Source organism: Clostridium sp. AWRP, from assembly GCF_004006395.2.
Taxonomy (GTDB): Bacteria; Bacillota; Clostridia; order Clostridiales; family Clostridiaceae; genus Clostridium_B.
The window spans coordinates 346,030-403,700 of the sequence record NZ_CP029758.2 but is presented as its reverse complement, the minus strand read 5'-3'; the positions used below and the strand labels follow the sequence as shown (position 1 = coordinate 403,700).

47 protein-coding genes (2 of these 47 only partly in view) are annotated in these 57,671 nt (G+C 32.0%); 16 read left to right on the top strand and 31 right to left on the bottom strand.

Annotated features, from left to right (window positions below; all coding sequences use genetic code 11):
• From DMR38_RS01860 to DMR38_RS01850, 3 genes are all read right to left on the bottom strand, one after another.
• A protein-coding gene (locus DMR38_RS01860; protein ID WP_127719737.1) for an amidohydrolase crosses the window boundary here: on the bottom strand, nt 1–531 show its start. The gene continues 639 nt to the left of window position 1, outside the view; 531 of the gene's 1,170 nt are visible here — the first part of the coding sequence; it begins with the start codon at nt 529–531; its stop codon lies beyond the left edge, outside the window.
• A gap of 88 nt (nt 532–619) precedes the next feature.
• Nucleotides 620–3,826, bottom strand: coding sequence for a carbamoyl-phosphate synthase large subunit (carB, locus tag DMR38_RS01855; RefSeq protein WP_127719736.1), 3,207 nt, complete (start codon nt 3,824–3,826; stop codon nt 620–622).
• Between the two features lie 58 nt (nt 3,827–3,884).
• Nucleotides 3,885–4,934, bottom strand: a complete 1,050-nt coding sequence (locus DMR38_RS01850) for a carbamoyl phosphate synthase small subunit (RefSeq protein ID WP_127719735.1) — start codon at nt 4,932–4,934, stop codon at nt 3,885–3,887.
• A gap of 404 nt (nt 4,935–5,338) precedes the next feature.
• Between DMR38_RS01850 and DMR38_RS01845 the strand changes: the two genes are divergently transcribed.
• The 8 genes from DMR38_RS01845 to DMR38_RS21665 all read left to right on the top strand — a co-directional run bounded on the left by DMR38_RS01845 (nt 5,339) and on the right by DMR38_RS21665 (nt 13,737).
• Complete coding sequence (locus DMR38_RS01845; protein WP_127719734.1) at nt 5,339–6,307, top strand: efflux RND transporter periplasmic adaptor subunit; 969 nt, start codon at nt 5,339–5,341, stop codon at nt 6,305–6,307.
• A gap of 20 nt (nt 6,308–6,327) precedes the next feature.
• Nucleotides 6,328–6,981, top strand: coding sequence for an efflux RND transporter periplasmic adaptor subunit (locus DMR38_RS01840; RefSeq protein ID WP_127719733.1), 654 nt, complete (start codon nt 6,328–6,330; stop codon nt 6,979–6,981).
• 12 nt (nt 6,982–6,993) lie between these two features.
• Nucleotides 6,994–8,571 carry a DHA2 family efflux MFS transporter permease subunit gene (locus tag DMR38_RS01835; protein ID WP_127719732.1) on the top strand — a complete coding sequence of 526 codons (1,578 nt, stop codon included), beginning with the start codon at nt 6,994–6,996 and terminating at the stop codon, nt 8,569–8,571.
• Nucleotides 8,528–9,019: a MarR family transcriptional regulator gene (locus tag DMR38_RS01830; protein WP_127719731.1), complete on the top strand. Its 492-nt coding sequence runs from the start codon at nt 8,528–8,530 to the stop codon at nt 9,017–9,019. Before DMR38_RS01835 ends, DMR38_RS01830 begins: the two co-directional genes overlap by 44 nt.
• Before the next feature lie 178 nt (nt 9,020–9,197).
• A complete protein-coding gene (locus tag DMR38_RS01825; RefSeq protein ID WP_127719730.1) occupies nt 9,198–11,120 on the top strand; it encodes a PrkA family serine protein kinase in 1,923 nt (640 codons plus the stop codon).
• A gap of 4 nt (nt 11,121–11,124) precedes the next feature.
• On the top strand, nt 11,125–12,327 hold the full coding sequence (gene yhbH / locus DMR38_RS01820) for a sporulation protein YhbH (protein ID WP_127719729.1): 1,203 nt from the start codon (nt 11,125–11,127) through the stop codon (nt 12,325–12,327).
• Between the two features lie 5 nt (nt 12,328–12,332).
• Nucleotides 12,333–13,604 carry a SpoVR family protein gene (locus DMR38_RS01815; protein WP_127723852.1) on the top strand — a complete coding sequence of 424 codons (1,272 nt, stop codon included), beginning with the start codon at nt 12,333–12,335 and terminating at the stop codon, nt 13,602–13,604.
• The gene (locus DMR38_RS21665) at nt 13,597–13,737 is read left to right on the top strand and encodes a hypothetical protein (RefSeq protein ID WP_175412897.1); all 141 of its coding nucleotides are present in this window, start codon (nt 13,597–13,599) and stop codon (nt 13,735–13,737) included. The genes DMR38_RS01815 and DMR38_RS21665 overlap by 8 nt, the downstream gene beginning before the upstream one ends.
• Before the next feature lie 319 nt (nt 13,738–14,056).
• On the opposite strand, the gene DMR38_RS01810 is transcribed toward DMR38_RS21665, so the two are convergent.
• From DMR38_RS01810 to dapA, 3 genes are all read right to left on the bottom strand, one after another.
• Nucleotides 14,057–14,302: a hypothetical protein gene (locus DMR38_RS01810; protein WP_127719728.1), complete on the bottom strand. Its 246-nt coding sequence runs from the start codon at nt 14,300–14,302 to the stop codon at nt 14,057–14,059.
• A gap of 307 nt (nt 14,303–14,609) precedes the next feature.
• Nucleotides 14,610–15,878: a dicarboxylate/amino acid:cation symporter gene (locus tag DMR38_RS01805; RefSeq protein WP_127719727.1), complete on the bottom strand. Its 1,269-nt coding sequence runs from the start codon at nt 15,876–15,878 to the stop codon at nt 14,610–14,612.
• A gap of 36 nt (nt 15,879–15,914) precedes the next feature.
• The gene (gene dapA, locus DMR38_RS01800; protein WP_127719726.1) at nt 15,915–16,793 is read right to left on the bottom strand and encodes a 4-hydroxy-tetrahydrodipicolinate synthase; all 879 of its coding nucleotides are present in this window, start codon (nt 16,791–16,793) and stop codon (nt 15,915–15,917) included.
• A gap of 136 nt (nt 16,794–16,929) precedes the next feature.
• Here dapA and DMR38_RS01795 point away from each other — a divergent pair, with 136 nt between their 5' ends.
• The 4 genes from DMR38_RS01795 (at nt 16,930) to DMR38_RS01780 (ending at nt 21,957) form a co-directional block, all read left to right on the top strand.
• Entirely contained in the window at nt 16,930–17,781 is an 852-nt protein-coding gene (locus DMR38_RS01795) for an AraC family transcriptional regulator (RefSeq protein WP_127719725.1), read from the top strand.
• 235 nt (nt 17,782–18,016) lie between these two features.
• Complete coding sequence (locus DMR38_RS01790; RefSeq protein ID WP_127719724.1) at nt 18,017–19,390, top strand: hypothetical protein; 1,374 nt, start codon at nt 18,017–18,019, stop codon at nt 19,388–19,390.
• Between the two features lie 96 nt (nt 19,391–19,486).
• Nucleotides 19,487–20,866, top strand: a complete 1,380-nt coding sequence (locus tag DMR38_RS01785) for a hypothetical protein (protein ID WP_127719723.1) — start codon at nt 19,487–19,489, stop codon at nt 20,864–20,866.
• A 239-nt stretch (nt 20,867–21,105) separates the two neighbouring features.
• On the top strand, nt 21,106–21,957 hold the full coding sequence (locus DMR38_RS01780; protein WP_207670770.1) for a collagen-like protein: 852 nt from the start codon (nt 21,106–21,108) through the stop codon (nt 21,955–21,957).
• A gap of 140 nt (nt 21,958–22,097) precedes the next feature.
• Here the strand turns inward: DMR38_RS01780 and DMR38_RS01775 are convergent, their stop codons facing one another.
• The 14 genes from DMR38_RS01775 to DMR38_RS01710 all read right to left on the bottom strand — a co-directional run bounded on the left by DMR38_RS01775 (nt 22,098) and on the right by DMR38_RS01710 (nt 35,946).
• Entirely contained in the window at nt 22,098–22,745 is a 648-nt protein-coding gene (locus DMR38_RS01775) for an HAD family hydrolase (protein WP_127719722.1), read from the bottom strand.
• A 32-nt stretch (nt 22,746–22,777) separates the two neighbouring features.
• Nucleotides 22,778–24,049 (bottom strand): WS/DGAT domain-containing protein, encoded by a 1,272-nt coding sequence (locus DMR38_RS01770; RefSeq protein WP_175412896.1) that lies wholly within the window; start codon nt 24,047–24,049, stop codon nt 22,778–22,780.
• Between the two features lie 109 nt (nt 24,050–24,158).
• Nucleotides 24,159–24,464 (bottom strand): DUF5668 domain-containing protein, encoded by a 306-nt coding sequence (locus DMR38_RS01765; RefSeq protein ID WP_127723848.1) that lies wholly within the window; start codon nt 24,462–24,464, stop codon nt 24,159–24,161.
• Nucleotides 24,457–24,981: a hypothetical protein gene (locus DMR38_RS01760; protein ID WP_127719720.1), complete on the bottom strand. Its 525-nt coding sequence runs from the start codon at nt 24,979–24,981 to the stop codon at nt 24,457–24,459. Before DMR38_RS01760 ends, DMR38_RS01765 begins: the two co-directional genes overlap by 8 nt.
• Nucleotides 24,962–25,411, bottom strand: a complete 450-nt coding sequence (locus DMR38_RS01755; RefSeq protein ID WP_127719719.1) for a hypothetical protein — start codon at nt 25,409–25,411, stop codon at nt 24,962–24,964. The genes DMR38_RS01760 and DMR38_RS01755 overlap by 20 nt, the downstream gene beginning before the upstream one ends.
• Nucleotides 25,408–25,920: a sigma-70 family RNA polymerase sigma factor gene (locus tag DMR38_RS01750; RefSeq protein ID WP_175413098.1), complete on the bottom strand. Its 513-nt coding sequence runs from the start codon at nt 25,918–25,920 to the stop codon at nt 25,408–25,410. The genes DMR38_RS01755 and DMR38_RS01750 overlap by 4 nt, the downstream gene beginning before the upstream one ends.
• A 411-nt stretch (nt 25,921–26,331) precedes the next feature.
• Nucleotides 26,332–27,480, bottom strand: a complete 1,149-nt coding sequence (locus tag DMR38_RS01745; RefSeq protein ID WP_127719717.1) for a methyl-accepting chemotaxis protein — start codon at nt 27,478–27,480, stop codon at nt 26,332–26,334.
• Between the two features lie 355 nt (nt 27,481–27,835).
• Nucleotides 27,836–29,263 (bottom strand): amino acid permease, encoded by a 1,428-nt coding sequence (locus tag DMR38_RS01740; RefSeq protein WP_127719716.1) that lies wholly within the window; start codon nt 29,261–29,263, stop codon nt 27,836–27,838.
• Between the two features lie 130 nt (nt 29,264–29,393).
• A complete protein-coding gene (locus DMR38_RS01735; RefSeq protein WP_127719715.1) occupies nt 29,394–30,095 on the bottom strand; it encodes a response regulator in 702 nt (233 codons plus the stop codon).
• On the bottom strand, nt 30,092–31,696 hold the full coding sequence (gene dcuS, locus DMR38_RS01730) for a DcuS/MalK family sensor histidine kinase (protein WP_127719714.1): 1,605 nt from the start codon (nt 31,694–31,696) through the stop codon (nt 30,092–30,094). Before dcuS ends, DMR38_RS01735 begins: the two co-directional genes overlap by 4 nt.
• A 143-nt stretch (nt 31,697–31,839) precedes the next feature.
• Nucleotides 31,840–33,381: a citrate lyase subunit alpha gene (gene citF, locus DMR38_RS01725; RefSeq protein WP_127719713.1), complete on the bottom strand. Its 1,542-nt coding sequence runs from the start codon at nt 33,379–33,381 to the stop codon at nt 31,840–31,842.
• Between the two features lie 59 nt (nt 33,382–33,440).
• A complete protein-coding gene (locus tag DMR38_RS01720; protein WP_127719712.1) occupies nt 33,441–34,313 on the bottom strand; it encodes an aldolase/citrate lyase family protein in 873 nt (290 codons plus the stop codon).
• 22 nt (nt 34,314–34,335) lie between these two features.
• Entirely contained in the window at nt 34,336–34,599 is a 264-nt protein-coding gene (gene citD / locus DMR38_RS01715) for a citrate lyase acyl carrier protein (RefSeq protein WP_063555660.1), read from the bottom strand.
• 30 nt (nt 34,600–34,629) lie between these two features.
• Nucleotides 34,630–35,946, bottom strand: a complete 1,317-nt coding sequence (locus tag DMR38_RS01710) for a 2-hydroxycarboxylate transporter family protein (RefSeq protein WP_127719711.1) — start codon at nt 35,944–35,946, stop codon at nt 34,630–34,632.
• A gap of 303 nt (nt 35,947–36,249) precedes the next feature.
• Between DMR38_RS01710 and DMR38_RS01705 the strand changes: the two genes are divergently transcribed.
• Together DMR38_RS01705 and DMR38_RS01700 are read left to right on the top strand one after the other, a co-directional pair.
• On the top strand, nt 36,250–37,659 hold the full coding sequence (locus DMR38_RS01705; protein ID WP_127719710.1) for an aspartate ammonia-lyase: 1,410 nt from the start codon (nt 36,250–36,252) through the stop codon (nt 37,657–37,659).
• A 175-nt stretch (nt 37,660–37,834) separates the two neighbouring features.
• Entirely contained in the window at nt 37,835–39,064 is a 1,230-nt protein-coding gene (locus DMR38_RS01700; RefSeq protein WP_127719709.1) for a malic enzyme-like NAD(P)-binding protein, read from the top strand.
• 51 nt (nt 39,065–39,115) lie between these two features.
• Here the strand turns inward: DMR38_RS01700 and DMR38_RS01695 are convergent, their stop codons facing one another.
• From DMR38_RS01695 to DMR38_RS01685, 3 genes are all read right to left on the bottom strand, one after another.
• Nucleotides 39,116–39,544, bottom strand: a complete 429-nt coding sequence (locus DMR38_RS01695; protein ID WP_013237097.1) for an Lrp/AsnC family transcriptional regulator — start codon at nt 39,542–39,544, stop codon at nt 39,116–39,118.
• Nucleotides 39,545–39,818: 274 nt separating this feature from the next.
• On the bottom strand, nt 39,819–40,820 hold the full coding sequence (locus DMR38_RS01690; RefSeq protein ID WP_127719708.1) for a sodium:calcium antiporter: 1,002 nt from the start codon (nt 40,818–40,820) through the stop codon (nt 39,819–39,821).
• Nucleotides 40,821–41,019: 199 nt separating this feature from the next.
• Nucleotides 41,020–42,237, bottom strand: coding sequence for an HD domain-containing protein (locus tag DMR38_RS01685; protein WP_127719707.1), 1,218 nt, complete (start codon nt 42,235–42,237; stop codon nt 41,020–41,022).
• A gap of 234 nt (nt 42,238–42,471) precedes the next feature.
• On the opposite strand from DMR38_RS01685, the gene DMR38_RS01680 reads away from it, so the two are divergent.
• Nucleotides 42,472–43,917, top strand: a complete 1,446-nt coding sequence (locus tag DMR38_RS01680; protein WP_127719706.1) for a DEAD/DEAH box helicase — start codon at nt 42,472–42,474, stop codon at nt 43,915–43,917.
• A 94-nt stretch (nt 43,918–44,011) separates the two neighbouring features.
• Here the strand turns inward: DMR38_RS01680 and DMR38_RS01675 are convergent, their stop codons facing one another.
• Nucleotides 44,012–47,068 (bottom strand): efflux RND transporter permease subunit, encoded by a 3,057-nt coding sequence (locus DMR38_RS01675; protein WP_127719705.1) that lies wholly within the window; start codon nt 47,066–47,068, stop codon nt 44,012–44,014.
• A 14-nt stretch (nt 47,069–47,082) separates the two neighbouring features.
• Nucleotides 47,083–48,357, bottom strand: coding sequence for an efflux RND transporter periplasmic adaptor subunit (locus tag DMR38_RS01670; protein WP_127719704.1), 1,275 nt, complete (start codon nt 48,355–48,357; stop codon nt 47,083–47,085).
• Between the two features lie 190 nt (nt 48,358–48,547).
• On the opposite strand from DMR38_RS01670, the gene DMR38_RS01665 reads away from it, so the two are divergent.
• Nucleotides 48,548–49,186, top strand: coding sequence for a TetR/AcrR family transcriptional regulator (locus DMR38_RS01665; protein WP_127719703.1), 639 nt, complete (start codon nt 48,548–48,550; stop codon nt 49,184–49,186).
• Between the two features lie 47 nt (nt 49,187–49,233).
• Here the strand turns inward: DMR38_RS01665 and DMR38_RS01660 are convergent, their stop codons facing one another.
• The 6 genes from DMR38_RS01660 to DMR38_RS01635 all read right to left on the bottom strand — a co-directional run.
• Nucleotides 49,234–50,364 carry a class I SAM-dependent RNA methyltransferase gene (locus DMR38_RS01660; protein WP_127719702.1) on the bottom strand — a complete coding sequence of 377 codons (1,131 nt, stop codon included), beginning with the start codon at nt 50,362–50,364 and terminating at the stop codon, nt 49,234–49,236.
• A 290-nt stretch (nt 50,365–50,654) separates the two neighbouring features.
• Nucleotides 50,655–51,029, bottom strand: a complete 375-nt coding sequence (locus DMR38_RS01655; RefSeq protein WP_127719701.1) for a P-II family nitrogen regulator — start codon at nt 51,027–51,029, stop codon at nt 50,655–50,657.
• Nucleotides 51,030–51,157: 128 nt separating this feature from the next.
• On the bottom strand, nt 51,158–52,387 hold the full coding sequence (locus tag DMR38_RS01650; RefSeq protein ID WP_127719700.1) for an ammonium transporter: 1,230 nt from the start codon (nt 52,385–52,387) through the stop codon (nt 51,158–51,160).
• Between the two features lie 301 nt (nt 52,388–52,688).
• Nucleotides 52,689–54,965 (bottom strand): cellulose biosynthesis cyclic di-GMP-binding regulatory protein BcsB, encoded by a 2,277-nt coding sequence (locus DMR38_RS01645; protein WP_127719699.1) that lies wholly within the window; start codon nt 54,963–54,965, stop codon nt 52,689–52,691.
• Between the two features lie 26 nt (nt 54,966–54,991).
• Complete coding sequence (locus DMR38_RS01640) at nt 54,992–57,232, bottom strand: glycosyltransferase family 2 protein (RefSeq protein ID WP_127719698.1); 2,241 nt, start codon at nt 57,230–57,232, stop codon at nt 54,992–54,994.
• 23 nt (nt 57,233–57,255) lie between these two features.
• Nucleotides 57,256–57,671, bottom strand: the final stretch of a protein-coding gene (locus tag DMR38_RS01635) for a hypothetical protein (protein WP_127719697.1). It continues 1,138 nt past the right edge of the window; only the last 416 of its 1,554 coding nucleotides appear in the window; the start codon falls outside the window, past its right edge; the stop codon is at nt 57,256–57,258.

The following is a 57,671-nucleotide window of genomic DNA, read 5'->3' as shown; positions in this document are numbered from 1 at the left end:
AGATATTCCTACTGTTCCAAATTTGACAGGCTGCCATAGATGTGCTCCTATAATTGCATCTACATCTTTTAGTCCATCATCAGCTATAATTGCCGCTGCTCCTGACCCATCAGCTACTTCTTCTTCACTAGGTTGAAATATAAATCTTACAGTTCCCTGTATCTTATGACGAAGATTACTAAGCACTTTTATAACTCCCAAAAGCATAGCAATATGTCCATCATGACCACAGGCATGACATGCGCCTTTATTTCGAGATTGATAAGGCTTTCCACATTCATCTTCTATGGCGAGTGCATCCATATCTGCTCGAATTGCTATAATTTTACCTGGTTTTTCACCTTTTAATTCAGCAATAACTCCTGTACCAGCAGCTTTTCTAATGTCTAAGTCTAAGCCCTCCAGTACCTCAATGATTTTCTTTTGAGTAGAAAATTCTTTTTTGCTTAACTCTGGGTATTTATGAAAATATCTTCTTAGCTCAACTATTTCTGGGTAATATTTTTCTGTAAGTTCCTTTATATCACTCATAATTTCAAACCTTTCATTATTGTATTTTGGTGCCAGGCACCATAGTGGGACATTTATGCTCCACTATGGTGCCTGACACCTGATTGTTTTACTTATACTCTGAAAATACATCTAATTCATCACTATCTACATCTTCTGATTTGACATAGGTCATAGCTCTAAATGTATCTAAAGAAGTTATTACTTGAATGTTTCTCTCTACGGCTGTTCTTCTTATATGAAATCCATCTCTTCTAGAATCATTCCCTTTAGTCGGTGTATTAATGACTAAATCCACTTCTTCATTTTTTATGACATCTATTATATTAGGATTTTCTTCGTTCATTTTTCTAACTTCTTTAACTTCAATTCCATTATCTCTTAAAAGTTTTGCCGTATTTCGAGTAGCCATAAATTTTATTCCCATCTTGTAAATCTCTTTAGCTATAGGTAAAAATTCTTGTTTGTCATGATCTCCTATAGTAGCAAGCATTACTCCATTTTTCATATTAGAAAACATTCCTGCAGCTAAAAATCCTTTATAAAGTGCTCCCGTAAGAGTGTTTGAAACACCGAGCACTTCCCCAGTTGATCTCATTTCCGGTCCAAGTGATACTTCGACATTTGGAAGCTTCTGTGTAGAAAATACAGGTACCTTAACTGCCACTATATCTGGTTCTTTTGAAATTCCAACTCCATACCCAATATCCTTTAGCTTTTCACCCAGAGTTACCCTAGTTGCAATATCAACTATAGGTACACCGCTCACCTTGCTTATATATGGAACTGTCCTTGAAGCCCTTGGATTTACTTCTATTACATACAGGTTTCCCTTATACTCTATAAACTGAATGTTAATCATACCTTTTATTCCGATTCCAGTTGCAAGTTTTTCGGTATAATCCAATATTTTTTTCTTCATTTCATTACTTATATTCTGACTTGGATACATTGTTATACTATCACCAGAGTGTATACCAGCCCTTTCAAGATGCTCCATAATTCCAGGTATAAGCACATCTTCTCCATCACAAATTGCATCTACTTCTATTTCTCTTCCCATCAAATACTTATCTATTAATATAGGGTTTTTCCTATCTTTCTTAAAAGCCATGGATAAGTAGTAAGTAAGTTCTTTCTCATCGTAGGTTATTTCCATTCCTTGACCACCAAGTACATAGGACGGCCTAACAAGTACAGGGAATTCCAATCTTCTTGCTTCTTCCAATCCTTCTTCTACAGACCAAACACCTTTTCCCTTAGGCCTACTTATATTTAATCTTTCCAAAAGGTCATCAAATTTTTCTCTGTCTTCTGCCTCATCTATCTGATCTGCTGTTGTACCCAAAGTAACTATATTCTTTTCTTTTAAAAATTCTGCTAACTTTATGGCAGTTTCTCCACCAAATTGAAGTATTACACCATAAGGTTTTTCCTTATCTATTATACTTAGTACATCTTCTTCAGTTATAGGTTCAAAATACAATTTATCTGAAATATCAAAGTCTGTACTTACAGTTTCAGGATTGTTGTTTACTATAATAGTTTCTATATTTAACTTTCTAAGAGTCTTTATACAGTGAACAGAAGCATAGTCAAATTCTATTCCCTGACCTATTCTTATAGGTCCTGAGCCTATTACAATAACCTTCTTTTTATCTGAAACCTCAACTTCATCATATTGCTCATAAGTAGAATAATAATAAGGTGATAGGGCTTCAAATTCTCCACCGCAGGTATCTACCATTTTATAAGCAGGAGTTATACTCCATATATTTCTAAGTTTATATACTTCTTCTGGAGATACCCGGAGCATATCTGCTATGCCCTTATCTGAAAACCCCTTCCTTTTAAGCAAAGTTAGCCATTCTTTATCTATATTGGAAATGTCACTGGACTTTAATTTTTCTTCTTCATCTATTATCCACTGAAATTTCTTTATAAAGAATATATCTATTCCTGTAATCTCAGCTAACTTTTCAATTCTATATTTTCTCCTAATCATTTCTGCCATTGCAAATATTCTTTCGTCATCAGGATATGCTATTCTTTCTTTAAGTTCTTCCATAGTGAAGTCTTTGAATTTTTTATAATCCAAGGAATAAGCTCCTATTTCAAGAGATCTCACACCTTTTAAAAATGCAGCTTCAAAATTGCTGCCTATTGCCATTATTTCACCTGTAGCCATCATTTTTGTTCCAAGTTCCCTATCTGCATTATGGAATTTGTCAAAAGGCCATTTAGGAATTTTTACTACTACATAGTCAAGAGATGGCTCGAAACAAGCATAAGTCTTTTTAGTAACTGCATTTTTTATCTCATCCAGACCATATCCAAGAGCTATTTTAGCTGCAACCTTTGCAATAGGATATCCTGTAGCTTTTGATGCCAAAGCTGAAGAACGACTTACCCTTGGATTTATCTCTATAACTGCATATTCAAAAGATTTTGGATTAAGTGCCAGCTGAACATTGCATCCCCCTTCTATTCCAACCTCATTTATTATATTAATAGAAGCAGTTCTAAGCATTTGATATTCCTTATCAGATAATGTCTGGCTAGGTGCTACTACTATACTGTCTCCTGTATGGATTCCAACAGGATCTACATTTTCCATGTTACATACAGTTATACAGTTTCCAAAGCTGTCTCTCATAACTTCATATTCGATTTCCTTCCACCCTTTTATACTTCTTTCAAGAAGTACCTGTCCTATGGAACTAAGTTCTAGTCCTGATTCCAGTATGGTTTCCAGCTGTTCTTCATTTTCAGCTATTCCACCACCTGTTCCACCTAAGGTATATGCAGGCCTTACTATAACAGGATAACCTATTCTGTTTGCAAACTTTTTGCCACTTTCCATATCCGTTATTATTTCACTTTCCACTACAGGCTGATTTATTTTATTCATAGTATCTCTAAAAAGTTCTCTATCTTCACCTTTTTTTATAGCTTCTATAGAGGTACCTATTATATTTACATTATATTTTTCAAGTATTTTCTTTTCATACAATTCCACTGTCAAATTTAATGCAGTCTGACCACCCATGCCTGCTAAAAGACTGTCAGGACTTTCTTTTTTTATAACTTTTTCTATAAATTCAACCGTAAGAGGTTCTATATAAACTTTATCAGCAACCTCCCTATCCGTCATTATGGTCGCCGGATTACTATTTATAAGTACAACTTCTAACCCCTCTTCCCTAAGAGATTCACAAGCCTGGGTCCCAGAATAATCAAACTCTGCTGCCTGACCTATAATTATAGGACCAGATCCTATTACTAATACTTTTTTAATATTTTTATTTAAAGGCATAAAAACCTATCTCCCTTCTATTCAATGCACAATTTTCAATCTTCAATTCTCAACTATTTTAAAGTGCATATTTTACAAATTCATCAAATATATAGTTGTTGTCTTCCGGTCCCGGACATGCTTCCGGATGAAATTGTATTGAGAATATAGGAAGACTTTTATGCTTCATTCCTTCTATAGTTCCATCGTTTAAACTTACATGAGTTATTTCCATATCTTCAGGCAGTCTATTTACATAATAGCCGTGATTTTGAGAAGTTATGTGCACTTTACCGGTTATAAGATTTTTTACAGGATGGTTGCATCCTCTGTGACCAAATTTGAGTTTAGCTGTGCTCCCCCCGAGGGCTAAAGCCAAAAGCTGATGTCCAAGACATATTCCTGTAATAGGTTTTTTGCCTATAAGCTTCTTTATATTTTCAATTTCACAGGTAAGATCATCCGGATCTCCCGGACCATTTGATAAAAATATCAAATCTGGATCAATTTCAAGTACGTCTTCTGCTTTAGTATTTGAAGGAAATACAGTTACCTTACATCCTCTATTTGCAAATGCTTTTACCATGGTTTTTTTAATTCCAAAATCCAAAATGGCAATATTTTTTTTGCCTTCACCTATAGTATATTTTTTCTCTGTACTCACCTTAGATACTGCATTTTTATTGGAAAAAGACTTAATCTTATCTTCTACAGAGACAAAATCTAAATTTTCTATAGTTATAATTCCCTTCATGGTACCATTTGTCCTTAACATTTTTGTAAGTGCTCTCGTGTCGATTCCAGAAAGTCCCACAATTCTATTGGTTTTAAGGTAGTCACAAAGTTCAAGTTCAGATCTAAAATTACTGGAATAGCTGCATAACTCCCTTACAATAAACCCTTTTACCTTTGGATCGGATGATTCCATATCTTCTAAGTTAATTCCATAATTTCCTATAAGGGGATAAGTCATAGTTACTATCTGGCCATAATAAGACGGATCTGTAAGTATTTCTTCATATCCTGTCATTCCAGTATTAAATACCACTTCACCTACACTATCTTTCAAATACCCAAAAGCTTCTCCTTGAAAGATACTTCCATTTTCTAATATAAGTTTTGCTTTCATAATATACCTCCTGCATTTTTACTAGTAAAAATACACCTATCCATCTTAAAAAACAAAAAAGGCAATAAAAAAATTATTTTAAAAAAACAATTTTTCCACTGCCAAAGTTTCTATATTCAAATACAAAACCATTCATTTTTTTTAGGATATAAAAAAGCTTACCCATAACATACCTCTTTCTGGCCTCACAGGACCAATTTAAAGTGTATTTTTCACTCAAATTCTAACCTTTATTCTAATTAAAATACGGCTATATGTCAAGTATCAAAAAATATATTTTTTAAATTACCACTTGGAATAATATTCTTGAAAATAGAAATAAACAGGTATATAATAGAAACTGTTAATGTACGAACAGTTTCTATACAAATAATATTTGAATAAACTATTAAAGGAGGTTGTACATGAAAAAAGCTATTTTATTTAGCCTAGCTGCAGCAATATTTTTGACAGGCTGCGGTTCTACAAACACTACGAGTAAAAATATTAAAAACATCAATCAAAATACAAGCAATCAATTTTTAATGGGAGGAAAAATTTCAACAAATGAACAAGCAAATATAACTTCAAAAGTTTCAGCAAAGGTTTCTGAAATATCCGTTGACCTGGGTTCAAAAACAAATGAAGGCGACGTACTTATTAAACTAGATACAAAAGATCTTCAAGGACAAGTTGATCAAGCCCAGGCAGCTTTAAATACCGCAAATGCAAATTTAACTAATGCCCAAAACAGCACTCGTCCCGAACAAGTCGCTGAAGCTCAGTCCTCTGTAAGCAGTGCTTCTCAAAGCTATGAAACAGTAAAAAAGAACTATGACCGTGTAAAGGCTTTAGTAAATGCAGGAGCCGCAACTCAGCAGGAACTGGATTCGGCCAATCAGCAGCTTGCTACAGCAGATTCACAGTATAAAACTGCCCAGGAACAACTTGCCATGCTAAAAAATGGTCCCACAAAATCATCTATAGATGTTTACAAAGCACAGGTAAGCCAGGCTCAAGCAGCTTTAAAAACTGCACAGACATCCCTAAGCAATGCCACTATTACCGCACCTATTTCTGGAGTAGTAAATGCCAGAAATGTCAATGTAGGAGATACAGTATCCCCTGGTGCAACACTTCTTTCTATAATAAATTCCAGCAACCTCTATGTAAATGCCTATGCACCTTTAGATATCGTAAGTCAAATCAAAGAAGGAGAAGAAGTATCTGTAAAAGTATCTGAAATACCAGACAAACAATTTAAGGGTAGAATAGCCGTTATAAATTCTAATTTAAATTCTAAAAGCAGAGATATTTTAGTTAAGGTAAGCCTAACAGATAAAGATTCACAGCTAAAACCCGGCATGTTTGCTGAAATTGGACTTGAAAAATAGAGAAAGAAGGTATTTCAAATATGAAACAGAAACGAAAAATATTGATTATAGGAATATTAGTAGTAATTGCAACCGCACTCAGTAGTATAGGATTTTATTATTGGTATGAAAACACCTACTATGTTTCAACAGACGATGCAAAAGTAGATGCAGACCTTGTCAACGTAACTCCACAAATCAGTGGTAAATTGCTAGAACTCAATGTAGATGAAGGGGATATTGTTATTAAAAATCAAATATTAGCCCGTCAAGAAATGTCAGACCTATCTGACTCAAAGGTAGATCAATCTTTAATAAGATCACCTATAAATGGCATAATTATTAAAAAACAGGGAACCATCGGTGAAATTTGGTCTCCTGGTCAAACACTAGCTACTTTAATAGACCCAAATAAACTTTATATAACTGCTGACATAGAAGAAACAAAACTTGGAAAAATAAGAGTTGGACAGCCAGTTAGCATTACTATAGACGAGTACGGATCTCAAAAGTTTACAGGCAAAGTAAAATCTGTAGGAGAGGCAGCTAAGTCTGCACTATCTATTATACCAACTACTACCAGTGGTACATTTACAAAAGTAGTTCAGAGAATACCTATAAAAATTTCTCTAGACAAATTTAACAACAAAATACTTCCAGGTACCAATGCCGTTGTTAAAATTCGCATAAAGTAATGGGGTGATATAATGGAAGCAAACAACAATGAATCCATATACAGCTGGCTAGCATTAATTGTTGTAGTAATAGGAACTTTTATGTCCATACTTGACAGCAGTATAGTTAATATCGCTATTCCAAAAATGATGGCAGTCTTTGGGGTATCAATGGATGATTCAAAATGGATACTAACATCATATACCCTAGCTCTTGGTGCAATTATACCTCTTACGGGATATCTTCAGGAAGTTTTTGGATCTAAAAAAATATATATGTTTGCACTTGCAATGTTCACTTTGGGCTCCATGCTGTGTGGATTTGCCTGGAACAATACATCTATGATAGTATTTCGTATTATACAAGCTTTAGGCGGAGGCATGATAATGCCTGTAGGTATGTCCATAATATATGAAATATTCCCCAGAGATAAAATAGGCCTAGCTCTTGGAATTTGGGGTATAGCCTCAATGGCAGCACCTTCCATAGGACCTACTTTAGGTGGATATATTATTCAAAATATGAACTGGAGACTTATTTTCAATATCAACGTTCCCATAGGCATACTAGGTGTAATTTTAGCTGGAATTTTACTAAAAGATTCCCAAAAAATTACATTTAAATCCTTTGATGTAATAGGGTTTTTATCCTCTACAATTGGAGTAGTAAGCATTTTATATGTACTTGGAGAATGGACTTCAATTGACTGGAGTAAAGTGCAATACCCACTGCTTTTGACTTTGGGATGCCTAAGTCTTATACTATTTGTAGTAAATGAACTTACCCACCCGGAGCCACTTCTGGACCTCACTGTATTTAAATTATTTGACTTTAGTGTATGTCAAATAATAATTTGCGTCTTAACTATGGCCCTTATGGGTGGAGTATATGTGCTGCCCTTATTTCTCCAAAATATAAGAGGATATACAGCAATGGAAACAGGTCTAATCATGCTGCCTGCTGCCCTTGTAGTTGGAATACTAATGCCTGTAAGCGGTAACTTGTTTGATAAAATTGGTGCCAAGCCCTTAGTTATACCCGGGCTTATAATACTAGCCTTAAGTTCCTATCATCTTTCAGTTTTAATAAATATGAATTCCAGTAGAGAAATGATAACTTTTATTCTATGTATAAGGTCAATTGGGCTAGGATTTACCATGATGCCAATTAATACTGCAGGAATGAATGTAGTACCACAAAACTTAATTGGGAAAGCATCTGCTCTCTCCAGTACCATAAGGCAAATAGCAAGTTCCCTCAGCATAACGATAATGTCCGCCATAATACAAAGCAAAACTAACTATAATTATTTAAAACTATCTGAACAAATAAATGTATACAATAAGCCCGCTAATGATACAATAAATATACTTACGAAATCATACATGCAAGAAGGTCTTCCCCAGGGCACAGCTAAAGCCTCTGCATTATCTACGTTAAGTAAATTGCTTCAAGGACAGGCTACTATAGACGCTATGGCTTATGCAGTTGCTATTACTTCTATTATAGTAATTGTCACTATAGTCTTAACTTTAATGATGAAAAGTAAAAAAACAGAGAAAGGAGATGATCACAATACCAACACAAAAGAACTCGCCACCACAAAATGATGACTTAATATTAGAGCAATCGGATAAAATAATTAATCTTTTTAAAATTATCCATAAAATTATTGGTCATAAGTTTAGAGAAATTGCAGGACAATTTGGTTTTACGGCACCTCAACTGGCAGTTGTAGTTCATTTGTATAAAAAACCTGGTATGACATTAAATGAGTTGAGTAATCATTTAATGCTTGCGAAGAGTACGGTATCTGGTATAATAAACCGTCTGGTAAACCAAGGTGTTGTAACCCGGGAGATACCTGAAAACAACAGAAGAATTGTAAAGCTATCCATATCTGAAGATTTTAAGAAAGTCAATGATATGCTAGACATAAAGCAAACTTTAATTTCCAACTGTATATCCGATACTATAAGAAATATGGATAGCAAATCAGTAGATCAATTTATTCATGCATTAGAACATTACAAATCACTATTAGAAGATATTAAATAATAGGGAAAACACGACAGCAGAACCTGTTGTTACTGCTGTCGTGTTTTCCCTTTACCTTTCTCCTCATCCCGAATCTAAGAATCACTTGATTGAAATCACAAGTGCTATCAATTATTATACATAATAAATACTCATGCTGCGTAGTATTTAATAGATATAATAAAAAGGAGAGGAGAATATGAACTTTAAGGATATAATTGAAAAAGACAGGGAAATAAGGAAAAAACATGAGTTTAAAGGAACTTTTCTAGAGTACCTAGAAATTGTAAAGAAGAACCCTAAAATCGTAAAATTATCTCATAAAAGAATGTATGATATTATAATGAATAAAGGTTATGAAGTCTTAAAACCTGAAGAAAATCCAAGAATAAAAAAATTATACGGTAATGAACCAATTAGAAGGTATAACTTTTTCAAAAATGATTTTTTTGGAATTGACAAAGTCATAATGAAATTAGTGAACTATTTCCACTCTGCAGCAATGATGGGAGAAGAATCAAGACAGGTACTTTACTTAGTAGGTCCTGTAGGAGCTGGTAAATCATCTCTAGTAGAATCAATTAAAAAAGCTCTTGAAACCTCAGAACCTATTTATGCTCTTGAAGGATGCCCTATGAGGGAAGAACCTCTGCACCTTATACCAAAACATTTAAAAGGAAGCTTTGAAAAAGCACTCGGTGTAGAAATTGAAGGCGATTTATGCCCTGTTTGTAAATATAGGCTAAAGCATGATTACGGCGGCGAATATGAAAAATTTCCTGTAACTACTACTGACTTTTCCATACGATCAAGAAAGGGCATTGGAGTAGTACCACCAGTTGATCCCAATAACCAAGATACATCTGTACTCACAGGTTCTATCGATATATCAAAGATGGATATGTATCCTGAAGATGATCCTAGAATATTCTCGCTAAATGGTGCTTTCAACGTAGGTAATAGAGGGCTTGTAGAATTTATTGAAGTTTTTAAAAATGATGTGGAATATCTTCACACAATAATTACAGCTACCCAGGAAAAATCAGTTCCATCCCCAGGTAAGGGTTCAATGATCTATTTTGATGGAATTATTCTAGCACATTCCAATGAATCTGAATGGAACAAATTTAAATCTGATCATACTAACGAAGCAATACTAGATAGAATAGTAAAAATTGAAGTTCCTTACTGCATGGAATTAAATGAAGAAATTAAAATATACAAAAAAATACTTGGCAAGAGTCAATTTAATGCACATATAGCACCTCATACCATAGAAATAGCAGCAATGTTCGCAATTCTATCCAGACTTTCACCTTCCAACAAGGTAGATCCTATGACAAAATTAAAAATTTACAATGGAGAAGATATAGTTGAAAAAGGTACAACTAAAAAAATTGACTTTTCAGAATTAAAAGAAGAAGCAGGTTCTAGAGAAGGAATGACAGGCATTTCCACCAGGTTTATAGTAAAAGCCTTAGATAGTGCACTTTCAAACTCAGAGTACAACTGTATAAATCCTCTTAGCGTAATAGAAAGCTTAACAAAAGCAGTTAAAGATTTGGATATAGCTGAAGATGATAAACAAAGATATTTAACTTTTATAAAAGATACCATTAGAAAAGAATACAACAAAGTATTGGAAAAAGAAATAACCAGAGCTTTTATTCACAGTTTTAAAGAACAGGCAGAAAGTCTTTTTGATAATTACCTGGATCATGCAGAAGCTTATGTAAATAAAAATAAAATTAAAGATCAATCCACTGGAGAAGAATTGGAACCAGATGAGACTTTCATGAGATCCATTGAAGAACATATCGGCATCTCCGAAAATTCTGCAAAAGGATTTAGAACCGATGTAACTTCATATATGTTCTACGTTATAAGAAATGGAGGAAAAATCAGCTATACTTCCTATGAACCTCTTAAAGAAGCTATTGAGAAAAAACTTACCGCATCTGTAAAAGAACTATCCAGAGTTATAACTAAATCAAAAGTGAGGGGCAAGGAACAAAATGAAAAATATAATTCCATGGTTGAGGAAATGAAGGCAGATGGATATTGTGACCACTGCTGTGACGTTATTTTAAAATACGCTGCCAACAACCTATGGAAGGATTGATATTATGGCTATTTTTAGAGAATTTGATCCAAGGGATCACCATGATAGATCCTTAGAAGATAGAAGGCGCCACAAACAATTAGTAGAAAAATCCATAAAGGATAATCTTGCAGATATAATATCAGAAGAAAGCATTATAGGTAAGAGTAAAGATAAGAAAATTAAAATTCCCATAAAGGGCATTAAAGAATACCACTTTATATATGGAGACAATAGTCCCCAAGTTGGAAGTGGAGACGGATCTCAAAAAAGAGGAGATAAAATTGGAAGATCCCTAGAGAAAAATGGAGGAAAAGGCAAAGGCGGTGCAGGTAACGAAGAAGGGGAAGATATGTACGAAACAGAAATTACCCTAGAGGAACTTATGAATTACCTTCTTGAAGATATGGAGCTGCCTTTGATGGACAAAAAAAAATTTTCAGACCTACTGTCTAAAAAATCCTTAAAAAAAGCAGGATATCAAAGAAATGGAATAAATCCAAGGCTAGCTAAGAAAAGAACTGTTATAGAAAAGCTAAAAAGACAGCAAAATTCTAAAAGAGCCATTAGGGAAGCTAGCCAAGACCCTCTATTTCAAAATAAAATTATTTCTAAAGATATAGACTCAAGATTTCCTTTCAGACAGGAAGATTTAAGATATTTCAGGATAAAAGAGAAAAAAAAGCGAGAATTAAATGCTGCCGTCATATGCGTAATGGATACATCAGGTTCCATGGATAGCACAAGAAAATTCTTAGCTAGATCCTTTTTCTTTATTTTGTATCAATTTGTAAAAGCTAAATACAATAATGTTGAAATTAAATTTATTTCTCACTCTACTAAAGCAAAGGTTGTTACTGAAAATGAATTTTTCCACAAAGTAGAATCTGGTGGAACCTATATATCCAGCGGATTAAATAAAGCTCTTGAGGTAATTGAAGAAAATTATAATCCTGCTTACTGGAACGTATATACCTTTTATGTAAGTGACGGTGACAATTGGGATGAAGATAACGAGCGTGCTTTAAAAGCTGCCAAAGATTTATGTGAAGTCTGCAATCTTTTTAGCTATGCAGAAATCATACCCAGTTATTTTGGAAGTAATATAAAAAATATTTTCCGTCGAGGAATAGATAAAAATAACTTTTCTACTGTAACTATTAATGAGAAGCAAGACTTATGGATATCCCTTAAAAAAATATTGAAAAAAGAACTGGAAGGAAGGTGATTTTTCTGGAATATACAGGTACAGATTTAGAAAAATGGTGTGACATTATAGAAGATTCATCTAAAAAATCAGGACTTGACTTTTATCCTCAAGAATTTGAAATTGTAAGTTATACAGATATGATAGGATACGAAGCCTATCTGGGAATGCCTGCTAGATACCCTCACTGGAGTTTTGGCAAATCCTATGATAGGACAAAATCACTTTACAAATATAACCTTACAGGACTTCCTTATGAAATGGTAATAAACTCAAATCCCTGTCTTGCTTATTTGATGAAGGACAATACACTGCTGCTGCAAATTCTAACAATGGCTCATGTATACGGTCATAATGATTTCTTTAAAAATAACAGGTTGTTTAAAGAGGGTACTAAAGCATCCTATACTCTTGAAATGTTTAAAAATGACGCAGATATGATAAGAGAATATATAAATGACCCAAGCATCGGGTATGAAGGAGTAGAAAAAATTTTAAATGCCGCTCATTCCATAAGATTTCAAACAAACAGATCCATAGGTGTAAAAAAAACAGAGGAAGAATCAAAAGAAGACTTAATAGATTTTATTATAAATCACAGTCAACTAGAAGAATGGCAAAAAAATGTTTTATATGTAGTAAAAAAAGAATCTGCATATTTTATACCTCAGGTTGAAACAAAGATTATGAATGAAGGTTGGGCAAGTTACTGGCATTATAAGACCTTAAATAGACTTGACCTCTCGCCTCCACTTCACATTGAATTCATTAAAAGACATAATGATATAATTACACCTATTATGGGAGGAATTAACCCCTATTATATTGGCTTTAAAATATTTGAAGACTTAGATAAAAGATACGGAGAAAATAAGATATTTGAAGTAAGAGCGCTGGAAAGAGATGCCTCTTTTATTCGAAGATACTTAACAAAAGAGCTGTGTTATAAACTAAATTTATTTGAATATGCAAAACAACGCAGTGACTATGTAATAAAAGAAATTCCTGATGAAAAGGGATGGATTGAAATCAGAAATACCTTATGCAATAATTGTGGTATGGGTTCCATTCCCAATATTGTTGTTGATGATATTTTAAAAAAAGACAATACCATCGTATTAAAACATATTTACGATGGGAGAGAATTAAATTCAAGTTATATGGAAGCTACTTTAAAATGCATTTACGAATTATGGGGATATCCCGTTAAATTAAATACTAAAATAAGCAACGAAGATATAGAAGTATGCTGCAGTGAACCTACCACTATTACTTATAAAACTTTAAGATGTGATTAATATAGAGTTTCTAAGTAGAAAGTTTACTTATGCAGAGCATGTAATGACAAACTTCAACACCATAAAAACTTTTGACAAGTCTAAAGTTCAGTATTTTGAAAATCTAAGAACCTTAGCTAAACTCGTACCTTAGACATATCTAAGCTCCTAAGATTTTCTAAAATGCCTCACTAAGACTTATGGAAAAGTTTTTAAAGGTGCTTTCAACTTTGTCATTACATTTTACGTATAAGTTAAATTTTCAATTAGAAATTCTAAAGATATTAATGTAATTGCTTCAACCTGTATAAGGAAAAGCTAAAGCTTATTTATCTTCCTCATTATTCACCATATATGAATTTTTAGAGAGGAAAATCATCCATAACTATTAATTCTTAACTCTTAATTTTTAATTACCAAAAATGTCCAGAGTATAAGTTGATTTTTCGTTTTCAAACCCTATGATGCTTCAATTAAAGTCCTTCCATTATTTGTCTTGCTATATAATCTCCATCTATTTGATCATCCACTTCAATATTTATAATCTGGCTTTTGCCGGAAGCCTCCCCTGTCATATATAATATTTCTCCTGAATTATCATCTATTTTTTTTACCACTACAGCTTTATCGCCTTTTAATACCTTCAACTTTTTACCACCTTCTACTGGCAGCCAAAAACTCTGAGTAAATTGAATTTCATGTCCAATTTTATACTTCATAAAATGCCCCCCTTTATCTCTATAATTAACTCAACTTTGCGAAGCAATTAATTCACAATGCACGATGCACAATTCACAATTAAGGATGATTTTCTTCCGTTAAAACTTCAGAAAATCTAAAATATAGCACTATTGAAGCAAAGCTTCAATAAGCTTTAAATTTAAAATTTTTCGCAGCACAGCGGAGAAAAATCTACCGAAATTGTACATTGTGAACTGTGAATTGTGAATCCATTTAGTTCGTGATTTTTTATATTAAGTCAAAATTTCTTATATGCAAAAATTAAGTTATACAATCTTACAAGTCTTACTTATTTTCTATTATGCCATACTTTTTTTCAAATGTTAACTTTCCCTCTACAAGCCTGGATATTACCATACTAGCTACTGTATTTCCTGTAGAATTAAGCACAGTAGCCGGTGCATCTATTATTACACTTATGACAGCAATTATAGGAAGCAACTCCGTTGGAAGTCCGTACACACTTAATATAAGCATCTCACCAATCATACCTCCACTAGGTATAGCTGCCATTACAGCTCCAACTAAAAAGGATACAAAAATTATGGAAAGTATAGCTGTAGGACTAATCATACTTCTTCCAAATAGTCCAAACAAGAAAGTAATTTTCATAACACCACCAATTACAGAACCATCTTTATGAATATTTGCCCCTAATGGAATTACCGTTTCAACTATATCCTCCGATACTCCCATTTTTTTTGTGCATTCCAAATTAACAGGAATACTTGCTGCACTCGAGCAAGTTGCGAGTGCTGTTATTGTTGGAGCTACAGCATTTTTCCAGAATGTTTTAATTCCAATCTTGCCACCCGCTAAAAATGCATAGAAAGTAAAGAACCCAAAATAATAAATAACTGATATAACTATATATAGAAGAAATACTCTTAAATATCCCTGAAGTATTTGTGGTCCAAGAGATCCTATTACTGCAGCAAAATAACATCCAAGACCTATTGGAGCATAATACATTATTATTTTAACCATTCTCATCATTACATTAGATGCTGCCTCTAAAAATTTTGCAACAGATTCAGCCTTTTCCCCAAGAGCTGAAGTCGAAATACCAAAAAGTACTGAAAATACAATGAGCTGCAGCATATTACTTTTAGAAAATAGAGAAACAAAATCTGAAACAGTAAGAGTATTCACAATCTGCTGTAAAAGCCCTACTTGCTTCACTTTATCAGCAGCACCTCCTCCAGCTGTTACAATCTTTTTAAGGGCTGAATAATCTATACCTCTTGCAGGATTTACTATTAAAGCACCTATAAAACCAATTACAGACGCTGCAAGCGCAGTACATATAAATACTACAAAGGTACTTGCCATAATTTTACCTAATCTTTTCATACCTTTCATGTTTGCTATAGCAGAAGTAACACTAAAGAATACCAAAGGTATTATAACCATAAACATTAAATTTAAAAATAAATCTCCAAAAGGCTTTAATACTAGTGCTTTAGATCCTAACAATACGCCTATAATTGCACCTAAAATTATTGAACCTAATAATATAATTGAAAATTTATAGTTTTTAAAAAAGCTTTTCACTTTCTATCACTCCTTTCTATAAGCTATTAATTTCTATTATAAAAGTCCGTAATTTTTTAATTCATTTTCTAATATTTTTAAATTTTCACCCGTCATAGTAGTAAGAGGAAGTCTCAAGTTCCCAACATTTTTACCTAAAATGTTCATAGCAGTTTTTACTGGAATAGGATTCGTCTCTATAAACATTGCCTTTATTAGCGAATATAAATCCAACTGCAATTTAAGTGCAGCCTTTATATCACCTTTAAAGAATAATTCACACATTTTTCCCATATCACAGGGTACTATATTTGCCATTACAGATATTACACCGCGACCCCCCAAAGACAATATTGGAATTACCTGATCATCATTTCCAGAATATATGTCAATTCTGTCATCACAAAGTGCTTTCATTTCAGCAATTTGACTTATGTTACCACTAGCTTCTTTTATTCCGCTTATGTTTTTAAATTCGCATAATTTTTTCAAAGTTTTTGGAAGTATATTTAACCCTGTTCTTCCTGGAACATTGTAAACTATTATAGGAGTTTTTACTCTATCGTTTATTGCTTTAAAATGTTCTATAATTCCTTTTTGTGTAGTTTTATTGTAATAAGGAGTAATTACGAGGAGCCCATCTACCCCTATGCTTTCAGCCCATACGCTCATATCTACAGCCTGCGCAGTACAATTACTACCTGTACCAGCTATCACCGGTATTCTTCCATTTACTGTATCTACAGTAAACTTTATAGTATCTTTCTTTTCTTTTTCCGTCATAGTAGTGGCTTCACCTGAAGTTCCACAAACAACTATGGCTTTCGTACCTGATTTTATATGCCATTCTAAAAGTTCCTTTAATTTATCAAAGTTTACAGTGCCCTCTTTAAATGGAGTTACAATTGCAACTGCAGAACCAGTAAATAAACTCATAAAAACACCTCATTTTTTCATTTAATCTTTATATTTATTATATACTGATTTTTTACTTGTTTTATTGCTAAAAGTGCTTGAAATATTGCGAAAAATGCTTTAGCATATAAATATAATATAGTTGAGGTATGGTTGAATGATTAAAAATACAACTCAAAAAGTAAAGAGAGGTTATTTGAAAAGTGATTTTGAAATATTCCACTTAAAGGATAAAAAAGATATTAAATTCCAATTTCACTATCATAATTTTAATAAAATAGTAATATTTATATCAGGTAATGTAACTTATCTAATAGAAGGTAAATCCTACAAATTAAAACCCTGGGATATACTTCTTGTAAACAGCAATGATATACACAAAGCTATAATAGACTCAAACGAAACCTATGAACGTATAATTATGTGGCTAAATTCAGACTTCCTAGTAAGATATAATCATAACTGTAATTTATTAAGCTGCTTTGAACTGGCATCAAAACAAAGATTTAATTTATTGAGACTTGAAGGTACATGGCTTGCAGATGTAAAAAAAATACTTTTTCAAATTGAAGACACCTTTAAAAACAAAGAATTGGGTTACAACGTACTGAGGATTTCATATTTTCTACAGTTTATAGTCTATATAAATAGATTGTTTTTAAAACAAAAAAATATTTCGGAATCCAATGACATAAAATATGATAAGAGCATGGATAATATTCTAGATTATATAAATAAGAATTTAAGCAAAAATCTTTCTGTAGATGCTCTATCCTCTAAATTTTATGTAAGTAAGTACTATTTAATGCACAAATTTAAAGAGCAAACCGGATATACCCTTCACAATTATATACTTCAGAAAAGATTGATTATGGCTAATTTGTTAATATCAAATGGTGAAAATGCATCAGATGCCTGCACAAAATCTGGTTTTGGAGATTACTCCAACTTTGTGCGAGCCTTTAAAAAGATGTTTGGACTTTCCCCTAAAAAATACTACAAGAGCTAACCATTGTAGAGTTTCTAGTTTGAAAGTTAACTTATACTAGCCATATACTAACAAATTTCATCACTATAAAAACTTTTGACAAGTCTAAAATTTTAGGCTTTTTTGTTATACCCTTTTTTATATAAAAAGCTATATTTTATTATCAAATTTTGAATTTTTGTATCACTAAAATATTTTGTAAATATATTAATTATTAAGATTTAAAGATTATATATTTTAAAGGAGGAAATTTCTTATGGCAGATTCTTCTAAGCCTTACAACAAAATACCCTATAAAAACATATATTCCTGCAAATATTCAAATGGTATTTCAATAATACAGCCAGAATGTCAGATGCTTCCAGATGGCAGTACTGTAAACAATACAGCTTATGTGTCGTCACTTGCATCATCCTTTTGGACATACAAATTCATAATTGACTGTGATATGCAAATGGATGGAAGTATAAAAAGTATCGGTATTCCTATTTGTTACTTAATCAAACCAGAAAATATTAAAGTTTATGAACGACTAGACTGTAATACTGTATTCAATCCTGTTGCATTTACCATTATAAAAAATGATCCTTGTTTCTACTATGCTCCTAAAGGATTTAAATGGTTAAAAATAGAAAATTCAAAAAGATATCATAGAGGAGTTTGTGTAGAATACATTTTAGAAATTTTCGGGAATTATGTTTCTAGTCCTCAGTCCTTAAAAATAGAAACAACTTATAATATAATTAAATTTACTGAAGATAGTATACTTGTACCAACTTGTAATTCTAAAGGAAATCTTGCTGTAAAAAAGAGCTGCTTCACTTCTATTATCAATAACAAAGCTATTTTAAAATACAAGGTCAATATTTTAAATACAGGGAATGCTGCTCTCAATAATGTTATTTATAACGATAAAATATACATTCCAACTTCATTCATCCTAGGTAAAATACACATTAATGCATCTAATCTTTCCATTGATAGAAATGTACCCGGACAAGTTCTAATAAACGGACGTTTTGACATAATAAAACCCGGTCAAATGTTAACAGTTATCTATTCAATTCCAGTAGAAAATATAACTAAACCAAAAAAATATAAAATAGGTAGCAATGTTGTAGTTTCTGCTATGCATACGTCATCCCACAGCATCTGCTCTACAAATATTGATGCTGTAAAACTTAGTTCAGAAAATCACTGCATGATAATAAAACAAAACAAAGCCTCTTTTATACTTACAATATGGAATACGCGTTATTCACCTGACACAGAAGTAACCATAATAAATTACTTATTCATTCCATATGGCGTTACTTTACAATTTAATGATTTTGGGATGTATACTGCTGCATTTAGAAATAGATGTGATCTTGTGCCTATTAATACCAATATAACTGGTCCACAAAATATTATTCTCACCTGCAGAAATCTCAAAATACTACAATATGGATGTATCTACAAAGCAATTACATTTAGAATAATGTCCTGTACAATAGCAGGCAAGGTAACTATCACAAATACTTTAAAAAGTATTACTCTAGCAAATCCTAATTCACAGGTACTTATTGATATAAAAAATCTGTCATCAACATCAAGTATAGATATACTTCCTAGTACCAAATGCCATTAAATATACAAATTCTTATCTTTGTAACACTTATTTAATTTTATAATATATTAAATTAGAATTATAATTTCAATTAGAATAAAAGAGGAGTGATATTATATGGCAGATCAAGTACAGCCATGTAGCTGCACATCCTATACAAATATATGCTGCTGTGGAGCACAAAATGGTATTTCAGTTGTACAACCACAATGCCAGACTCTTTCTGATGGAAGGGTAGTCAACAATCCAGCTTATGATCCTCTGCTTACAAAGTCTTTCTGGACTTATAAATTTATTACCGACTGCAATAATGATACCCGAGCTATAAGTAATTTTGTTATTCCTATTTGTCAATCTATATCATCACAAAGTGTAGAAGTTTTTGAAAAAATAGATGGGTGTGGACAATTTCAATCTATCAATTTTACACTATCTTTAACTGATCCTAATTTTGGTAATGCACCTTTAGGCTTTCAATGGCTAAAAATAGAAGTTAGCGAAAGATACCAGAAAGGCGTAAGTGTAGAATATAGACTTGAATTAGTAGGCAATTTCCCTACTGACACACAACCAATAAAAATAAAAGCAGCTAATAATATATTAACTTTTGCTTGCGATTGCCTTCTTCTTCCTAAATGTAATGACCATGGAATACTTTCAGTTATAAAAACATGTAATCATACAATTGCCAATAATCAAGTAACCTTAAACTACACAGTTAATGTTACAAACACAGGAAATGCTGCTCTTGATAACGTACAGTACCTTGATACGGTTTTTATTTCATCAACACTGATACTAGGTACAATTATAGTCAATCCATCTACCCTTTCAATAAATACAACTGTTTCTGGAGAAGTTATTATAAGTGGAAATATTGGTACCATTAACCCGGGAGATACAATACCTGTAACTTATACAATCCCAATTACTAGTATAACTGTGCCTAGAACCTATACTATAAACAATACAGTTAGAGCATCCGCAACAGGCACAGAAAGTACAGATACTTGTTCAACGGAATTTAGTGCTGTTGAACTAGCTGTTGTAAAATGCTGCAATATTAATGAAAATAGCGGTTCATTTACAGTAACAATTTCCTCTATAGACCTATCGCCTAATACTGCTGTCAATGTAATTGACAATTTTTTCATACCATCTGGTATAACATTACAGTTTAATGATTTTGGGGGGTTCACTGCCAAATTTACTTCAAGTGAGGAATCAGTTCCTCTTAACACTAATATAGTTGGCCCTACAAATATTACACTTAGCGCTAATAATCTCCAAATACCTGCAGGAGGATCAATAAATAGAACAGTACGTTTTACAGTTATATCAAGTTCACTGTTCGGTACTGCAACTATCGAAAATACTGTAAACAGCATATTCCTGTCAGATCCAAATTCTCAGGTATTCCTTGGTGCAGGACACCTACCTGTAAAATCTGATATAGATATTACACTTAACCTAACCTGCAGACAACCATGTTCTTAAATTTAATCATGTAATATAAAAAAATTTTAATTATGCCAGTATTTTTTTAAGTACTGGCATATATACATTAATTAATGCTAATTTTAAGCCTTGATTATAGTTGCAATATTAGTAAATCAACATATTATGTATTAAGGATTAACTCCTTAAGTTAAGTAATCCTTATTTATATTGTTTTTTAATTTGACATGGCTTTAGATATGTTATCTAAATTATTATAAAAAGGAGGAAATAAATATATGGCAAAGCATAGAAGATCGGGTCACTCAAAAAGTAGCCGTGAATTTGTTGATAAAAATGAAAGCGAAAATACTGAGACTCAAGAAATGGAATTCGATGAGACAAGCAAATACAATATGAATGGTTCTAAATGCCATGATGAATCAAAAGATGATTGTTACCATAAGTGTATAACAATTTGCGGTAAGAAAGGTCCAAAAGGCGATCCTGGTTGTCCTGGTCCTAAAGGTGATAGAGGTGATCCCGGTTGCACTGGTCCTAAAGGTGATAAAGGCGATCCTGGCCGTCCTGGAGCTAAAGGTGACAAGGGCGATCCTGGCGATCCTGGAGCTAAAGGCGATAAGGGCGATCCCGGTCGTCCTGGATCTAAAGGTGATAAAGGTGATCCTGGCGATCCTGGAGCTAAAGGTGATAAGGGCGATCCTGGTTGTTCTGGTCCTAAAGGTGATAAAGGTGATCCCGGCTGCCCAGGACCTAAAGGCGACAAAGGAAATCCTGGCTGTCCTGGTCCTAAAGGTGATAAAGGTGATCCCGGCTGCCCAGGACCTAAAGGCGACAAAGGAAATCCTGGCTGTCCTGGTCCTAAAGGTGATAAAGGTGATCCCGGCTGCCCTGGAGATAGAGGTCCAAAAGGGGACCCTGGTTGCCCTGGTCCTAGAGGACATGATGGAGAACCTGGCTGTCCTGGCCCTAGAGGTCCAAAAGGAGACCGAGGCTGTCCTGGTCCTAGAGGTCCAAAAGGAGAGCCGTGCTGCCCTGGATTAGATGAAATAGAGATAAAGAAGATAAAAGAGATTCTGGATATCCTGGATCTAAAGAAGATAAAGCAGCTCCAAGATGAAATAGAGTGAAGGATCTAATGAAAAATCCAGATGTCATAAGTCAATAGTACCTAAAGAAAAGCCTGTTGTCCTAGAGGTAGAAGTCTAGTTACATGTAATTTAAAGAGAGCCCAAGTCTCAAGGACAAACAGGTGATGCTATTTTAAATATTACTGTGTAATTTTATTCAATATATCCATTACATTATCTACTATATAAGTTGGCTCTTTTTCTTTTAATTCTTCTAGAGACCCATATCCATAGGTTACTCCTATAGAATCCATATTGTTTTGTCTTGCCCCTATCATATCATATTTTCTGTCTCCTACCATTACAGCTTCATTAGGATTAATCTTATACTTTTCTACTACATGCTTTATTACCTCGCCTTTTGTACATCTTGTCCCATTCATATTGCTGCCAACAATGGCATCAAAATATGGGGTTAGATTAAAGTTATTTAATATTATATTTGAAAATTTAGTAGGCTTTGATGTCGCTATAATTAATTTTAATTTCATCTCTTTCAATTGTTTTAGTAAATCTTCAATATGGTCATACACTTTGTTTTCCATTATTCCTTTTTTCTCAAAATATTCTCTGTAATACTGCACTGCCTCAAGAGATTTATTTTCATCAAAGCCATAATATTCACTAAATGAATACTTTAATGGTGGCCCTATAAATTTTTCAAGCAAATCAAGGCTTTCCACTATAATACCAAATTTCTTCAATGCATACTGTACTGATTTAGTTATTCCTTCCTTAGACTCTGTAATTGTTCCATCCAAATCAAATAATATATATTTATATTTCATTTTATATTCCCCCAAATTCTATATACATTAGATTATATCAGTTTGGGGAGTTCATCATCAAGGGTTTGCAAAAAACTCTTGATCTTCTGTCTATCTTTTTGTGTACCACAAAAGTTTACACTAAAGGTAAATTCATCATCAAAAGTAGTAAGTGCGACTTGAAAATAAGGCTTATATTTAATAGAGCCATTCATATAAGCATCTTTAATTCCAGCTCCATAAAACGAAAGCTTCTCTTTATCTATAATTCCAATGTTAGTCATAGCTATAGGAGGATTGTGGAATGACTTTGATATAAGTGATTTTGCAAATTTATAAGGCAATAGAGAAAATATAATTTCAAGCATCATTGGACCATTAAGACATGAAAAACTTTTCTTTTCATGTTCCATGGACTTTTTTACCTTCAAAAGAGTTTCTTTATAATTTCTACCTATATCTTTTCCTATATCACATACCATATTTGATGTTAAGTTACATATTCCCTGTGCCTTCTTTTCTGGAATATATCTTCTAAGATCCACAGGGCAAGGAAGAGCTATATGGCTGCAATGTAATTCCTTGTAAAGAGCCCTTATATATGATGCGATAACAATATCATTTATAGTTGTCTTACTTTCCTTAGCATATTTTTTTATAAATTTAACTCTGTCATTAGTAATCTTATGAATAACAACAAAAGGACTATTATTGTCTCCTTCCAAAGGAAAATAGACACCACCATTGTATTTAGACACCTGTGATGAAGAAAAAAATATTTTAACCTTATCCAAATCATCAAAATTATCCAGCACCTGCTTTACACTTCTAGAACTCATCTGAAAATTAGGGGTATAGCCAGGGTTATCTTTTAGATTGGAATATATATAGCTTAGCATATAAAGATAATCCTTAAAGCCTGCAGCATCACAGAGCATATGATTAATTATTATGCAAAGACAATCATGTGTACTACTTCTTATAATATTTATTCTAAGTTGTGGTCCTTTAAATGTATCTGTTTTTAGTACAATACATTTTTCTATCTCTTCATAAATTTTTTCAGTTTCAATTATTTTTACAATATCATCTGCTGCAAATTTACAACTTTGCCAATAAGGTGAGGATTTCTTTTCTACAAACTTACAGGTTATTAACGGAAATTCCCAGGTTGACATACACACTGCTTTTTTTAAACAATTTTCATCAATATGGCTATCCAATTCAATTACGCAATGAAGTTGATGATCATTGAACTTTTCAAACATAAATTGCATTATGTCCCAAGTTTCAGCTTTATACCTTTTAACATCAGTCATTAACATTTTCAACACTCCTACTAAAATATACGCAAAAATTTCAGGTTTAATGTTAAACATCAAACCTGTTTCTGTCAATTACTATTTAGAATTAATTTAATAGGATCTTCCCCATTTAGAAAATAATTTTACATTGGGGAAAATGAAGAATTATAAATTGGGCACCTGCCATACCCATTGAAAAAAGAGATAATAATATTACTAAAATAATGGCACCTGCATCATATTTCATCTTTTCTTCATTATTTATTATATATCCTGCAATAATTTCAATACCTAAAAGTACTAGAATAATAGGCCATAATGACACTATTAGATAATAATTCATATTGGGAAGCATTCTATTTAGCAAAAACATTGTTCCAAACATAACGAGCACTATACCTGCCGTAAGAGTGCCAACTCTACGACCTTTAAACATCTTCATCCATCTCCCTCTTTTTACCTTTGATCAGTTTTATACCTGCAGCAATTATTGCAATGCCTATGATTATTCTAGGTGCAGTTCTCGTTACATCAGACAGCATCTCATATATCTCATTTGGAATATGTCCCCATAAAGTATTCATTACATTCTCCCATATTAAATACAACCCAAGGAATAAACATATTATACCTACAAATAATCTCTGTTTTGTAAATACTTTTTGATCAACTTTCAATAGTTTATCAAGTGAAAACAAATAATTATCTTCTAAATTTAAAAATTCTTCATCCGAAGAATACCGTTTGTTTATACAATCAAAAAAGGAATAAAACCAAATAAGAGGCAAAACAAACAAAAGAGGACCTATGTTAAGCCAGCCAGATATAAATATGACAAAAAAGAAAGCTGACATAAAAGATATTCCCATTTTCATAAATCCCATATACATATGTCCTGCACCAGGCAAAAGTGAAAAAATAAATGTTGAAATCTTACCTTTTTTCATTCTCATTATTAAAACCCTCCATATTAATTATCTTCTGAGAAAAATTGCTTATATTTGTATTTATTGAGTTTACGATACTTAAATTTGGCGCTGCAATATCCGCTACTTTTTTTGCATTTATTATAAAATTTAATGTGTTTGAAAAAACAATCATGAGTGCCATACAAGCTGCAATTGAAACCCTGACTGAGTAAAAAATGAATTCATTACTTTTTCTCTTTTTTATTTTATTCTCTACCTCATCACAAAATCCAGAAGGAGCTTTTACAAGTTCAGTATCATCAAAACCATCAGCAAGGTAGACGCTACACTTTTCACATTCAGAAACATGATCTAAAATCATAATGGTCTCCTCACTTTTTAAGGAACCATCCTTAAGGCATTTTATGGCTTTTTCAGTTAAATGTCCATTTTCATCAAACAGTACTTCACTCACATAAACTCCTCCCTCCATAAAACTTTTAATAATTTTTTTGATCTATACAAATGTGTCTGCAGAGTTTTTAGCTTTTGCCCCGTAGATTCAGCCATATGGGAAAGTTTAATATCTTTACAAAAATAATTTATGGCTACAGTCCTGTAAGGCTCCTTTAATTTATTACACAAGTCATGTATTTTCTGTGAAGTATCATTTTCTATCACAGTATCTTCAATACAGCTTTTCTCATCTTCTAGACATTCATATTCTTCATCAGTTAAACTATTTATTTTTCGTGCAGGACTTTTCATATAGTCTTTACACTTGTTTACAGCAATTTTAGTGAGCCAGGCTTTAAAATTTTCTCCTTGAAACTTCTCATAATTTTTATAAGCAGCCAGAAAAGTTTGTTGTGCCAAATCCTCTGCATCAAAATAATTTTTTGTAAAAGATAAACATATAGTAATGATTAAACGTTCATATTGTTTTATATAATTTGCAAATTCATCTCTTTGAATAATCATCACCGCCTTTTTCATCCGATGGCTGCTGCGCCCCTGGATAACAATTTCTAAGTTTCAGATAGAGAAAAAACTTCACCTGAAACTTAGAACTCTGTTTATCCTTACACTTACTATAACGATTCAAAAACAAAAAACACTTCATTAAATTTAAAAATTTTTTAAATTTGCTTTCAATTTTATCGGCATATCTCTATTTGTAAGTTCAAATTTTACTTATGATAACCAACCATACGAGGATAATTACCTGATAAATCTCTAACTTAAAAATCAACTTATACGTAGGCATACTTTTACAACAATGAAGCTCTTTTAAATATTTTGTATATAAGTCTTAGTAAAATATTTAAGGAACTGAAGGTTATAAAAAGTATCCAGAGTATAAGTTGATTTTTCGTTTAAGATCTTTATATATGATTAAAGCTTAAGTGCAATTTCACTTAATTTTTCTGACATGGTAGTTATCTCTTCTATACTTGCTGTAATTTCTTCAGTCGCAGCAGCCTGTTCCTGACTTGAAGCTAGAGATCCCTTACTTTTCTTGCTAGATCCATCTACCTTTTCTTCAATATTATCTGTTAATTTCTTAATCTTAGGCACTGTACTCTTAGCTTGTTCAGAAAGTTTTCTTATTTGATTTGCCACTACACCAAAACCACTACCAGCTTGTCCTGCTCTAGCCGCTTCAATAGCAGCATTTAGTCCCAACATCTTTGTTTCATTTGCAATATCTTCTATAAAAGAAGATATCTTTTTTATTTCTTCTGATAATTCTGTTATCTGACTTATATCATTATTAAGTTCCTGCTCATTGGTATGTATTTGTGATGCTGATGCTGCCAATTCTTCAATAGCAGAAGATATCCCTGTAATACTTTCTGTAAGATTTCCCGACATATTACGTAACTCTGCTTCAGTCTCCTTTGGCATAGCTATAACAAAACTACCAACAACTTCATTTGAATATTCATCAATTAGTGGATAACCTAACATCATAACAGGAGTTCCATACTTTGAAGCATCTATTTTTTCAACTTTGGCTTTTCCTGTACTTATCACTTCTTTACTGATAAAATCTGATCCAAATTTATCTCCAATTTTTATAGAATTAATATCAAATTGTTTTGAAGATTGTACACATACAAACTTTTGAAGATCAGTTAAACACAAAAAAACACCTTCTGAAAACATTTCAGCTAACATCGGTGCAAAATTTTCGAAAGCTTTTGCTACAGGATGTAATTTAGGAAAAGCCATAGAAAAAGCACCGACAGCTTGACCCTGTTCATCTACAATAGGAATTGAAGTTATTAAAAGTCTCATTCCATAAACAGAACGAGGAACTTTCTGAGACAGTACTCTTTTTTCACGAATTGCAGTAAGAGTTGTACTATTATTATCAAATTTTTTATCAACGTGAAATACATCCAAACTAAATGAGTCTGAAGACTGTACCCATTTCATAGTATCGCCTTCTATAATTCCGTATACAACTCCACCAGATACTAAATTTGCTTGAACTTTAGCAAATTCTTTCACACTGTCTATTTGATTTACTTTGATCATATCCTCACTATTCCTTTCTACTCTATATTAAACTGTGGTACTATAAAATATAATTTACATTATTAGTACATAATAAATATTTTGTCATATTATTGTGTAATTAAATGAATTTTTTTATTATTAGTAACAAATTTTATACACAAATTTACATAAAATTACATCATAAGTAAATAAATGTTATCATTTGTGGCACTTTTATGTACTTATTCTAATAAAAACTGGATTTAACGCTATATTATGTTATAATAAATTAAACAAAATATTTATTATGTCTTATTTTTAATTTAAAAATATTTATGGAATCAAGATTATAAAAAATAGAATAAAACTTTTATTTGAAATTACTCACATATAATTATTTTTCTTTTTTATTTTTCCTATGATCAGTAATTTCCTCAGAAAACTCTGTAAGTAAATCAACTATTTGTTTTTTTACACTTAACTTATTATCCACACTTATAGCTTCTCTGGTTCTTTTATAAACTTCTACACCTAAATATATAAATAAGTATACGACTATAATTATAATTCCAGCTATAAGTCCTGAGGTTTGCCCTGAAATAGAAGGCATACTTGCAATAATAACAACAAGACTTATTAAAGTAATCAGTGAACCATAAGGATATGATTTTTTCTCTAATTCCTGTAAGTTTTTTTTGCGAAAACGAATATGGGAAGCTACAATAATTGCATAAGTAAAGAGTAATGCAAAACCTCCCGAGCTTACTAAGAATAAGTAAACTTTTGGAAATAGGAGTCCAATTATAAGCCCTAAAAGCATAGAAAAACCCGAAAACATCATTCCTCTATAAGGTATATCCTTTTTATCCCTCAATAATGCAGGTGCATGCCCTCTATCTGCAAGAGACCGAATCATCCTTCCAAGTCCAAACATAGCTGCTAACATTGTAGAAAGTATAGCAGTAATCATTATTATGTTCATAACATTACCTGCCCAACCCATTCCCCAATTGTTAAGGGCTGCTACCATAGGGCTTACACTTTCATTAATGGCAGCTGTAGGAATTAAAAATATAATTACAGCTGCAGAAACTATATAAAGTCCAACAAGGCTTAACACAGTATATCTAATAGCTTTTGGAATTACTTTTTCAGGATCTTTAGTCTCTGACGCAGCTAAACCAATTATCTCAAAACCAGCATATGCAAACATAATTATAAGCATACTTCCTGCAATGCTTTTTATTCCCCCAGCAAAAAAAGGTTCTCTTCCTAATTGACCTAATTTGACTTGTGAAACTCCCCCCATTAACCCTGTAATTAAAAGTATACCAATAATAACAAAACATAGTACGGCAGCTATCTTAAAAGAAGCAAGAACACTCTCTAGCTTGCTCAATTTACTTGCACCCAACAGGTTGAGCAGTGTAATACAAATAATAACAATGCTTCCAACTAAAGATATTGATAGTTTAGGAAACCACCTGCGAATTAAAATTGATACTGCTGCTGCCTCACTGGACATAGCTAGAACCATTCCTGTCCAATAAACCCATCCCACCATAAATTCAGTTCCACGTCCAAAGGCTTTACCTGCATAGGTAGCAAAAGATCCTGGAACTGGGTCAGATACAGTCATTTCAGAAAGTGCAGAAAGAATAAAATATACTAAAATTCCTCCTAGTATGTAAGCAATAATAATAGAAGGACCTGACGCATGAATAGCCACAGCAGAACCTAGGAAAAATGAACCACCAATTACAGTTCCTAAAGCCATCATTGTAAGCTGGACTGCTGAAAGTCCTTTATGATCACTTTTCATTAATATACCACCTCAAGCCTATATAATCTTAAGGATAGTATTTGTTAAATTTCAAAAAACATTCAATGCAAATATTTAAAATCTGGCATAAATATTATCAATAATTTTCGTGCTAGAAAAATACTTTTAGTTAATAGTGTCTCAAAAAATTTCCACTAAAATTAATACATTTATATTTATACTCAGGCCTTCCAACCAAACCATATTCTATATTCATAGTTAATACTCCTATTCTATGCAAAAACTCCAAGTATTTTCTCATAGAAACTCTTGACATTCCCATCATTTCAGCCAATTCTACTGTTGAAAAATCATCTATACCTACCTTTAAAATGCTTGTCCAAACATTTTGTAGTGTATTTTTATCTAATCCTTTGGGAAGATTACTTATCGTTTGTTGATCTTTATTAAGGATATAATTGTCTAAGTCTTTTTGATTTATAACATTATTCCCCTTTATAAAATTTTGAGCATCCCTATAACTTGAAAGTGCAGAATTAAATCTTTCAAATTCAAATGGTTTAATTAAGTAATCAACCACACCTAAGTGAAGTGACTTTTTTATCACATTTATATCGCAAGCTGCTGAAACAATTATAACATCAACTTCCCCATTTAATTTTCTAATATATTTAAACAAATCAAGTCCATTTTTTCCTGGCATGAAAATATCAAGTAATATTAAATCAATTTGATTTTTTTTCAGTACTTTAACTGCATCTTCAAAGGAAGGAGCAGTATCTACTAATTTAAATCCATTTACCTGGCTTAAGTATCTTTTATTTAATTCACACACCATGGGATCATCTTCGACAATTAGGACTTTTATCAAATTAAATCACCCTTTCTTTCATAGTTTATTTCAATATCAAAAGTAGTACCTTCATTTATTTTAGAGTATACATCTATTCTCCCAGCTAACTTTTCTATACTTCTTCTAACTAAGTAAAGTCCAAAGCCTCTACTACCTTCTTTTGTTGAAAAACCTTTTTTAAATATTTCATTCTTATTTTTATCATCAAACCCATTTCCAGTATCTGAAACAGTAATATGCAAACGATCATCATCCGGAACCAAGCTTACATAAATTATCTTATCTTCACTTATAGAAACTGCATCTATTGCATTATCTATCAAATTACCTACAACTGTTATCAATTCATGAGTAATTTCTTTATTAGAAGGCTCTAGAACATATGAATCTTCTGACAATACTAAGCTAACATTTTTTTCTCTTGCATAACTCATTTTTCCAAGTATAAATCCTGATAGTACAGGATCTTTAAAATGCCTTATAACAAAGCCAATTTCTTTTTGATATTTATTAGCAATAGTTTGTATATATTCGGATAATTCGTCATAAGATTTCATGCTCAGCATACCTAGTATTACATGGAGTTTATTCATAAATTCATGGGTTTGTGCCCTAAGTGAATTAGCATATGACTTTACACCTGTAAGTTGTTCTGCCAGTATCTTCACCTCTGTCTTATCACGAAAGGTAGCAATAGCACCATCAATTTTATTATTCACAAAAATAGGGATACGATTTGTAATCAAAGTTATGCCTTTAAGTTCTTGTTCCCTATCAAGTTCTGATTGACCCGATTTTAGTACTTGAATAAGTCTAGTATTATCAACACAATCATCAACTTTTTTACCCACAACCTTACGTATATCAGCTTTATCAAATATTCTCGCAGCCTCATCATTGACAAGTGTTATTATTCCATGCTTGTCTACAGCAAGTATTCCCTCTCTTACAGACTTAAGCATGGCACTCCTTTCCCTCAACATTTTAGCTATATCAGATGGTTCCATTCCAAACATAGTTTTCTTTATATTATTAGCAAGTAAAACAGCTCCGACTACACCTGTCAAGAACCCAAAAACTATACCAAAATATATTGTATGTCTACTTTGTATAACTGATTGCTGTACTTTATCCATCATAATTCCAACAACAACCACCCCAATTTGATGGCTATTATCGTCTCTAATAGGAACAAAAATTCTAAGAGATTTTCCCAAAGTTCCTTGAGCTTCGGAAACGTATTCATTTCCTTGGAATGCCTTTCCGAAATCTCCACCTATAGCTTTTTTACCTAACTCTATTTTATCAGGATGGGATTTCCTAATTCCTTTCATATCCGTAACAACAATAAATTGAACACTTGTTGAGTCTTTCATCTTATTAGCCAAGTATTGAATCTTACTCTCATGCTGTGGATTATTAAGTCCGTCAATTATTGTAGGTGATTGAGAAACAATATGTGCAATATCAAAAGCTTTTTCCTCAAGATGTTCTCTAGTCATATCCGTTATTTTTTTACTAATAAAAACATTTGTTACTATTAATACAAGTGCTACAACTCCACATACTAATAATGCAATTCTCGTATGCAATTTAAAATGATCTTTCTTTATCTTCATTATAATCCCTCCCTATATAAATTAATACAAAATAACAAAAATATCGAGTTATTTTGTATTAATCATAAAAAAAACATCAGATAGGATCGAAACCCCATCTGATGGTTAGAACTTTACTTATTTTGTATAACTCCATGCTAAAACTATCCTAACACTTTTTTAACCACATCAATAACTGTTCCATCTCTATATTCAACTACTGCAACTATATCATCAGAAAATTTTACTGCTTCTGGTTTACCAGTCATCTTCTCAGCTTTATCTTTAAGTTCTTCTATTGTAATTATAGGGAGATTGCTTTTTTCAAGTTTTTCAACTAGATCCTTTCTTCTTGGATTTATAGCCACTCCTCTTTCTGTAATAACTACATCTATACTTTCTCCTGGTGTAGTTATTGTAGTCACCTTATCTTTTATTATAGGGAGTCTGCCCTTTACAAGATTTGTAACAACAATTGCAAGCTTTGCACCGGCTGCCGTATCACTGTGTCCTCCAGATCCTCCCATTATTATTCCGTTAGAACCTGTAGTTACATTTACATTAAAATCAGTATCTATTTCAGTTGCACCAAGAATCATGACATCTAGATTGTTGACTACAGCTCCCTTATTTGATGGACTGCCATACATAGATCCTCCCATTCCCTGATGCTTAGGATTGTCCCTATATGATTCTACAGCTTTTAAATCAAAGCACTGTACATCAAATAAATTTCTAAATAATCCTTCATTTAACATATCTACAATATAACCAGTTATACCACCTGCCGCAAAACTTCCAACTATACCTCTCTCCTTCATTATTTTTTCCAACTCCGCTGCTACTGCCAGCGATGTACCACCTGCACCAGTTTGAAATGACATGTTATTTTTTATATAACCAGATACATCCATAACTCTAGCAGCCATTTGTGCAATTTTAAGACCCACTGGATCCTTAGTAATTTTTGTTGTTCCTGATACTATTCCCTCCGGATTACCTATTGAGTCCACTTTTACTACATAATCAACGTATTCCTGGCTTATTTCTATAGGACAAGCAGGATAAGGAACCAAATTATCTGTAATTGCTACAACTTTATCTGCATACTGCGCATCAGGTACAGCATATCCAAGTGATCCACAAGCCGCATTACCATAAACACCATTTATATTACCATAACTATCTGCTGTAGGTGCTGCTATAAAAGCTATATCTATGTGAAGCTCTCCACTTTCTATTGACCTTGGCCTCCCACCATGTGTCATCATAACAACAGGTGTTTTTAAATATCCCCTTGATACTGCCTCTGCTACAGGGCCTGATATATAATTTGTCACTATTCCCGTTACAACCCCATTTTTCATATGTTCAACCAATGGCTCATGAATAGGAAATATTGAACTTGCGGCTATCTTTATATCTTTTATACCTCTTTTAGCTATTTCATATACTATATTGTTTAAAATAAAATCACCATTTCTTAAGTGATGATGAAAAGAAATAGTCATTCCATCTTTTATTTTTACTTTATCTAAAGCTTCATTTATGCTTGAAAGTAATTTTTTATCTCCAGGTTTTATTGAAGTAAGCTTTACTTTTGATTTTGTCTTTATACCATAACTTGCAGACGCACCCTTGAAAGGCTTTACTTTTCCGTAACCTTCAATATAATCTGGAATTTCTCTTCCCAGTATATTCTTCATGTTATCCCTCATTTCTCAACATAATTATCTCTAAATTTTAATATAAACAGAGCTTTTTATTATATCAATCCTAAAACCTTAGCTAATTTTGACGTAGTAACTGCCCTATTAATAACTGGAGCATCTACCATCTTACCATCCAGTGAAAATACCCCAAGTCCTTTTTCTTTTGCTTCATCTCTTGCCTTTAATACTCTAAGAGCATGCTTTACTTCTGCTTCTGTTGGAGAAAAAACATCATGTATAGTATCTATTTGTCTTGGATTAATAGACGCCTTACCTGTAAAGCCTAGACTCTTCGCTTTACTTGTATCTTTCTTTAGTCCCTCATAATCATTTGTATCTGTGAACGGTGTGTCAATTGCGTCAACTCTTGCTGCCCTACAAGCAGTAGAGACTCTATTCCTAGCATAAAAAATTTCTTCTCCTTCTTTAGTTCTTTTTATACCAAAATCTGAAGTTAAATCTTCTGCTCCCAAAAGAACTCCTGAAACCCTTTTGGAAGAATTTATTATTCCATATACATTTTCCAGGGCATATGCAGTTTCAATTATTGGAAATAACTTTATATTTCCTTTTTCAAAATTACTATGTTTTTCTATTTCACAAAGCATATTATCTATGTCTTCAAGTTGTTTTTCTGTGGCTTTAGGTATCATAAGTACATCTGGTTTTACACTTGCAATAGCTTTTATATCCTTTGGACCATATTCTGTATCCAGTGGATTTATTCTAACTACCAATTCCACTTTAGAATAGTCCAATGAACTAATTGCATTTTTTACTAGTGCTCTGGCACTATCTTTTTCAGTAAGACTAACTGCATCTTCTAAATCAAGTATTACAGAATCAGCTCCAAGTATTGGTGCATTCTGGAGCATTCCCGGATTGTTACCGGGCATAAAAAGCATTGTTCTCCTTAATTCCTTCATTTATATTACCTCTTTTCAATTGTTATAATGCCCTTTCTATAGCTGTCTGAACTCTAGCTCTTATAGTATAATCTAACGCCCCTTTATCCTGAGCTTTAATTTCTATATCCTCAATATTCATTTTTTTAATTTGATCTATAATGACACTTTCTATTTGTTTACCAAACTGCTTCATTACAACACTATCAATTTCAATTTTTATTCCACATGATTCATTTGGTACAACCATTATTAAAATGTCATTAGATTCAAGTGTACCTGCTTTAGCTATTTTATTGATCTTCATATATATGCCTCCCTATTTCATTTAAAATTTCTAAGATAACATTTTCAAAAGCATAGTAGCTATAACTACCATTGTTGCTCCACCAAGTCTAGTAGATATTTGTGAAAAAGGCATTAGTTCTATTCTGTTTGCAGAGGAAAGTATAGCTACATCACCAGTTCCTCCCAATCCACTATGACAAGCAGTTACTAAAGCTGATTCAATAGGATACATGTTTAATAATTTACCTATGAAGAATCCTGAAGTAACCATTGCTATAACTGCTGCTGCACAAATTAGAATATATATAGGTGAAACTACAGCTATTACATCTTTCCACGGTGTATAAACTACTCCAACTCCAACAAGCAGCGGCCACGTAAGGCTTTTACTTGTAAAACTATACATATGATAAGCTCCTGTTTCAATTTCTTTTGGAAGAAGCTTTAAGTATTTAACAATTGCCGCCATAAAAATCATGATTACAGGTCCTGGAATACCAATGAATTTGCTTGCTAATGCTCCAAATACAAAGAAAATACAAGCAACTAACAATCCTCCACCCATTAAATTAAAATCTACAGTTTTTTCAGTATTCATAGCTTCTAATATTTCTTTATCATCACCTGTTTTTACTAAAAGTCCGTTACCTGTAAGATGTGGTTTCTTTTCAGCCAAATGTTTCAATATGCCGGATATTATTATTGCAACTACATTTCCTATCATAGCTGCTGGTACAAGTTGTGCAATAAATGCACTCTGAGACTCATGAAGGACATCTGCATATCCCATTGAAAGAGGAAGAACCCCTTCTCCAAGTCCTCCTGATAATATTGGGCAAATTACATAAAAAAATGCTTTTTGTGCTTTAAATCCGAATATAACTGCAATAAGTAATCCAAATAATATAGAACCTATTGTTCCTACTATGAGCGGAACAAACATTCTTACAAATCCTTTTATCATTACTTTTCTATTCATTCCAAGGATACTTCCTGTAATTAGGCATGATATATACAGGTACAAAAAATTTGAACTTTTCATAAGAGTAGTCATTGCTTTAATTGCTGATGGATTTATCAATTTATAATAAACCATTGCAGAAGGAATAAATATTGTAAAAATTGCTGGACCTCCTATGTTTTTCAGTACAGGGAGCTTTGCCCCTATAGCTCCAAGAAATATTCCCATTGTCATTAATACTGCAAAACCACCTATCATATCATTAGGTAATTTATTATATACACATGCTAAATAAACTATAATTGCAATTACAAGGTATAATGGTATAGAAAAAACACCTAATTTTGATTTTAATAGTTTTGAAAAAACGTTTTCATCATTTTTAGAATTAACTATATTTTGCAAATCAATCACTCCTTAAATTTTGTTTTCTACAAGTATAATTGTAGAAACGTTTTCACATCTTAGATAGTTTATTAAAGTTTTATAATAATTAAGTAATTAAAGTTATTAGACTATTTAAGCACCTTAATTTTTTAAGTCAACCCTATATTTTTCTAATTTTTATAAACTAAATATAGTGATTTATTTTCATTATTACGGAGTTTTATTAATTCTGTTTACTGTTTTAAATTAAGAGGTTATTATTAAATTAAAAGAAAAAGCATTTACAATTTATAAATTTAAAAATAAAGGTGGGGAATATTTATGGATTTTAGAATTGAAAGTGATTCCATCGGTTCAAAGGAAGTACCTGCAGAGGCTTATTATGGGGTTCAAACATTGAGAGCATCTGAGAATTTTCATATAACAGGATATAAATTAAATACAGAGCTTGTAAAAAGCCTTGTTCAAATAAAAAAGGCAGCAGCTATAGCTAATTACAAAGCAGGACTTTTAAATGAAAACATTGAAAAAGCAATAATTGAAGCTAGTGATAAAATACTGGGAGGTAATTTGCAGGATCAATTCATACTAGACCCTATTCAAGGTGGAGCTGGTACCTCTGCAAACATGAATGCAAATGAAGTAATTGCAAATGAAGCTATTGAAATTTTAGGTGGTAGAAAGGGAGACTACTCAATTGTACATCCTAATGATCACGTTAATATGGGACAATCTACAAATGATGTCTTCCCAACCGCAGGAAAGATAACTGCTTTAAAACTTCTTTTAAAAGCTATAGAAAAACTAAAAAAATTAGATATGACATTAGAAATAAAAGCAAAAGAATTCAATAATATTATAAAAATGGGAAGAACTCAGCTTCAAGATGCAGTTCCCATTAGATTAGGACAAGAATTTAAAGCTTATAGTTCCGTTATAAAACGAGATATTTCAAGACTTGAGGCCGCAAAAAAAGAATTAGAAGTATTAAATTTAGGTGGTACTGCAATAGGTACTGGAATAAATGCAGATAACAGATATATGAATACAGTAGTACCTATACTCAGTGATATTATTGGTGTACAATTAGAACAAGCTGATGATTTGATAGATGCCACACAAAACTTAGATGGTTTTGTATCAGTATCTGGCGCTATAAAAACCTGTGCCGTTAACTTATCCAAAATGGCAAATGATTTAAGGCTTATGTCATCAGGTCCAAGAACAGGTTTAGAGGAAATAAATCTTCCACCAAAACAAAATGGATCTTCCATAATGCCTGGAAAAGTTAACCCTGTAATTCCAGAAGTAATGACTCAAGTCGCCTTTAATATTATAGGAAATGATGTTACAATAACAATGGCTGCTGAAGCTGGTCAGCTGGAATTAAATGCCTTTGAGCCAGTTATATTCTTCAATTTATTTGAATCCATAGAAACCCTTACTAACGCCGTAAAAACTTTTACAGAAAATTGTATTTCAGGTATAACAGCAAATACAAATAGATGTAAGAAGTTAGTGGATAATAGTGTTGGTATAGTTACTGCCATTACACCTTATGTTGGATATGAAAAGGCTGCCTCAATTGCCAAAAATGCTATAAAAACAGGAAAATCAGTAAAAGAGATCATACTTCAAAATGGTATTTTAAAAAAATCTGAATTAGATCGTATACTAGACCCTATAAGTATGACTGAACCTAAGGAATTAAAAAAATATGAATTTGCCTAATATAGGATTTCTGATTTAAGCTTAGATTTATATATAAAAAAATTACGAAGCAAAGCTTCGCCAGTTAAGAATTAATAATGAAGAATTAACTATTAATTCTTCATTATTAACTATTAATTAAAATATGGTTTCCATCAAAAACTCTATAGCTAATTAATTATAAGGAGGTTTACATATGAACAATTTAAAAGAAGAAGCATTAAAGTTTCATAAAGAACATGAAGGTAAAATAGCACTTAAGAGTAAAGTATCTGTTAAAACAAAAGAGGATCTAGGTTTGGCATATACTCCAGGTGTTGCTGAACCATGTCTTGAAATCAACAAGGACTATAATGCCTTATACGATTATACTTCTAAGGGAAATTATGTAGCAGTAGTAACTAACGGCAGTGCAGTCTTGGGACTTGGAAATATAGGTGCTGCAGCTGGCTTACCTGTAATGGAAGGTAAATCTATTCTATTTAAAACTTTTGCAGGAGTAGATGCTTTTCCTATTTGTGTTGATAGCAAAGATCCTGACAAGATTGTAGAAACAGTAAAATTAATAGAATCCACATTTGGAGGAATAAACCTAGAAGATATAAAAGCACCTGAGTGCTTTGAAATAGAAGATAAATTAAAAAAAGTCTGCAATATACCAGTTTTTCATGACGACCAGCACGGGACAGCGGTAGTAACTTTAGCTGCTATGATAAATGCGCTTAAAATAGTAAACAAAAAATTTGAAGACTTAAAAGTAATAATAAATGGTGCAGGAGCCGCAGGTACAGCTATCGCAAAACTACTTGTAAGTAGAGGCGTTAAAAACATTATTGTATGTGATAGAAAAGGTGCTATATCAAAAGATAGAGAAAATTTAAGTGCTGCAAAAAAAGACTTAGCAGAAGTTACAAATTCTAGTATGATAAAAGGTGCACTTAAAGATGTACTAAAAGAAGCTGATGTATTCATAGGTGTATCTGCTCCTGGAGTAATTACTCCTGAAATGATAAAAACAATGGCTAAAGATCCCCTCATTTTCGCTATGGCCAATCCTAAGCCTGAAATCTATCCTGATGAAGCAAAAGCTGCAGGTGCCAGAGTAATTGGTACGGGAAGATCAGATTTCCCAAATCAAATAAATAATGTTCTTGCATTTCCTGGAATATTTAGAGGAGCACTTGATGTACGGGCATCAAAAATAAATGAAGAAATGAAAATAGCCGCTGCATGTGCTATAGCAGATATAATAACTGAAAAAGAACTCAATGAAGATTATGTTATACCAGATGCTTTTGACTCAAGGATAGCACCAAAGGTAGCATATTACGTAGCAAAAGCTGCCATAGAAAGTGGAGTTGCAAGAAGAACTGACATCACTCCTGAAATGGTAGAAGAACATACTAAAAAGCTTGTACAAGCATAATAAACACAAAAATTTAAAGTCTGGTTTTCTTCCAGACTTTAAAAATATTATCTATACAATTCCTTTATGTTCAATAATAGTAGAAAGAATAATAAGAGTTTGTGTATTACCATACTGCTGAATTTTACCTACTAATGTTTCTAACTCGGATGTCTCTTTCACTATTACTTTAACAGTCATAGAAAAACCTCCTGTAACATGATAACACTTCACTATACACTTACTTTTTCTTACAAAATCAATAAATTCTTTTCGTTTACCTGCTTTTAATGTAATATTTATAAGAGCTTCTATATTCATTCCCATCTTCTGTGGATTAATAACAGCCCTATATCCCATAATAACATCTGCTTCTTCAAGCTTTCTTATGCGTTCTGCAACCGCAGGAGGAGTTAGACAAACTATTTCCGACAATTTTTTTATTGAAATCCTACCATTTTTCTGCAGGCACTTTACAATTTGACGATCAATCATGTCCATTTTCTATTCCTCCATAATGCAAAAAATGAGACGAAAACAATTTCCTTATGAATATCTTATATAGGTAAACCAAGGCAAAATGTAAACATTTATATGTAAATTTATTCCATTAAAATGCTACCATTTATCCAATTGTAGTACATTTTCATTATAGTTTAAATATACTATATGTCAATAAATTATCCTGAATAACTTTTAAAATAAACTTTTTCATTACCACAATTAATTTTTTTAACTTAATGTTTAATTTTCCAATTTTAAAAAACAAAATAATCTATATGCCACCTTTGATAAATAATATTCCAACTATAAAAACAACATATAGTAGAGCATTAAGCGATAATCTCCAAGCTGATAAATGGCTTTTCCTTAAAGTTAGCCATAAAAGTAAAATTGCTATAAAAGTTATAAAAGCTGAAAGAGCCAGGCTTTTATCAAACATCCACGGTGTAAAAATAATTCCAAGTGCACTTGGCACAGTAGCTTGAATCATCATAGATCCACTGATATTTGCAAGTGCTAAATTTTCCTTTCCCTGTCTTACCCATATAACTGCATTTAGTGTCTCTGGAAGTTCTGTTGCCACAGGACTGAGTATCAATGCTATTATATGCGGTGGTACCCCAAGAAGGCTGCTTAGTGAGCCTAAATTGTGTACGAATATTTGAGAACCCGCAAAAATAAATATTAAAGATACTATGGTTTGACCTAAAATCATAATTTTTGTAGGATGCGTATTTTTAGGACTAATCTTTAAAGGTTCAAGTTTTTCTTCAGTTTCTTCCGCATCTGCCTTTAATTCCCCATAAGAATAGAGTATATAAACAGCCAGGAATAAGAATCCCAACCAGTGCTTTATGGAAAAAGCTACAAATCCCAATGCCACTTTAAACACAAAAATACACATAAACCAAATTTGGTCTCTTCCCAACTTTCTTGCATTGATTTTAATGTGCTTTCCTATTTTTCTTTTACTACTAAACATAATTATGCTTATTCCAACCACTGCATAAGCAATGGTACTCAGCACAAGAGGTCCTCCCAAAGCTGAACCAACTCCGATGTCCTTTTGGCTTGAGTTTGCTCCAAATACTACTGCAATTAAGGTGACAATGCTTTCAGGTAAAGCAGTACCAAAGGCTGCAAGTACAGTTCCTACTGCATTTTTGGATATATTAAAAGCCTTGCCAACCCATTCAATACTATTAACAAAAAATTCGCAGCTAAAATAAATTAAAAGAGCTGACAAAAGCATAGTAATACCAGATAAAATCATTTTAAACGCCTCCTCTTAAAGTAAAAAATAAAAAAAGACTCCTGGTGTATTAAACTAAATACACCAAAAGTCTCGTTACACATAATTGTGGATAATGCCAGGTTTTTAGAACCAATATGTTGACATTATCTTTCAAACTACTCCCTCTTGACAATATATCAATTTATTATATTTTACTCACATAACTTTATATTGTCAATTAAAATCTCAACATTTCATTAAAAACTCTTATGGCAAAGTTGTCCGTCATACCAGACGTATAATCTATGATAGCCTGGATATAATCACAATAATTCTTTAAATCATAAATTTTTTCATTATCTCTCCATCTTCCTTTAAATTGAATACAATATTTTTTTAACCATCCAGAAAATCCCTCATATAGCGAAGGATATATCCTTTTAAAGTCTTTAATTTTATCTAAAGTTTTTTCACCATCATAATAACCCATTAAAGTATTTAATATCGTATCTAAAACTAATTTTACATAATTTTTAAAATTATTAAGCCTTTCATGATTATAAATATTTTCATAATTAAATTTCTTTACAAGATCAATAAAAATCAAATATTTGCTTGACAATACAATACCATTACCTGGACTGCTATTTTGACATAGATCTACAATAAAATTGTGCATGAGCACCGTATTGTTTATTTCTCTTATACTGTGTATACCAACAGTATCTTTTGTTATATTATATAGTTCTTTTAATTGACTTCTCTTTAATATTCCAAGTTTAAAAGCATCTTCTATGTCTCTCCCCAGGTAGGATATTTTATCTGCTATTTTGACAACACAACCTTCCCAGGTATAAGAAGATATTTGTAATGTTTTTTGTATATCGTTTAAATCTACAACCTGATTTCTTGGGAAAATTGGCTCTGCTCTTACCTCTCCACAATGACATACAATTCCATCTCTTACAGCATAGGTTAAATCAAGATTGCTTTGTTTTCCCGCAGGGTTTGGCAAAGTTTCTATTTTATCTACAAACCTTAGGCTATTTTTTTCGTGCCAGAATTCATTGCCTAATTGTGCTTTAGAAAAATCTCCTAATATTTTTTCACCTTCATGTCCGAAAGGGGTATGTCCTAAATCATGTCCAATGGCAATTGCTGTAGTAAGCTGTGTATTTAAACCCAAATAGTTGGCTATAGTATAGCTCACAGCAGAAACATGGTTTACATGTTCGATTCTTGTACATATATGGTCATTATCTGTTGCAAAAAATACTTGAGTTTTATGTTTTAATCTCCTGTATGAAGTAGAATGCAATATTCTGTTATAGTCTCTTGAAAATTCACTTCGGAGCTCATGGTTTCTTTTATACAATTTGTTTTCTCTAGAAATGCTTTGTTTCCATTTTTCGCTATTCTCTGTAGTAGCAACATCTAAAAATTTTTTTCTCTCCATTTTTCGACCTTCCTTTTTGCAACTTGTATCGTGTAAATATTATACCATAATTCGCAATTCACAGTTCACAGTTCACAATTTCGGTAGATTTTCTGAAGTCTTAACGAAAGAAAATCATCCTTAATTGTGCATCATGCATTGTAAATTGAAATTTCACTAAGTCCCCTATACATTATAAGCACATAATAGTATGATAAGTGTTGTTAATATAAAAGTATACGAGGTAAAAAGATTATGGATAAGCTAAAATTTAAAGATTTCGCATTAAGCGAAGATATATTAGAATCAATAGAAAAATTAGGATATAAAAATCCATCCCAGGTTCAAGAAAAAGTAATACCACTTATTTTTAAAAATAAAGATATTATAGTAAAGTCACAAACCGGCAGCGGGAAAACAGCAGCTTTCGCTATACCAATCTGCGAAAAAATAGAACTTGAAGAAAAAAATCCTCAGGTATTAGTGCTTGCTCCTACAAGAGAACTTGCACTACAAATAAAAGAAGACTTTTACGATATAGGAAGATTTAAGAGAATAAATTGTACTGCAATCTTTGGAAAAGAGCCTATAACAACTCAGATAAAAGAACTTAAACAAAGAACCCATGTAGTAGTTGGAACACCAGGAAGAACACTAGATCATATAGAAAAAGGTACTCTTTCACTGAAGAAAATACAATATTTGATCATAGATGAAGCAGATGAAATGTTAAATATGGGATTTATAGACCAAGTTAAAGCTCTCCTAGACAAACTGCCTAAAAATAGAGTAACTCTCCTTTTTTCTGCAACCATTCCCCAGGAAATACTTAAATTGTGTGCTGCATATATGAATAACCCTGTTAATATAGAAATAGAAGCCGAAAATCCTGTAATAAATAGAATCAATCAAATATATTATCAGATAGAGGCGTATAAAAAATTCGATTTGTTAAATAAGCTAGTATATACTCAAAGACCAGAAAGTTGTATGATATTTTGCAGAACAAAGAAGAATGTAGAAGACCTTGTACTTGAAATGAAAGGTAAAGGTTATTCCTGCAGTGGACTTCACGGAGGAATGCTTCAATCTGAAAGAATTGATGTTATGAAAAGATTTAAACGAGGAGAATTCATTTTTCTTGTATGCACAGATATTGCAGCCCGTGGAATAGATGTAGAAAATATAACCCATATCATAAACTATGATATTCCTATGGAAAAAGAAAGTTATGTTCACAGAATAGGAAGAACCGGTCGTGCCGGAAAAAGTGGAACTGCCATAACTTTTGTTACACCTAAAGAGTATAGATTTCTAGAAGAAATAGAAAAATTCTTCCATCTTACTATTGAAAAAGGTGAAATTCCATCAAAAGAGGAAGTGGAAAAAGGCAAAAATATATACAAGGGAAAATTAAAAGCTGCTCCTAAGATAAAAAAAGACAAATCCACTAAACTAAATAAGGACATTACAAAAATATATATAAGTGCAGGTAAAAAGAAAAAAATAAGGCCAGGGGATATTGCTGGGACTATATCAAGCATTGATGGTATTAATCCTGAGGACGTTGGCATAATAGAAATTCAGGATAACTTTTCTTACGTGGATATACTATCTGGAAAAGGCCCCATGGTTCTCGATGGACTTAAACACAAAACTATCAAGGGTAAATCTGTAAGAGTAGAAATAGCTCAAAAATAAACCTCTATAGGGTTTCTAAGCAAAAAATCAACTTATACTCCAAATGTTTCTACGTATAAGTTGATTTTTAAGCTAAAACCATATATGGCATTTCTTAATCAGTAATAACTTCTTTACTCTTAATATTTTTTCCTAATTTCGTATTTACCATAGAATAAACTACAGGTACTACCACAAAAGTAAGGAATGTAGCTGTCAAAAGTCCACACATCATGGCAACTGACATAGGGCCAAACAATGCACTTCCTGAAAAGGCCAGTGGTATAAGTGCTGTAACAGTTGCCGTAGAACTCAATATTATAGGCCTAAATCTTTGGCTTACAGCAAACATACAAGCATCATCTACAGAAAGCCCATCTTCTCTACCATTGTTTATATATTCAATAAGAAGTATGGCATTTCTTATAACAACTCCAATTAAGCTTATTATACCCATAAAAGCTGTAAGTGACAGATTCATTCCAAAAGCATGAAGTCCTATTGAAACTCCTATAAGGGACAGCGGCAAAGAACACATTATTACAAGTGGTTGTACAAATGATTTAAATTGAATAAACAAAAGCACATATATTATTACTAAAATGAGTACACCTGCTACACCAAGACTTGTGAAATATTTACTTATCTGAGCCTTTTCACCATCATATATAACTTTTACTGGATCTATACTCATTCCATCTATTTTTTGCTTTAATTCCTTTTCTATATTAACTGAATTATATCCACTTTTAACATCACTATAAATGGTTACAGTTCTGTCTTCTTTATAATGAGTTATCTTATCTATCTCTGAGTTAAGTTTAACAGATGCAACTTCATATAAAGGTATTTTATTCTTAGTAACGCTTGATTCAATATATAAGTTTTTCAAATCTCCTACAGATGAAATATTTGTTTTGACCATAATATCATATTCATTACCATTTTTTCTATAAGTAGAAGCCTTATACCCTTTAAGTGCAATATTAATCTGCTGCAGGACATCCGATTTTAATAATCCAAGCTGTGATGCTCTATTTTCATCTATATCTACTTCATATTCATAAGTCTTTTTAGCCGCATCATCTCTTACATTCATAGTTCCAGGTATATTTTTTAGCTGCTGCTGTATCTTTTCAGAAGCCTTCTGAATTTGATCCAAGTCATCTCCAGTAAGTCGCAAACGTATCGGTGCACCTATAGGCATTGCTTCCTCAAGTTGCTTTACTGTAGCTGTACCTCCTGAAATGTTGTTATCTATTTGATTCTGCACATATTCTACTAACTCCTGCCTGGTTTTAAATCTATTTGTCTTATTTAAATCTACTTTTACCATAATTTGAGCTGTATCATCAGCAGGTGCAACTGTAGGTATTGTTACATAAAACTTAGGCATACCACCACCTATAGCTGAAGTATAAGCTGTAACTTCTTTTTGCTGTTTTAATATACCTTCTATTTGCTTCACTAATTTACTAGTACTTTTTATATCTGCAACTTTTTCATTTGAAACATCTACATATATCATATTTTTATCAACATAAGGGAAAAGCTGCATTCCAAGAGTTTTAATTAAAATCAATGCCACAGCAAAAACAGCTAACGCTGACCCGATAATAGTTTTCTTGTGCTTAAGGCCATATTTTAAAAGATTCTCAAACATCATACGAATTGGATTTCTCCGTTTGCTCTCCTTGCTCTTTCTAAAAAACAAAGAAGACATAGCTGGAGTTACAAACAACGCACATAAGTAAGAACATATTACACATATTATAACAACCTGTGGTAAACTCTTCAAAAATTTGCCTACTACTCCAGATATAGAAAGTAGAGGTAAAAAAGCTCCTACTATAATTAATGTAGAGGTAAATACTGGAACAAACAACTTCTTTATACCATTGAAGGCTGCTTCATCCCTTCCCATACCATCGTCTATTCCAACCTGTATGACATCTCCTATTACTATAGCATCATCAACAAGTATTCCAAGAGCTATAATAAGTGCTGTAGTTGACATCTGTTCAACTTTTATTCCAAGAGCATACATAATAGCAAAAGTCATGCAGATTGATATAGGTATAACTGCAGATACTACCATTGCATTTCTAAAACCCATACCTATAAGAACAGTTATGATTACAAGTATTATTCCATCTCTGAGATTTTTCATAAAAAATGAGACAGAATCACTTACATCCTTAGGTTGAAAAGTAACTTCATCTATTTTGAGATCACTTGGCATTCCCTTTTTTATTGTATCTAATTTTTTCTTTATATCCTTTCCTATTGGAATTATATTTTTATTTTTTTGAAAATAGGTTGCAAGCAATACTGCATTTTGAGCATTGTCAGTAAATTTATAAGTTGAATCATCATCATAGTCCATATATACTTTTGCTATATCTTTAATTCTTACCATTTCGCCCGTACTACTTGAGACTCCTACAACAGTATTTTCTATATCATGCAGTGAGCTAAACATACCCGGCGTATTTACCTTTATCTTACCCGTAACCAAATTTAAGGAACCTGAGGGTATGTCTACATTCTGTGCCTTTAATACAGAACATACATCTGCTACAGATACTTGATATTTATTTATTTTACTCCAATCTATATCTACTTTTACTTGTCTATCCTGCTTACCTTTTACATCTATTCTAGAAACACCTTCAGTATCACGAAGCTCCTTCTTTATATCATCAGCATAATCTCCTAATTGTTGATAAGAATAATTATTACCTGATATGCTTATTATGCTGCCAGCTGTCTCTGTAAGATTAGTATTAATTTCACTATCATTACATCCACTTGGAAGGTCAGATTTTAAATCTTTTATCTTATCTCTTAAATCTTTCCATGATTTATCTTCATCAGCATCATTGTTTAAATAGAGTATAACTATTGATGCATTGCTTTCTGAATAAGATTGTACATAGTCACATCCATCAACTTCTTCAGCTTTCTGTTCAACCTTTTTAGTAACCAACTTTTCTATATCGCTAGGTGAAGCACCTGGATAAACTGTAGTAATCATAGCTGCTGGAGATGCAACATCTGGGGTTTCCTGTTTTGAGATTCCACTATAACAGTAAAAGCCACTAACTATAATTATGCACACTAGAAATAATACAATTTTTTTATTTTTTATAGCTGCTTTAATTAATCCCATACTATATTCTCCTTCTATTTAACTGTAACTTTATATCCTGATTTTAAGTTTTTCATTCCTTGAACTACAAGTTCATCTCCATCTTTTAGACCCTCTACTGAAACTTTATCCTCATCAGTATCACCTAAAGTTATGTTTTTCTTAACAGCATGTCCGTTCTCAACTACATAAACATAATCCTCTCCATCATTTAAAACTGAACTAATTGGAATTGATATAGAATTCGTTTGACCCATGTCTATATAAACTGTTGAAGTTTCACCTACATAATATTTACTAGCATCTATAGCAGTAGACAATTTGATTTCAGCACTATATGTCCCAGATTTACTATCTGCCATTTGGACTATATTTATAATTTCTCCTTGTGCTTTATCCTCTCCAATATTTACTTGTGCCTTTGTCCCAACTTTTACTTTCTTTACATCATCTTGTGATAAACCTACTGTAATAACTTGATTTTCACTTCTAAATAATATTACAGGGCCACCTGCCTGCTGCATTTCTCCTTCTTTACCTAACACATCAACAACATAACCGTCCATATCTGCAGTCATAGTAGCATCGTTGAGTAAACTTTGTTTTGAGTCATAGTCAGCTTTTGCTGTATTTAATTGGTCCAGGGCTGCTTGTTTATCTTCTGGTCTAGATCCATTTTGGAGCTGCTGCAGACTTTGCTGGGCACTGTTTAATGCATTCTGAGTGCTGTCTACCTGAAGCTTTGTATCATTTAATTGTTGATTTGAAATAGCTCCCGCTTGATTCAATTTAATATATTTATTATATAAATCTTTATAATAATTATTGTTATCCTGTGCATTTTGTACAGCTATTTGAGCTCTATTTATATCTTCCTGCTGTGCTCCATTTACTGCTTTACTATACTGTGCTGAAGCTGTATCCATTTGAGATTTAGAAGCTTGTGCTGCAAAATTTAAATCAGTTTTATCAAGGTCTGCCAATTTTTCACCTTTTTTTACATGCTGACCTTTTGATACATATATCTTTGAAATTTTAGCTGAACTCTTAAAAGATAATTTTCTAACTTCACTACCTCCTGTTAATCCTTCATATTGGAGTGTCATAGGAAAACTTCCACTTTTAATTTCAGCAGTTTTTACTGGATAACTTCTAGCAGTAGGTTCTTTTTCTTTACTCTTTGAAAAAGCTGTAAAATACACTGTTAATGCAATAATAACTACAACAACTAAACAAATAATAGGTACTTTTTTTCTTGAAACAGCATTAGGTACCTTTTCTCTTATAACATTAAGAACTTTGTTTGGCATAATACACCTCCTAATATAAGAATGATAAGTCGCGACCATACGGTCAATTCAATAAATTATACCACCTATGTGCTTTTATTGTCAATACTAGAAAACTTGGTCATAAATGTTATAATTATTATTGATGCAATTACACAATTAGAAACCGATTACTTAAATTGCATCAACTATAAGATTAGGGGTGATAACCTTGCCTAATAAAACTTTTTTTAATTTACCTAAAGAACGGCAGGAAGAAATTATAAAAATATCTATCAAGGAATTTGCAAATCACGATTTTGATTCATCTTCTCTAAATAGAATTATAACTAATTTAAAAGTTGCTAAGGGAAGCTTCTACAGATATTTTAGTAACAAAACAGACCTATATATCTTTCTTATTGACTATACTTTAAGCAAGCAATTAGCTTATATAACCAACTTTAAACCAGAAGAAGAGCATTTAGATGCTATAACGTTATCAAAAAAACTTGTACTACATGTATTGGAATTTGATTTTATGTACTACAACTATGCTAGTTTTCTTTTTCATGCCTGTAAAAGCAAAGAATTTAAATCATATTTACCAATGAAACGAAAAGAGTTCATAGATATAGTAGATATATTTCAAGATAAAAAATTAATACGCAAGGATTTAGATAAAAACATTATAATATTTTATATATTTAGAAATATGGTACTTCTCAGAGATTTTATTATGGAAGAACTCAATATACCAGAAGTGGAATTTTATAGAGGATATGCCACATATAAGAAACACGAAAAATCTATAAGTGAAATCACAGAGAAATACTGCGATTTATTGATAAATGGGATAAAACAAAAATGACTTATACATAATAAAAATATATAAGTCATTTTATATACGTTAGGTAGTTAATTATGTTTTGGCTCTTCTCCAAAATACTGATAATAATAGCATTTTAATTTACCATTATATAGTTTTCTATTCTTATCTGATTTTTTTCCAAAATGTTTTTCAAATCCATCATGGGCTGTTATTATAAAATAAGACCAATTTTGAAGCTTTGAAAATACGCTTCCCATATCCTCATAAAGTTTCTCCACTTCCTTCACATCTCCAAGTCTTTGGCCATAGGGTGGATTACTTATTATAAAACCATATTTCTTTTTTGAACTAAAATTTTGCACAGGGATTTTTTGAAATTCAATTTGCTCTGACACTCCTGCTTTTTTTGCATTATCTTTTGCGGTTTTAATTACCCATCCATCTATATCTGAAGCTAAAATTTTAAACTCTTTATTATTTATAGAATTTCTAGCATGCTTTCTCAAATCCTCCCATAAATCATGAGGAATTATATCCCATTTTTCGGACACAAAGCTCCTATTTAAACCTGGTGCTATATTTTTTCCTATCATAGCAGCTTCAATAGCAATAGTTCCAGAACCACACATAGGATCTACAAGTACTCTAGAAGGTTCCCATTTACTCAATAAAACTAAAGCGGCTGCCAAAGTTTCCTTCATAGGTGCTCCACCTGAGTTTTTCCTATATCCCCTTTTGTGAAGTCCTTCACCGGATGTGTCCACAGTTAAAGTTACTATATCCTTTAATATCGCTACTTCTATTTTATATTCTACTCCATCTTCACTAAATTTCTCTCTGTTATACTTTTTTTTCATAGATTCAATAACAGCTTTTTTAACTATTGACTGGCAATCCGGCACGCTATGTAGTTTGGATTTTATAGATTTTCCAGTTACATGCATAAACGCATTTTCGGGCATTATGCTTCCCCAATCTACAGCAAGTGTTCCTTGAAAAAGTTCCTCGAAACTTTCAGCTTTAAATTCTGACATTTTTACAAGTACCCTGTCTGCAGTTCTAAGCCACAAGTTACAGGTAACTATATCCATCTCATCTCCAGGAAAAGTAACTTTACCATTTTCCAATTTTAAGTCATCATATCCTAAGTTTTTAAGCTCTTTAGCCACTACGGACTCAAGTCCAAAAGTTGATGTGGCAATTAAAGTATAGTCCATATTATCCTCCTAAAGTTATATGTATAAATCTAGCTTTCCTTTACAAGTTCTATAGTTATTATATCAAATTTTGTTTCTAAGAAGTACTTTCTGAGCAATCAATTATTTGAAACTCACAGATTTTAGAACCTGCTTAAGCGATGTTTTGCATTAGCAAAACATCGCTTAAAAATAAATTAATTTTCTGACGTAAGGAGGAAAACTCACCTTCATTGTCCTCTGTCCTCTGTCAATTGTCATCTTGAAAAAGTTATGTCGTAATTTTTTTACATTAAGTCAAAGTTAAGTTATTATTTTTCACTATCTTTGTTATATTGAAGAGCAGCTTTGCCTTCGTCACCAGTACTTATTCGTATAACATTTTCTACATTGTATACAAATATTTTTCCATCACCCATTTCTCCAGTGTGGAGAACTTTTTTAGCAGTTTCAACAACTTTCTCTACAGGTACTTCACAAACTATTATTTCTACTTTAACTTTAGGTAGTAAATTAATATCCATAGTTAACCCACGATAATATTCTTTATGGCCCTTTTGCATTCCGCACCCTAAAACATTTGTAACAGTCATACCCGAAATACCTATATCTCCTAATGCTTTTTTAAGCTCTTCAAATCTTCCACCAGAAGTAATAATATCAACCTTAGTAAGTTTGCCTTCCATTATTTTACCTCCTTTAAACATATATTTACTTTCATAATACAGCTTATGATGTTTTATTAAAATTAGCTCTCCAATTCAATTCTTATTTTAAACTAGGGTTTCCCTTCTTACAATAAAATAGTCAATTGTTAAATATTCATTCCTCCATAAGCTTCTTCACCGTGTTCTGCAACATCAAGTCCAATTTGTTCATCTTTATCAGTTACTCTTATACCACTTACAGCTTTAATTACTTTAATTATTATAAATGTAACTATTGCAGAATATACAACACTTGCCAAAACAGCTGTAAGTTGAATTAAAACCAACTTAGGATTTCCATGTATAAGTCCACTCGCACCGGCAGAATTTATTGCTTTCCATGCAAATATTCCTGTAGCAATTCCTCCCCAGATTCCTCCTACACCATGACATCCAAAAGCATCAAGTGCATCATCATATCCAAACTTAGATTTTGCAAAAGTAACAGTAGTGTAACAAATAGCTCCTCCTATTAATCCAATAAGTATTGAAGCTAAAGGACTTACAAAACCTGCAGCTGGAGTTATAGCTACAAGACCTGCAACTATTCCACTGGCAACTCCAAGAGAAGTAACTTTCTTTCTGTAAAGAAGTTCACAAACGCTCCAACTTATTGCCGAAGCTGCTGCGGAAGTATTTGTAGTTATAAAAGCATTTACTGCTACATCATTTATAGCAAGTGCACTTCCAGCATTAAATCCATACCAACCAAACCAAAGTATGGCAGCTCCTAAACATGTCATCGGAAGGTTACTAGGTTTTCCTACATTTTTCCTTTTACCAAGCATAAGTGCTGCTACAAGTCCGGAAATACCTGAACTAATATGAACTACATTACCACCTGCAAAATCCAAAGCTCCGAGATTTTTAAGCCATCCACCTGTTCCCCATACCCAATGAGCAATAGGATCATAAACTAAAGTTGTCCAAAGCAAAACAAATGCTACCCAAGGCATAAATTTCATTCTTTCTGCAATAGATCCTGATATAAGTGCTGGAGTTATTATTGCAAACATAAGCTGAAACAACATAAATACTTGCTGTGGAATAGTAGCTGCATAATCTGCATTTGGCGCAAATCCAACTCCTTTTAAACCTGCAAAATTAAAACCACCTATGATTCCTCCAATGTCTGTACCAAAACACAATGTGTATCCTATAAGTATCCATTGAATAGATATAACTGCTAAAGCTGAAAAACTATGAAGAGTGCTGTTTAAAGTGTTTTTTCCTCTAACCATTCCTGCATAAAATAAGGCCAGTGCTGGAGTCATTATCATTACTAGTGCTGCGCTTATAAGTACGAAAACTGTATCTGCTCCATTTACTCCGTACATAAAAATACCTCCTTTTGAAAAATAATTATAAATTTTATAAAACTTATATATATAATACTAATTTTTAGATAAATTATCAATAGTAATATTATAATTTTAATAATTTATTATGAATAGTATGTTTTTATTAACAATTGCATGATTTGTTTCATTAATATATATATAAGAATTTATTCTTATATATTTCAGTATTGTATATAAGATAAAAAAATATACTACATATTACTTATAAAGGTGCATTTAAGATCAATTAAAAAATAGATTCATGAATATTTTACCTTCATGAATCTATTTTCTAGGTTTATTTTCTTCTTTTGAAAATTTTTCTATGTTTTTTCTTCATTTTTCTTCGCCCTACCCTGGATATTTTTTGTTCTTCAACTTTTTGTTCAGTTTCGTCTTCTCCGAATCCCTGTTCCTTCCTAATTTTATTAGCCGTATCTTGAAATTGATTCTCTTTTTTTCTTAACCTAACTACAGTAATAACACCTACTATTATTGCAATTAATGCTATTAAAAATACCCACCATGGCAAACCTGATCTATCTTCAATTATCTGCAGTACACTTCCAACTGTAATTGGCACTTTATCATTTTCATAATCATCCACTGACATATTATGAATTTCTTTTGTACTGTCTATAACCGAAACCTGGTTTTTCATCTGCCATAAGATGTTTGTATTATTCAAAAACGCTTTTAACATTTTTGCATTGTCAGAAGTGTCATAGGATACTATATATATGCGTTTATAAAAATTCCATGGAGACCTTATTACTTGTACCAGTATCTTATTTTTTAATGTCTCTGGCAGTACTTGAAGTCCTTTTTTAATTTTAAACTTATTATTTTCTAAAGGCAGTACCGGTAAAGATTTTTTAACTTTTTGGGGCAATTTAATATTATTAAAAGAACCTATAAAAATCATATCATCCTGTTTTTGTTTTTCTGTCAAATTATCATTGCCCTGCAGTATACTCCAGTTAAATGATTCTTTAGAATTTTGTCCTGCACGGGTAGCAATAGTGGCGGCTATTTCCAAATAATTGTTATCATAATTTTCAGGCAATCCCATTACAACCTGCGGCTGTTTATTTTCACTATAGGTATCAAAAAAAGGGAAGTTATCCAATGAAGGCTGTATTCCTACCTTACTAGGAATTAGACATATTTCAGAGTTTGCATTTATGAGTGTCCATGCACTATCATAATAATCTTTTGAACAGTCAATTTTGCCTATATAATTATAGCACTCAACATCAACTTTTATAACCGTATGTTTTAGTGCACTGTCAGGAATGCTTACTTTTAAATTACCGCTATCTGCATTAGAATTAGATAATTTCACACTGTCAATAATCTTGCCATTTATATATATTGTCAAAAGAGATCTATCCGATAATAACAATTTTGAATGAGCAAATTTCAAATTTATGTAGGAACCTTTTCCTCCTTGAATTCCATTTGGTTGTATAAAAGAGAAACTACTTTTCTGATGAAATGCTCCTGGTAAATTAATATCAGAATATCCCCAATCAGAAAATTTATAGATTCCCTTTTTATTTTGTGTAAAGCTATTATATTTATCAGCTGCTTGTGAATTTACAACTAGTGACTTATCTTTTATTTGAGTCAAAAGGGTATTATTAGATATAAAATCCACTGACTTATTTACTCCAAGGTCATCCTCACCACTTATAAGAGTTTGATAATATGGCATATCTTTTTTTTGATCCTCAATTGATAAAAACCCTTGATTTTTATACAAATTTTCTGAAGGTAAAATCAGGTTACTAAAAGCTTTCCATTCACTAACAGGTCCTATCAATATTTTATTTTGATTGGATTTATAAGGTTCACCCTTATTTAAAACATTATAGTTTATAACAACCCTATCCGAATTCATTTTTCCAATAGAAGATGATATTTTTAGAAGTGCTGCAACCAGGTTATAATTCTTTGTCTTAGGAAGTACAAAATCAGCAGCTAATTTTTGCTTGTTTTGAAGATTTTCAAAATATAGTGAATAAAAGTCTCCAAGCAAAGGCTTATCAAATGTATTAACTGACAAATGTAATTTTGAATCATTATATATAGTAACCCAGTTACTAAGATTATCAATATCCGCACAATCCCCCTCTATTGATCTATGATTGCTTTCAATTCTAATTTCATTAACTGCTCCTACCTTTAACATACTTATAGGTATATCAACTTTCCACCAGTTAGGTGAATCTTTTTGTATATCATATATCCATTGAGTAGAAATATAAGTACCATTTACATTCAACGCCATATTTGAAAGGTGGCTAATTAATGTATTTGAAAATGCGTAATGAATATATACATAGCAATCATCATTTAATGCTGTTCCCTTTGGGATATCAATATAATAGGATGCTGTATTTTTAGGCATATTAAAATTTTGATTATCATTAAATATTTGTATATCATAAGAATTATTGTCAGTTGATTCCGCTAACACATTTTCATTAAAAATCATAAAAGACAATATAATACATAGACTTGAAATGACCACACATAAAATTTTTTGTATAAAAAAACTTTTTCTCTCCATTTTATTTTCTCCCGTATAATATTGTTTTACATTTTATTAGTAATACTCTTGTTTCTAATTGTGTCATTTTTAACAGATGTTAAACCATGATTGGTTTTTTCCCAATAAAACGGGTTTTTAACCAATTGGAATAAAGCTTTATAGGAAGCAACACTCATCAAAATCCAGTAAATAGGTGTCAATAGTGCATACTTAATTAATCCATATGAAAATGGCTGTCTTTCTTGTAATGAACAATCTCTAATTACCCAGTACATACCTATTGCATTAATATATGTGAACATAAAATTCCCGAAAAAGAGCTGAAATGCAGCTAAATAATAAAATGCCCCCGGAAATAAAGCTCTTATCCAAAATGCTTTAGTAATATACCACCATACAAGCAGTGCCCAAAAGAAAGGATTGATAATAGGTAATAAAGGTGTTCCTAGTACCATAGCATGATATCCAATAAATCCCTGAAGCCCCAAAGATTTATACAACTGAATTGGATGTCTCATATGTACAAGCCATGTTTGCATATAACCCTTTATCCACCTAGATCTCTGCCTAATCCAATTACCCAAATGAGAATTTGCTTCCTCCCATGTGCGTGAATCTACTACTGCAGTTTTGTAACCTTTCTTAAAAAGCCTAACACCAAGATCTGCGTCTTCAGTTACATTAAAAGGATCCCATGCACCTACTTCCCTTAAAAAATCTATTTTGAAGTGATTTGAAGTTCCTCCTAGTGGAATAGGAGTTTTTATTTGCATAATTCCCACCAAAAGTAGTTCAAACCACATACTGTATTCTTGAGTAAACCACTTTGTTAGTATGTTTTGGTTACTATTAAAATAATTAAGCTTAGCTTGTATACACACAAATTCCTCAGGAAGTTTTTTATATGATAAATATACTTTTTTTAGTTGGTCCGGTTCAGGTCTATCTTCAGCATCATAAATAACAACATATTCACCCTTAGCCCTAATTAAGCCATAATTACATGCTTTAGGTTTAGTTTTTGGTTTACATGTAGGAACAATCATAGCCCTGTAATTGTTTGGAAGGTCCATATTCTTAACTACTTCTATAGTTTCCACATCATCTTTTTCCAAAAGAATGCATACATCCAATTTATACTGCGGATAATCCATATTTTGTATATTTTGTATTAATAATTTAATAACTTCTTTTTCCTTATAAACTGGTACAAGTATAGTATATATTGGCAAATCTTTTTCATCAATTTCACTTAGTTCCTCTTTCGTAAAACGCAGTTGTGCATTTCTATCCGAACCCTTTAATACAATCAAAAGTTTTAAAGTTGACATAACTGCATAAATGGCCTGAAAAAAAAGATTAATTCCAAATAGTGCAGCCTTATAATCCCAAATTATCATTACCAGAAGCGTTAAAAATATGATTATCATAACTATCTGTTGATTTCTGGAAAAGGTTACTATAGCAGAGTTTTCCGGCTGCTCGTCATAAAGTTCAAATACACTCTTTTCCGTCTGTTTTCCGCTGTACACTTCATCCCAAAAATTATCTATTTCAATCATAGTTGCTAAAACTTGCTCAATAGGTTTATCTAAATAAGACTCTATTTCTCTAATTTCTTCAGAATTCAATATTTCCTTTACTGCAACTAAATAGGAGTCTTCTCTTTTATTAATAATTATGGCATTATATTTAAGCGCTACTCCATATGGAAGTTTTTTAGAACTCTCTAAGTTTATGTGCTTTCCTATTCTTCCTATATGATTTTGAGTAGCCAGATTACGGTAAAGTTTTTCTGGAGTTATATATTTTAAAAATAACAGTACATCACCTAATTTGCCTCCACTTTTCTGTTGAAGGTTTACAGCTTTATCAAGTTGTTCTTTAGTTATTTCTCCTCTTTGAAGAAGCATTTGACCAATAGGTTGTTTTTGATTTTCACTTACAGCTAAAAAATCATATAATTTCTTTTGTGTAATGTAGTTAAAATGTATGAGAATATCTCCAATCCTTCCCCCATATTCCTCTTGATACTTAATCGTTTTTTTCAACTGCTCTGCTGTAATTAGTTTTGCACCAAGCAGTCTTTCACCAATTCTTGAAAACTTACTTGTATCTATAAATTGTTGAAATTCCTCAGGGGTTATGAATCCATTTTTAACCAATATATCTCCAATTAATCCACCATATTTCTCCTGATACTTAATTGCAAAATTTAGCTGATCTTCAGTTATATACGCCATTCTTAGAAGTCTGGTACCAATTCTATCAATATTTTCTAACATTAGATTCACCCCTTTCATATAATTTAGTCTTTAACTTTAAATATTTTATATTCCTCAAATTCTTCCTCCAGTACACACCAATCGGCACCATTCGAATATAAATAGGGATATTTTCTATTAATTGCATCCAGAGTTCCTACACCATTTGGATCAGGAACCACTATGTATTCAATTCCATGTTTTGCAGGATTGTCAACACATTCATTAAAATTCAAGCTGCTGCAAACTACCAAATTATTTACATTTTTAACATTAAGTATAATTCCAGAAGTTACAAAAGAATCCATCAATATTTTATTATCTGGAAGCTGATCATTTATATAATCCGCGATTTCCACAGTCTGCTTATCAACCACAACTTCATGTTCTTCCGGCGAAAGAACAGGATTAGATAACGTAAATCCCGTTAAAACAGATGAAATAATCATTGCTAAAGATA

Coding starts and splice junctions, on each gene's coding strand:
- DMR38_RS01695 (WP_013237097.1), bottom strand. CDS start 39,544: ATGGACATGATTGATCGTCAAATTGTAAAGTGCCTGCAGAAAAATGGT.
- DMR38_RS01655 (WP_127719701.1), bottom strand. CDS start 51,029: ATGGAAGGCAAACTTACTAAGGTTGATATTATTACTTCTGGTGGAAGA.
- DMR38_RS01685 (WP_127719707.1), bottom strand. CDS start 42,237: ATGGAGAGAAAAAAATTTTTAGATGTTGCTACTACAGAGAATAGCGAA.
- dapA (WP_127719726.1), bottom strand. CDS start 16,793: ATGAGTTTATTTACTGGTTCTGCAGTTGCAATTGTAACTCCATTTAAA.
- DMR38_RS01650 (WP_127719700.1), bottom strand. CDS start 52,387: ATGTACGGAGTAAATGGAGCAGATACAGTTTTCGTACTTATAAGCGCA.
- DMR38_RS01700 (WP_127719709.1), top strand. CDS start 37,835: ATGAACAATTTAAAAGAAGAAGCATTAAAGTTTCATAAAGAACATGAA.
- dcuS (WP_127719714.1), bottom strand. CDS start 31,696: ATGAAGATAAAGAAAGATCATTTTAAATTGCATACGAGAATTGCATTA.
- DMR38_RS01790 (WP_127719724.1), top strand. CDS start 18,017: ATGGCAGATTCTTCTAAGCCTTACAACAAAATACCCTATAAAAACATA.
- citF (WP_127719713.1), bottom strand. CDS start 33,381: ATGAAGAATATACTGGGAAGAGAAATTCCAGATTATATTGAAGGTTAC.
- DMR38_RS01680 (WP_127719706.1), top strand. CDS start 42,472: ATGGATAAGCTAAAATTTAAAGATTTCGCATTAAGCGAAGATATATTA.
- DMR38_RS01795 (WP_127719725.1), top strand. CDS start 16,930: ATGATTAAAAATACAACTCAAAAAGTAAAGAGAGGTTATTTGAAAAGT.
- DMR38_RS01690 (WP_127719708.1), bottom strand. CDS start 40,820: ATGATTTTATCTGGTATTACTATGCTTTTGTCAGCTCTTTTAATTTAT.
- DMR38_RS01780 (WP_207670770.1), top strand. CDS start 21,106: ATGGCAAAGCATAGAAGATCGGGTCACTCAAAAAGTAGCCGTGAATTT.
- DMR38_RS01830 (WP_127719731.1), top strand. CDS start 8,528: ATGATCACAATACCAACACAAAAGAACTCGCCACCACAAAATGATGAC.
- DMR38_RS01720 (WP_127719712.1), bottom strand. CDS start 34,313: ATGAAGGAATTAAGGAGAACAATGCTTTTTATGCCCGGTAACAATCCG.
- DMR38_RS01645 (WP_127719699.1), bottom strand. CDS start 54,965: ATGGAGAGAAAAAGTTTTTTTATACAAAAAATTTTATGTGTGGTCATT.
- DMR38_RS01825 (WP_127719730.1), top strand. CDS start 9,198: ATGAACTTTAAGGATATAATTGAAAAAGACAGGGAAATAAGGAAAAAA.
- DMR38_RS01640 (WP_127719698.1), bottom strand. CDS start 57,232: ATGTTAGAAAATATTGATAGAATTGGTACCAGACTTCTAAGAATGGCG.
- DMR38_RS01705 (WP_127719710.1), top strand. CDS start 36,250: ATGGATTTTAGAATTGAAAGTGATTCCATCGGTTCAAAGGAAGTACCT.
- DMR38_RS01785 (WP_127719723.1), top strand. CDS start 19,487: ATGGCAGATCAAGTACAGCCATGTAGCTGCACATCCTATACAAATATA.
- DMR38_RS01770 (WP_175412896.1), bottom strand. CDS start 24,049: ATGTTAATGACTGATGTTAAAAGGTATAAAGCTGAAACTTGGGACATA.
- DMR38_RS01845 (WP_127719734.1), top strand. CDS start 5,339: ATGAAAAAAGCTATTTTATTTAGCCTAGCTGCAGCAATATTTTTGACA.
- DMR38_RS01840 (WP_127719733.1), top strand. CDS start 6,328: ATGAAACAGAAACGAAAAATATTGATTATAGGAATATTAGTAGTAATT.
- DMR38_RS01740 (WP_127719716.1), bottom strand. CDS start 29,263: ATGAAAAGTGATCATAAAGGACTTTCAGCAGTCCAGCTTACAATGATG.
- DMR38_RS01810 (WP_127719728.1), bottom strand. CDS start 14,302: ATGAAGTATAAAATTGGACATGAAATTCAATTTACTCAGAGTTTTTGG.
- citD (WP_063555660.1), bottom strand. CDS start 34,599: ATGAAGATCAATAAAATAGCTAAAGCAGGTACACTTGAATCTAATGAC.
- DMR38_RS01745 (WP_127719717.1), bottom strand. CDS start 27,480: ATGATCAAAGTAAATCAAATAGACAGTGTGAAAGAATTTGCTAAAGTT.
- DMR38_RS01765 (WP_127723848.1), bottom strand. CDS start 24,464: ATGTTTAAAGGTCGTAGAGTTGGCACTCTTACGGCAGGTATAGTGCTC.
- DMR38_RS01850 (WP_127719735.1), bottom strand. CDS start 4,934: ATGAAAGCAAAACTTATATTAGAAAATGGAAGTATCTTTCAAGGAGAA.
- yhbH (WP_127719729.1), top strand. CDS start 11,125: ATGGCTATTTTTAGAGAATTTGATCCAAGGGATCACCATGATAGATCC.
- DMR38_RS01675 (WP_127719705.1), bottom strand. CDS start 47,068: ATGGGATTAATTAAAGCAGCTATAAAAAATAAAAAAATTGTATTATTT.
- DMR38_RS01775 (WP_127719722.1), bottom strand. CDS start 22,745: ATGAAATATAAATATATATTATTTGATTTGGATGGAACAATTACAGAG.
- DMR38_RS01835 (WP_127719732.1), top strand. CDS start 6,994: ATGGAAGCAAACAACAATGAATCCATATACAGCTGGCTAGCATTAATT.
- DMR38_RS01670 (WP_127719704.1), bottom strand. CDS start 48,357: ATGCCAAACAAAGTTCTTAATGTTATAAGAGAAAAGGTACCTAATGCT.
- DMR38_RS01760 (WP_127719720.1), bottom strand. CDS start 24,981: ATGAGAATGAAAAAAGGTAAGATTTCAACATTTATTTTTTCACTTTTG.
- DMR38_RS01660 (WP_127719702.1), bottom strand. CDS start 50,364: ATGGACTATACTTTAATTGCCACATCAACTTTTGGACTTGAGTCCGTA.
- carB (WP_127719736.1), bottom strand. CDS start 3,826: ATGCCTTTAAATAAAAATATTAAAAAAGTATTAGTAATAGGATCTGGT.